We start from the raw sequence: 55156 nt of genomic DNA, 5'->3' as shown, positions 1-55156 counted from the left end.
CCCGCCACACCGATCTTGAGGTCAGGCTTTTCCGCTTTTAGGCCCTTGAACCTGCCAAGTTCGGAATAGACCTTTTCGGCGGCCTTTTCCCTGATATGGCAGGTGTTCAGCAAGATCATGTCGGCATCATCGGGGCTTTGCGTTTCCACATAGCCCTGCCCACCCAGCGTCTCGGACATGCGTTCGCTGTCGTAGACGTTCATCTGGCAACCGTAGGTTTTGATATACAGCTTTTTGGGTTCCGACATGGGTATGGCCTTTGCGCTGACGGGATCGGCGTCATCTATACCCTACGAACGCCGCTTGCAATGCCGGGGCGGATACCCGAATTTGACAGCAGATTCCAGCAAAGTGGAACCGGACAGGCAATGCAATACGACTCTCTCGACGATTTCCTCACCTCAGGCAAATCCGCCCTGGCCAAGGGCCCTGTCGCGCTGATCTTTGTTGAAGACAATGTCGAGGTCGACAGCACGCTCCGGCACCATCTGCATCTGGGCTTTAAGTCCGTGATTGCCTTCATGCCGCAGGATTTCGCACTGGGTTCTGAATTGTCTGACCGCATCCACAGGGTCACCCTGACCTGCGTACCCAGCACAGTTGCATTCGACACAATCAACAGGATCATTCAGGCCGCGCCGGGTATCTGGATGTATTATTGCTATAACGCCGAGTACCTGTTCTTTCCGTTTTGCGAGACCCGCACGGTGGGCGAATTGCTGGCCTTCCACGCCGAGGAACGCCGCGACGCGATGCTCAGCCATGTCGTCGACCTTTATGCAGATGACCTGAACACCTTTCCAAACGGCGTCGCCCCGGATCACGCCATGCTGGACAGCACAGGGTATTACGCCCACACCCGCCATGACGCCGAAGGCCACCCGGTCGAGAGGCAGCTCGACATGTCCGGCGGCCTGCGCTGGCGGTTCGAAGATCACATCCCCTATGAACGCCGCCGCATCGACCGGATTGCTCTGTTCAAATCGCGCAAGGGGCTGGAATTGCGGCCCGACCACACCTTTAACGAGCCGGAATACAACACCTATTCCTGCCCGTGGCATCACAATATGACGGCAGCCGTGTGTTCGTTCCGCGCCGCCAAAGCGTTGAAGACCAACGCCGGGTCCACTTTCGACATTCCAAGTTTCTGTTGGCACAACTCGGTGCCATTTCAGTGGAAATCCGGCCAATTGCTCGATCTCGGACTGATCGAATCGGGCCAGTGGTTTTGAGCTCGCTCTAGCGTCGTAGCAGCACCGGGAACCAGTCCTCGCGCAGGCGTTGACCGTGCGTCATGCCATGGCCAGGATACGGCGGTGAAGTCCGGCCTGGACGCTCCACATACCGTGCATCATCCCCGACCAAACGCAGCGAAAACGCCCGACGGCGGCTGTCTGATTGGTTGCCGCGCGCGCCGTGCAGCGTGCGATAGTTGAACGCCACTGCATCACCCGGCTCCATTTCGAATTCCACAACTTTCATGCCCTCGGCATCCGGGTCCGGAACGGGGATGTACTGGCCTTCGTCGGGGAAGAACCCTTCTTCCGATACCCAGCGGGTCGGCAACACCTCTTTCTGCCAACGGTGTGACCCCGCCACGCAGCGCAGCGTCGCTTTTTTAACCGGGTCGAGCGGCGACCAGAAGCTGATGGTCTGCTGCCCCTCGACAAAGTAATATGGACCATCCTGATGCCACGGTGTCGCCATTGAGGTGCCCGGCTCTTTGACCAGAACGTGATCGTGAAACATCTGCACGGTTTGGGACTGCATCAGATCCGCTGCAACCTCGGCCACCGGAGAGTTTTCGATCACATCCCGGAACTGATCAATCCGCGACCAGTTGCAGTAATCGTCAAAGAACAGACCGGTCTCGCCCTGTTTCTTGTTTTCTGACGCGTACGGGCCGGGTTCTGCCATATTCGCGGCAACGCCTTCGCGCAGCGCTTCGACGTGACCGGTATAAAGCCCCTTGATCAGGACCACGCCGTCCTGCTGGAAAGTGTTGATCATCTCTTGCGTGACCAGAGGGTGTGTCATGTCAGTCTCCGTGCCGTAGGGTTGTGTGATCTGCACATGACAAAGCCCTCTGTTCAAGTAATATCTTTCAAAGGTAGACTTAATTTCATGTTATATATTTCCTTGCGCCAATATGAATATGTCTGCGCCATCGGGCGGCATGGCAGCCTGTCCGCCGCCGCACTGCACCTGAATGTCTCGCAACCTGCGCTGTCCAACGCATTGACGCGGGTCGAGGAACAGCTGGGTTATCCCCTGTTCGCCCGCAGGCGCGGAGCAGCCATGGCGCTGACACCACAGGGCCGCAGTTTCATCGATGAGGCCGAGGCGCTGCTGGCCAGTGCCGCCCGGTTGGAAAATGCCACTGATAGAGACGTGGGTAAGACCCGGTTGCGGCTGGGGTGTTTTGTTGATCTGGCGCCCTTCCTGCTTTCACGCGCCTTGCGCCAGTTACGTGTGCAGATGCCGGACGTTGCAATCACCTACAGGGTAGACAGTTTCGAAGGGCTGATCTCGGGCCTGATTGACGGGCGGATTGACCTTGCCCTGACCTATGGGCTCAGCATGGATGCAGGTTTTACCCAGCAGACGCTGTTCACAAGCACGCCGCATGCTCTGCTGGCGCCGGATCATCCCTTGGCCGCACACAGCGACGTTTCCCTTCAGGACCTGGCGGCCTACCCGCTGATCCTGTCAGAGGAAGGGTTGTCGGCACAGCATGTATTGGGGCTGTTTCGCCAGATCGGGGAAAACCCAACGGTCGCACATCGCGCGGCCTCATTGGAAATTCAGCGCAGCCTTGCGGCACATGGCGAAGGGGTTGCAATCAGCTATGCCAATCCCCCCGCCCATACCAGTTATGATGGGATGCCCTTGCTAAGCCTGCCCGTTTCGGACCCATTTACGGCAGAACCCGTGGTGCTGGCACTACATGGCACTGGCCCCTCGGACACGCAGATTGCGACCGCCGAGCAGGCCCTATCTGATCTAAAACCGTAAGATTACTTTTTGCGCAGACGGATCACGACATCGACCGATGCGACTTCAACCCCTTCGGGTGCCTCGGGCAAGCGCTGAATCACCAATTGATCCGAGGGCGCATCACTTAGGCGGCTCTCATCCTCCCAGAAAAAGTGGGGGTGATCATGGGTGTTGGTATCGAAATAGCTTTTTGACCCGTCCACCGTGATTTCCTGCAGCACCCCGGCGTCGCAAAACGCGCGCAGGGTGTTGTACACGGTCGCAAGCGAAACAGCATCGCCGTTCTTCTTGGCCGCATCAAACAGGCTTTCGGCTGTGACATGACGATGTTTGCCGTCGCCCACCAGCAATTCGGCCAAGGCAACGCGCTGACGCGTCGGGCGTAATCCTGCGTCAACCAACCAGGAAGTCGCTATGTTTTGGCTCTGAGGTGTCATGAATCCGATACCTGTTCTTTTCTGAACTATATATAAGTGTTCCGGCCAGGCAATTTCAAATGAAATTCATTCGCAAAGAATGCCCTGAACACAACATGATGTGGGCGACCGCTCTTGCAGGACCTTGCATACGGGTGCTAGGTGAGGCCAGATTAGATAAACGGACCCCTGGCAGGAGAGGCGGCAGAATGGCCCAATTCCCGAGCAGCTTTGACAAAGACGATCTGCTGAAATGCGCCCGTGGCGAGTTATTCGGCCCCGGTAACGCGCAGCTACCTGCTCCGCCGATGCTGATGATGGACCGCATCACCGACATTTCGGAAGATGGCGGTGCGCACGGAAAAGGCCATGTGCTGGCCGAATTCGATATTACCCCGGACCTGTGGTTCTTTGACTGCCACTTCCCCGGCAACCCAATCATGCCTGGCTGTCTTGGGCTGGACGGTTTGTGGCAGCTTACCGGCTTCAACCTGGGCTGGCGTGGCTGGCAGGGGCGCGGCATGGCCGTGGGCGTGGGCGAGGTCAAACTGACCGGCATGGTGCGCCCGGACCGTAAAATGCTGACCTACAAGATTGATTTCAAGAAAGCGATCCAGACTCGCCGTCTGACGATGGGCGTGGCAGATGGTATCGTCGAAGCGGACGGCGAAATGATTTACGACGTCAAAGATATGAAAGTCGTTCTGTCCGAAGCCTAAGCCGGACTGGCTTGAAATAAGGAGCACGCACATGCGTCGAGTAGTTGTCACCGGTCTGGGGGTTGTCTCTTCCATCGGGAACAATGCCGAAGAGGTTCTGGCCTCACTCAAGGCCGGTAAATCCGGCATCGTGGCCAATGAGCAGATGGTCGAACATGGCTTTCGCAGCCAAATCGCCGGATCGCTGGATATTGATGTATCCGAGCATGTAGACAAGCGCACCCTGCGCTTCATGGGGCCCGGTGCGGCCTATGCCCATATTGCCATGACCCAGGCAATTGCAGATTCACGCCTGACCGAAGATCAGGTTCAAAACCCACGCACCGGGCTAGTCGCCGGATCGGGCGGCCCGTCGACCAGCGCCATGCTGACCGCGCATCAGACGGTGCTGAAAACCGGCGCAACCAAGCGCATCGGCCCCTTTGCGGTTCCAAAATGCATGTGCTCGACGATTTCCGCGAACTTGGCAACCGCGTTTAAGATCAAGGGCATCAACTATTCGATCACCTCGGCCTGTTCGACCTCGCTGCATTGCATCGGCAACGCGGCCGAACAGATCATGCTGGGCAAACAGGACGTTATGTTCGCCGGCGGCGGTGAAGAACTGGACTGGACCCTGTCTTGCCTGTTCGACGCGATGGGCGCGATGTCCTCGAAATACAACGACTCGCCCGACAAAGCCTCGCGCGCGTTCGACCAGAATCGCGACGGGTTCGTGATCTCGGGTGGCGGCGGCATCGTCGTGCTTGAGGATCTGGAGCACGCGCTGGCCCGCGGCGCCAAGATTTATGCCGAAGTGACCGGCTATGCCGCGACCTCGGACGGCCACGACATGGTAGCCCCGTCTGGTGAGGGTGGCGAGCGCGCGATGCGCTTGGCCCTGTCGACACTGCCCGAAGGCCGCAAGGTCGGCTACATCAACGCCCACGGTACCTCGACCCCGGTCGGCGACGTGGGTGAGGTTGAGGCCGTGCGCCGTATCTTTGGCGAAGGCAATGTGCCCCCGATTTCATCGACCAAGTCGATGACGGGCCACGCACAGGGTGCCGCAGGCGCGCTTGAGGCGGTGTTCTGCCTGCTGATGCTGCACCATGATTTCATTACTCCGTCGATCAATGTCGACACACTTGCCGAAGGCATCCTGCCCGGTGAAATTGCAACTCAAGTAGTTGAAAACGCAGGCTTGGACAGCGTGATGACCAACAGCTTCGGCTTTGGTGGCACCAACGGGTCCATGGTTCTGTCAAAGTATAACGGGTGAATACGATGTCGGATACTCTCAAGGGCAAACGCGGCCTGATCATGGGCGTGGCAAATGACCGCTCGATTGCATGGGGCATCGCCAAGGCCATGCACGAAGCCGGCGCAGAACTGGCGTTCACCTATCAGGGCGAAGCGTTCGGTAAGCGGCTGGAGCCATTGGCGCAAAGCCTGGGCAGCGATTTCATGGTGGATGCGGATGTCACCGACGACGAATCTTTGGACCGTGCTTTCGATGAGCTGGGCGCGCGCTGGCCTAGCATCGACTTCGTAGTTCACGCGATTGCCTACTCGGACAAATCCGAGCTGACGGGCCGGTTCCTCAACACCACGCGGGCGAATTTCAAACACTCCATGGATGTGTCTGCCTATTCGTTTATCGAGGTTGCGCGCCGCGCTTACCCGTTGATGAAGGACAATGGCGGTTCACTGCTGACGCTGACCTATCAGGGTTCGAACCGCGTTGTGCCGAACTACAACGTCATGGGCGTGGCCAAGGCGGCGCTGGAATCGGCGACCCGCTATCTGGCCAATGATCTGGGCCCCGAAGGCATCCGAGTGAACGCCATCTCGCCCGGCCCGATGAAAACGCTGGCAGGTGCGGCCATCGGCGGCGCACGCAAGACCTACAAGTTCTGCGATCAGAATGCACCGATGCGTGCAAACGCAACGCTCGAAGCCGTCGGTGGCACCGCAGTTTACCTGACTTCGGACGCTGGGGCCTGCACTTCGGGTGAGATCATTCGGGTAGACGGAGGGTTCCACGTTCTGGGAATGCCGCAACCCGATCACATGTGACCCGATCTTTCCCTGTCCGCGCCAAGATTTAACCATCTTTTTCGGGCAGTGATAGCGGCATGAGCAAAGCAGAACAAATCATCGCCACCACCACACGGGCATCCCGGCGCAAATCGGGTTTTCTGGGGCAACGCGGCCGGATCGCATTGCTGGCCCTGACCACGCTGCTGATGCTGTTTGTGTTCTTCACACAGGCAGAAGTCCGCACCACTCTCACATCCTGGACCAGCCTGATTTCAGGCTGATCCAACACGCTGGCCCACGGTTGTCAGTTGATTGAAACAACCTCGATATCAAAAATCAGATCCTGCCCGGCCAACGGGTGATTGGCGTCCAGCGTGACGGTTGCGTCATCCACCTCCACCACCGTCACAGGCAGCGCTTGCCCATCCGGTGTCTGCATCTGTAGCTGAGTGCCAGGCTCAAGCGGGATGTCATCCGGTATCCCTTCGCGCGGGATCTGCTGCCGCATCGCCGGATTGATCGGGCCATAGGCATCCACGCAGGCAATCTCGACCCGTTTTTTCTCACCCGTTGTCAGGCCGGGCATAGCCGTATCCAGACCGGGAATGATTTGACCGGACCCAACCACAAATTCCAGCGGGTCGCGCCCTTCGGAACTGTCGAACACGTTTCCGTCCAGCAAAGTACCCTTGTAATGGATGCGAACCGTGTCGCCTTGTTTGATCTCGGTCATAGGTGGCCTCCGGCCGTTAAGAAATTGAGCGGCCAACCCTAGGGGGTAACGCGCTATTGTAAACCCTCCCCCCTTTTGTGCCTGCACCACTTGTGCCAACCTGCGCGCGAATGAGGGAGGGGAATTGATGCCGATCACCACTTGCGTATTCGATGCCTATGGCACGCTGTTCGACGTTGCCGCCGCCGCGCGGCAAGCCGCATCCGAGCCCGGGTTCGAGAAGCTGCAACAGAAATGGCCCGAATTGGCAAATCATTGGCGGCTGAAACAGTTGCAATACACTTGGCTGCGCGCGATCACCGATGCCCATGCCGATTTCTGGGATGTCACGCAAGACGGGCTGGACTGGGCGTTGGACGCCACCGGGCTTGAGGGCGATCCCACCCTGCGCCAACGTCTGCTGGACCTGTATTGGGAATTGCAGGCCTATCCGGAAGTACCCCAGATGCTGACCGCCCTGAAAGAGGGCGGTCTGAACACCGCGATTCTGTCCAACGGGTCGCCGCCCATGCTGGATGGTGCGGTGCAATCGGCAGGAATCGGCGGCGTGCTGGACGACGTGCTGTCAGTCGAAAGTGTTGGCGTCTTCAAACCTCACTCCAGTGTCTACGATCTGGTGCAGCAGCGTTTCGACTGTGCCCGTGACGAGGTACTTTTTGTCAGCTCGAATGGGTGGGACGCCGCCGGGGCCAGCGGGTACGGGTTCGTAACCGCCTGGGTTAATCGTGCAGATGAGCCAATGGACCGCTTGCCATGGACGCCCGCACATGTTCTGTCCGACCTGACAACGATCCCTCAACTGGCCGGAGTTTAATGGCTTTTTTCACCACGTCTGATGACAGGCGCCTTTTCTTCGATGACATCGGTGCCGGTACTCCGGTGCTGTGCCTTGCTGGGCTGACCCGCAACAGTCAGGATTTCGCGTTCCTGGCGCCACATATCACCGATGTGCGGATGATCACGATGGATTACCGGGGGCGCGGGCAATCGGATCATGACCCGGACTACATGAACTATAACATCGTTCGCGAATCCCTTGATGTGATCGAATTGCTGGATCATCTCAGATTGGACCGTGTGGTTGTCTTAGGCACTTCGCGCGGTGGGTTGATTGCCATGGCGCTGGCCGTCAGTCATCCCGAACGGCTGTCCGGAGTGATTCTGAATGATGTCGGCCCTGTGATCGACCCTGTAGGTATTGCCAAGATCATGGATTATGTAGGCAAACAGCCGACTTCAAAAACCTATGACGAGGCCGCGAAAATCTTACAGCAGGTGATGGAACAGCAATTCCCCGGGGTTTCGCTGGACCGGTGGCGGCAGCAGGCGGAAATCCAATACGAACTGACCGACGATGGCCTGACTTTGCGCTATGATCCGGCCTTGCGCACTGCATTACTGGAACAAACCGCTGCGGGCAAATTTCCGGATTTGTGGATGTTCTTCGAAGCCTTGCGCGATATTCCGACAGGTGTCATTCGGGGCGCAAATTCGGATGTTCTCGGCAAGGATACGCTGGTCGAGATGCACAAGCGCCACCCCGATCTTATCTCAGCAGAAATACCGGATCGCGGCCATGTGCCGTTTCTGGACGAACCGCAGTCTTTGGCCCTTATCCGCAAAGTATTGGATACCGTATGAGCACTTTGGAGATGATCGAAGCCGCCGCCGATCGGCTGCGTGGTCACATTCGGGAAACACCGCTGCTCACCTCGCCGTTTCTGGATGACCTGGCCGGTCGTCGGGTGCTGGTAAAGCCCGAATGCCTGCAACATACGGGCAGCTTCAAGTTCCGTGGCGCGTGGTCGGCGATCTCGGCGCTGAACGCTCAGGACCGACAGCGCGGCGTGATCGCCTATTCCTCGGGCAATCACGCGCAAGGCGTGGCTTTGGCGGCAACACGGCACGGCATTTCGTCAGTGATCATCATGCCCTCGGACGCGCCCCAGTTGAAGATCGACAACACCCGCGCGCTGGGGGGTGAGGTCGTCCTGTATGATCGCGCAAACGAAAGCCGCGAGGAGATTGGCGAATCCCTGGCCACCGAACGCGGCCTGACCCTGATCCGCCCTTATGATGAACCGCAGGTAATCGCCGGTCAGGGCACTACCGGGCTGGAGCTTGTTCGGCAGGCCGCCGAAATGGGCGTTAAGCAAGGCGATGTTTTGGTCTGCTGCGGTGGCGGCGGGCTGACTTCGGGGATCGCGCTGGCGCTCGAAGGTCACGCACCCGGTCTGCGCGCCCGCCCCTGTGAGCCCGAAGGCTTCGACGACGTCAAACGCTCATTGGCCAGCGGTCAGATTCAGGCCAATGCTGAAACTGCGGGCAATATATGTGACGCGATCCTGACGCCGCAGCCCGGACAGATTACCTTTCCAATTCTCAGCCGCTTGTGTGGTCCGGGCCTGTCGGTCACCGAAGAGGAAGCCATGCGTGCGATGGCTCTGGCCTTTCTGCGTTTGAAAATCGTGCTAGAACCGGGCGGCGCGGTATCGTTGGCTTCTGCCCTTTTCCGCAAGGAAAAAATCGAAGGCGACGCGGTGATCGTCGTGGCCTCGGGGGGCAATGTGGACCCGGAAGTCTTTGGAAAAGCGCTGGAATTCCTGACCTGACATTGGACAATGTTTGGGTCAACCTGATTCCTTAAAGTATGACGACAGGGGATTGTGTCATGCAGATCGCAGATATTGGAGAAGTGCAGCTGCACTATCGCGTCGATGGTGATCCAAACGGCGCACCCATTGTTTTTGCCAACTCGCTAGGAACCGACCTGCGCCTTTGGGACGCGATGCTGCCGCATCTGCCTGCCGGTTTACGGATCATTCGCTATGACAAGCGCGGGCATGGCCTGTCGTCACAACCGCCTGCCCCGTATTCCATGGGCGCGCTGGTGCGCGATGCCGAGGCATTGCTGGATCTGTTGGACGTTCGCGATTGCGTCTTTGTCGGCCTGTCCATCGGCGGTTTGATCGCGCAGGGATTGGCGGTAAAGCGTATGGATCAAATCCGCGCGCTGGTCCTGTCGAACACCGCCGCCAAGATCGGCATCCCTTCAATCTGGCAGGACCGTATGGATGCGGTGCGCCAAGGCGGTATCGAAGCGCTGGCCGATGCGACGATGGAACGGTGGTTTTCCAAAAGTTTCCGCTCAGAGCCGGAACACTTGCTGTGGCGCAACATGATGGTGCGACAACCCGTTGACGGTTATCTGGGTTGCTGCGCGGCGATTTCGGGCACGGATTTCTACACCCCCACCAGCGGTTTGCGCCTGCCGACGCTGGGCATTGCCGGCAGCGAGGACGGCTCGACCCCTCCGGATCTGGTGCGCGAAACCGTTGAAACTATCCCTGGCTCGAAATTCGAATTGATGCGCCGGGCCGGTCACCTGCCCTGTGTTGAACAACCGGCGGAATACGCCGCCCTGCTGCGTAATTTTCTGACCGATATTGGACATATTTGAAGGAGCACTGTTTTGGCAGATTTTCTGTTGATCCATGGATCGTGTCATGGCGCATGGTGCTGGCGTGATGTCATTCCCGCCCTGACGGCACTGGGTCACACGGCGCGCGCAATTGACCTGCCCAGCCACGGCTCGGACCCGACACCGATTGTCGATGTCACGCTGGACAGTTGCCGCGATGCAGTTCTTTCGGCTTCGACTCCGAAAACGATCCTCGTTGGCCATTCCTGGGGCGGCTATCCCATCAGCGCCGCCGCCGAGGCAGCCCCGAACGCAATGCGGGCCCTGATCTATCTGTGCGCATATGTTCCGCAAGACGGTCTTTCGATGATTGAGATGCGCAAAAGGGCCCCGCGCCAACTGGTCGTTGATGCCGTCGAAAAATCCACCGATTGCCTGTCCTACACGTTCAGGCCAGACATGGTGCAAGATTTGTTTTATCACGATTGCGCACCTGAAACCGTACCCTATGCCCTTGCGCGCATGTGCCCTCAGCCCATCGCACCGCAGGAAACCCCGCTGTCCCTTGCAGATAATTTCGCGCGTGTCCCCAAAGCTTACATCACCGCGACGGACGACCATACGATCCCAAGGGAATACGAAGAACAGATGAGCCACGTCGCGCCCGAAGGTTTGCGGACATCGATCAACAGTTCGCATTCTCCGTTCTTTTCTCATCCCCGTCTTCTGTCCGAAATCCTGGACGATCTGGAACAAAAATTACCGGCGGCATGACCTGACGTTACAGGTGCTTCACAGGTGAACGAAGCGTGATAGGGTCCGGGCGAATCTCGCGAGCGGTTTCTATGCGTCTACCTTTTCTCTTCGTACTCGGCACGGTGATGATCGACGCCATGGGCATCGGTCTGGTGTTGCCCATCATGCCAGAGCTGATCATCGAGGTTCAGGGCGGCACTTTGGCCGACGCAGCGATCTGGGGCGGCGCGCTCAGCACCGCCTTTGCCGCGATGCAATTCGTATTTGGGCCAATTTTGGGCAACCTATCCGACGCCTATGGCCGGCGCACTGTGCTGTTGGTGTCCTTGTTCGTCATGTCGCTGGACTATGTGGTGATGGCGATTGCCGGCAGCATCTGGTTGCTGTTGGTCGGGCGCATCGTGGGTGGCATCACCGCGGCCACCCATGCCACGGCGGCGGCGTTCATGGCGGATGTCTCGAAACCGCACGAAAAGGCGGCGAATTTTGGCCTGCTGGGTGCCGCCTTCGGGGTGGGGTTTGTGCTGGGCCCAGTTATCGGTGGGTTGCTGAGCGAATACGGAACCCGCGCGCCTTTTTGGGCGGCAGCCGCCTTGTCCGCGCTGACTTTTCTGGCGGGCCTTTTGGTCATGCCGGAAACGGTGACCGACAAAACCCGCCGGGCCTTCAGCCTGCGCCGCGCCAATCCGGTGAACTCGCTACGCGCCATCGCATCGTTGCCGGGCATCCGCCCAATGCTGTGGGTCTATTTCCTCTATTCCGTGTCCATCTACGTCTACCCCGCGATCTGGGCCTATTTCACAACGGAACGGTTCGGCTGGTCGCCGCAAATGATCGGTCTGTCACTGGGCGTGTACGGGATCGGCATGGCCGCTGTACAAGGTGGCCTGATCCGCCCCGCGACCCGGTACCTGGGTGAGAGGGTAACGATCATCTACGGTATGGCTTTCGAAGTGGTCAGCTTTCTGCTGTTGGCTTTCCTGACCAATGGCTTCATCGCTCTGATGCTGATCCCGATTACCGCAGTCGGTGCGGTGGTGACCCCTGCCCTGCAGGCCCTGACATCCCGCGCAACCCCGGATTCGCAACAAGGTGAGTTGCAGGGTGTGCTGACCTCGCTGCACGCACTGTCGATGGTGATTTCGCCACTGGTGATGACCAGTGTGTTCGCTCATTTTGCCAAACCTGACGCGGCGATCTACCTGCCCGGCGCGCCATTCCTGCTGGCCCTGGTTCTGATGGTCGTCGGATTTGCCTTATTTTTGCGATCTCGCCCTGTCGTAGCGTAACAACGACGCCTGGATGACGGTTTCCGTCTTGCGACATGCAGTTTCCCGCGCCACCGTGATCGAAAAGGAGTGAGGGACCACATGCAAACCATCAAAGCCGCCGTCTGCCGGGCGTTTGACGAACCTCTGGTCATCGAAGACGTCTTGCTGGCACCGCCGGGCGCGGGCGAGGTCGAAGTGACACTCGAGGCCGTGGCAATCTGCCATTCCGATATCACCTTTGCTAGCGGGGCATGGGGTGGGCATTTGCCTGCCGTCTATGGCCACGAAGCCGCCGGAGTGATCACCGCGATTGGCGACGAGGCCGGGGGTTTCAAGGTTGGCGACCCAGTAGTTGTTACCCTAATCCGCGGCTGCGGGTCCTGCCCGTCTTGCGCAGGCGGCCAGCCAACCATCTGCGAAACGCCTTACGACACCGTCAAAGGACCGTTGCAGACAGTGGACGGTGGTCCCTTAGATCAGGCGATGGCTTGCGGTGCCTTTGCCGAAAAGGTTGTCGTCAGCCACCGGCAAATCGTGAAACTTCCTGCTGAGATGCCGAAAGACGTGGCCAGCCTCCTGTCCTGCGGCGTGATCACCGGGGTCGGTGCGGCGGTGAATGCCGCGAAGCTACGCCCAGGTCAGGACGTGGTGGTCATCGGCGCGGGTGGTGTCGGGTTAAACGCCATTCAGGGGGCCCGTATCGCCGGGGCACGTCGTATTGTGGCCGTCGACATGACCGAGGAAAAACTGGACATCGCCATGGAATTCGGCGCGACCCATGGGGTCTTGGCCAGTCAGGATCAACCATGGAAAGCCGCCTTCAAAGCTTTGGGTGGGCGCGGCGCGGATGCGGTTCTGATCACCGTCGGTGCAATTCCGGCCTATGATCAGGCCCCGCGTTATTTGGGTCGGGGCGGCCGTGCGATCATGATCGGCATGCCGCATTCGGGCGATATGTCCAGCTATGAACCAGTGGTTCTGGCCGCGCTGGGTCAGGGCATGGTGGGTTCGAAAATGGGCGATGTTGTCATTCAGCGCGATATCCCGTGGATGATCGACCTATACGAACAGGGACGGTTAAAACTGGACGAACTGATCTCGGGCCGGTGGTCCCTGGATCAGATCAACGAGGCAATCGAAGACACCAAAACCGGATCCGCCAAGCGCAACGTGATCCTGTTCGACAGGGGCTGACGCCATCCAAGGGGAGGACACCGGATGAAACTGCAGGACCTCGACATCATCGTTACCGCCCCACCTGCACCGGGCTGGGGTGGACGGTACTGGATTTTGGTCAAAGTGACGACAGATACCGGGATCACCGGCTGGGGGGAATGTTATGCCTCATCCGTCGGTCCCGACGCGATGCAGCTCGTGATCCGGGACGTGTTCGAACGGCATATGCTGGGCGAAAACCCGGAAAATATCGAGTTGATGTTCCGCCGTGCCTATTCCAGCGGCTTTACTCAGCGTCCCGATCTGACTGTTATGGGCGCGTTTTCGGGGCTTGAGATCGCCTGTTGGGATATACTGGGCAAGGATCGCGACCGCCCGGTCTATGCTCTGCTGGGTGGGGTGATGAACGAACGCATCCGGGCCTACACCTACCTTTACCCCCTGCCGCAACATGATCTGTCCGATTTCTGGACCTCACCCGATCAGGCCGGTGAATGCGCGGCCGAGATGGTGCGGCGTGGCTTTACCGCTGTGAAATTCGACCCGGCAGGCCCTTACACGATCCGCGGTGGGCATATGCCTGCGATATCCGATATCTCAATGTCGGTCGCGTTCTGCAAAGCGATCCGCGAGGCCGTGGGGGACAGGGCCGACCTGCTGTTCGGCACCCATGGTCAGTTCAACACCGCAGGCGCAATCCGGTTAGGTCAGGCGCTGGAGCCCTACTCTCCGCTGTGGTTTGAAGAACCCACCCCGCCCGACATGATCGAGGATATGGCCCGCGTCGCCCGCAACGTCCGCATCCCTGTCGCGACCGGAGAACGTATGACCACCAAGGCCGAATTCGGCGCGGTACTGCGTGCCGGGGCTGCCGAAATCCTGCAACCCGCCCTTGGTCGCGCTGGTGGCATATGGGAGATGAAGAAGGTCGCCGCCATGGCCGAGGTGTTCAATGCCCAAATGGCACCGCATCTATATGCCGGACCTATCGAGTGGGCCGCAAATATCCATCTGGCCGCGTCGATCCCAAATCTGCTGCTGCTGGAGACCATCGAAACGCCTTTCCACGATCAACTGATCAAAGGCACTTTGCGTGTCGATGATGGTTTCGTGACCGCCCCAACCACACCCGGCCTTGGGATCGAGGTGGACGAGGACCTGGCCCGTGCGCATCCCTACAGCGGCGACGGGCTGCATTTGCAAATGCAGGAAGAACCTTGCGACTATGTCAACGGCAACGCCTTTCAAGGGGGTGCGCCAGCGACCGAGGGGTGACAACCAAACCGGTTTCAGGGCATATTGGTCCAACCCCATTGCGAACAAACAGGCTGCGTGTGACCCCCAAAGCCCAAGACACCGAAGGCGAACATTCTGAAAACCCCGCGGACATGAAAGAAAGCGCCGCGCGGGCTGCGGCGTTTCTGAAAACACTGGCCCATGAAGGCAGGCTCATGATCCTGTGCCATCTGGGCGACGGCGAAAAATCAGTGGGTGAGTTAGAGGACCTGCTGCAAATCCGGCAGGCCGCCGTCAGCCAGATGCTGGCCCGATTGCGGCAGGAACAGCTGGTGTCCACGCGCAGAGACGGCAAGACTATCTATTACTCGCTGCATGACGGCAATACCGCGCAGGTCATCGGGTTGCTTTACGAATTGTTCTGTAAGCCCAAGATCTAGTTCGAAACGTATCCAGCGATCACCTGCATCAGCTTGAATGCGGTAGCGGCATCGTTTTCGACCACCGCCAGGAATTCCTCTTCCCCGATCCGCAAGCAGGACAGTTCCGTCTCGGCAATCATGCTCAGGGCGCGGGGCTCCTTGCGGATCAGCCCCAGTTCCCCCACCAGTGCCCCCGGCCCCACTTTTGTGATCAGTTGATCCGGGCCTTCCATCTGCGGCAGGTACAGCCCGGCCTCGCCTTCAAGCACCACATAGGCCCCATCAGTGGGTTGGTCATCTTTCAGAAACACAACCTCGCCCGGCTTGGCATCGAACCAGCGCGCACCAAAGGCCAGCAGGCGCAACTGCCTGCGGTCAAGACCGGAAAACAGCGGCGTCTGTTCCAATGCGCGCAGCTTGCGCGCCAGATCGGCTGAGGCGGCGCTATCCTCTTCCACGGCATCATACCCTCCGTCCGAGACCACACGACCTTGCCGGATTTCGACAAACATGTCGAATACATCCGGATTTTCGAACTGGTCGTTCAGATAGATGACTGTCGTGTCGGGCAGCAACTGACGCAGGTTTTTGTAAACAGCAACTTGTGTCGCCATGTCATAGCTGGCGAGCGCGTTTTCCAGGATCAGGATGTCCGGCTTTTTGATCGTCGCGCGGGTAAAGGCCAGTGGTTCGGCAAAAACGGCGGGCAAGTTCTGACCACCGATTGCGACCGGGACGTCATAAATCAGTTCGACCACCAGCGGGCGCGCGCCGTTTTCGTCCAGCACATCGACAATCAGCTTACGCGCCTCGTCCGAACGACCGCCCCCGATCTGACTGACTTTGCCGAACAGGGCGTTTTCCATAACGGTCAGACCCGGCGCAAATGCCGTTTTGTCCAGCGAGACGAAAACGTCATGCAACCGCCCCAGCAATTTCTCGGAATGGCTGTGACGTAGTTCGAGGATTCGGTTCTTTAACTCATCGGTAAAGGCAGGCCCAATCTGTTCCGCCGAAATCACGAATGGCACCGCCAGCAGATTGGCCAGTTGTTCGTCATCCAGACCGGATACGCCCTCATTCCTGGTCCGCTCGACCAGTTCCAGCGCGGCCTCATAGGTTTGCGCCTCAAGTCCCAGCTTGCGGAACAGCGGGTGGTCGGTGCCGTCCAGACCAAAGATCTGACGCAGCATCTCGATCACATCGCGGGTCAGACCAACCAGTGTTTCGTCCAACCCCAACTCGCGCAGTTGTCCCAAAAAGACGGTTTGACGCGCCAGCAATTCCTGCGTGACCGGCACACGCGGCGTGGCAAACAGCAGGTTTTCCACCACCGGCAAGGCCGGGTTGTAGGTGTCGCGATCAAACACCAAAGCTTGTTGTTCCAGCCCAGCCTTTTGCACCGCCTGCTGGACCAAGGGGCGCAGCTCGACCAATTTGCTGGCCAATTCCGGGTGTTCAACCGGATCAAACACTTGCTCTGATCCACGCTGGAACAAAGCCGCCCCCGACCCCATGCCGTCAATCAGGTGCAACCACCAATCGCGCAGCGCGTCGGGGCTGTCCAACCCAGCCTGAGACGGGTCAAGCCACTCGGCATCATACGGATCGGCGCTGTTGCCTGCGCGTTGGGTCTCAGCAAAATCAGGGTCGTCGGACTGCGTTGTCAGCGGCCTCTGACGCATCGGCATCATCACATTGTCGCCCAACGTCCCCTTAAACATAACTGGGCGTGACGAGGCGTAGCCGATGCGCGCGGCCACCACACTTTGATGCAGGTTCGACAGGTTTTCGCCACCAATCTCGACCCGACCCGCGCTGGGCAGAATTTCCCGCGTCAGCAACTCAGCAACGGCGCGCCGGTCCTCTTCGCTGGGGGCCGCAATCCCAACAGTTTGTCCGCCTTTAAAGGTAAGGTTCAGATCATCCAAAACCTGATTGCCATCCATATCCCGAACCGAGACCCGATCCAGCGCGATATCCCCATTCAGATGTGGTCGCGTTTCGGGCTCGCCTTCGAACAGCTTTTCATCGGGCATTCCCGGCGGGGCAAAACGTTCGATCACCACGTCCCAGCGCAGCGACATGTCCTGCGTCTGGTTGTAGTAGGTCAGCAACTCTTTCCAGGGCGAGCTCAGGTCCTTATACGCCGCCAACGCCGCCACCAGCGCCCCCAATGAGACCGAGCCCTGCAACACCAGAAGTCCGCCAATCAGATAGAACATGAACGGCGTCAGCTGCGAGATGAAGTTGTTGATAAACTTCATAAAAAATTTTTTCTGGTAGATCTCGAAGCGAATGCCATACAGCCGCCCCAATTGATCCGAGATCATCGCCCGGCGATAACGCCAGCCGCCATTGGCACGCAAGGTCGAGGCCCCGGCTGCATTCTCTCCAATCTGCGCGGCCAGCACGCGAACTTCCTGAATGCGTTTCTTGTTCAGTAAGTTGATCTGACGCTGCAGCTTGGGAATCAGCCACGCCTGCAGCGGTATCAGGGCCACAGCGGCCAGCCCGAACCAGACGCTTTGCAGGAACAGGAACGACAGGATCGTGATCATCTGTCCCGCTTGCAGGACCGGCTGGCTGATCGCATCGCCCATAAGCCCACCCATAGGCTCGCTTTCGGCGGTGATCATCGACACCATTTCACCCTGGCTGACCCGCTCGAAATACGGTTGGGGGAAACGCAGGGCGCGGTTGATCAGCTGATACCGGAAGCGGCGCAGCATCCGTTCGCTCAGCACACCCTTCATGGTGTTGATACGCATCTTCATCAGGCCATGCGCCAGCACCGCCAGTAAGAACGCGCCGCACAGAATAATCAGGAATGTGGTTTGCGGTACCTGATACCCCAGAACATCCACAATCGGGCTGGCTGCACCAATGGCATCGTTGATAATGCGCTTGGGCAATTCCAGTGTCAGATACAGCAGCGGGAACAGCGTAGACGTCACGGCCAGCAGAATTAGCTGATCGCGTTTTGAGTACTTCCAAATAAACCGGAAAATCGAACGTTCTATGGATCCTGCCCCTGTTTTGAATCACCGATCCGATCTGAAAGAAATTGCGGCGCATCCAACAGGCTGAATTTACAGCATTCGTGACCACTGACGCAAATAGTTTCCAGTTTGCACATAAATTCGCCATGTGTGATCTAGTTTATTTGCGCCGCACCAGTTTAGCCCCTAGAGTTCGCTTTAGGACGATATCGGGAGAAACAATTTGACCGCCAGCTTGGGCGCAGTGTTGTCGATGCTCTGCTTGTTGCAGATCAAACATATGTTCGCGGATTTCTACCTTCAGACACCCAAAATGCTATCGGGGCGTGGTGAGTATCTTCACTGGGGTCGCGCGCAACATGCCGGCGTACATGTTATCGGATCCGTTATTGTCTTTGTGCTGTTCGGCGCGCCTTGGGCTTTTATTCTTATAATTGCCGCCCTGGAATGGTTCGTACATTTCAACATCGATTTTGCCAAAGCCAGTTATTCTGACAAGAAAAAACTGATGCCAACACAGGCTGCTTTTTGGCGCGCTGCGGGTCTGGACCAGTTGATGCACAACCTGACCTATATCGCGATGGTCTGGGCCTGGGCCGAATTCGCCACCTGATCTATTGACCGTTTCAGGCGAAATCTCTCAGGGCTGACGCGCGATAGGCAGCCAGCCATTGCTGGTCCAACGCATCAAGCTTGCTAGTGTCGAACCTGTCCGCAACTTCCCAATACCGCCCCGAGGGCACGTGATACCCCAGCTCATTTTCCGACTGGACAATGGCCTGCATCGCATCGGTTTCGGGTAAGTCGTCTCTTACAAGATCACCGATCCCGACGGACGGAAACAGCAGGCGGCTCTCCCCTTTTGACAGCCTGACGACCTGGCATCCCTGATCTGCACCAAACAGCGCCAGGCGCGCCGATTTAGCCTCGAGCGACCGCAAAGTGATATCCGTACGCAAAGGATCAGCCTGACCGGTTCCGTAGAAATGCGTCTTCCCGGTATCCGGGTAGATCATGTCACAGCCGAAAAAGGCCAGCACCGCAGGCCTTAGCACCGCCAAGGCCCAATAGCCCGCGGTAAACGCCATCGTTCCGCCAGCGTAGACAAACCCACCAAACCCATTTTGCGCCGGTACATAGTCCTGCGCCGTGATGATCCGCTGATGCGGGGCAAGTCCAGTTGGATGGTTTGTTATCGGGAAATCTTCGGGGTGGATCAGCATGTCCCAATCTGGCCGGATGCGCCAGGCGTTATTGATCGCGACAATATGGGTAAAGGGATCGCGCGCCCAGCCTTGCGCGGCCAAGGCGCCGGGCGCGCTGCCCAGTATCAGAACTCGGTTCGATGGTTCAGTCATCCAGGACCCCACAAACGGTTCCTGGAAAGACTAGAGCAGTTTTGCAGGCAGGCTAGCCCAGAACCGAAAAACTGCTTTCTTCGTTGATCGGACGTTTACGCGAGTAGAACCCAACATCGATCATCCGCTTGATATAGGGCAGCTCGAACTGCAGTGGCTGCGCATCGTGATCCGCCCCACCCTCGCAATAGTCGATCAGGGCCGTCATCATCTTTCCTGCGATCGGCGCGTTCTTGTACTGGTTTCCACTGGTGCCGCAGGCCATGTAGAACCCCGGCAGGCTGGACTTGTCATAGATCGGAATCCAATCGGTCGACGCATCATACAGATCAACCACCCCACGGGTTTTGGACGGGATGCCAAGGCTGGGCACCCGCTGGGCATAGCGCATCGCCTGTGTGGTCCACTGGTCGGTGAAGTCGTGATTGTAGTGCACGTCATCCTCGCACCACTGATGCGGATCGCATTCGGGATCTTCTGAACCCACGAGGATATGATTGCCATGTTCAGGGCGGCAGTAACACGCGATATCGCTGTCCGACACAATAGTACCGTCATTTTCGAAATCGAATCCCTCAGGCGCGGGGACGTGAACCACTTCCTGTCGCAGAGGGCGGGTTTCGATGGTCATGTCGTCCAATACGCCAGCCATCTTGTTGATAATCGCTGATCCCGGTCCAGCGACATTTACCACGACCTTGGCGCGGATTTCCTCGCCCGAGGCCAGTTTGACCCCGGCCACGCGACCACCTTCCGTCAGAATTTCGACCACCTCGGCCCCGGTGCGCACTTCTGACCCATGCTGTTTGGCGGCATCCATCAGGTTCTGCGCCGACAAGGCCGGGTCGGTAACGTATCCGGCCTGCGGCCAGAACACGCCGCCCTGCATCTTGCGCCCGTTCGGCTGGCCAAATTCCGGGTCCTCCATGCGTTTGGGCGGGGTGAAGCTGTCCAATGAATAAACCGGCAGACGCTCCGTGATTTTTTCAGGCGACCAATCTTCGAACGGGCAATCCAGATCCGCACTGTTTTTCATGTGCTTTTCCAGCATCCCGTTGGCTTCGGTCTTCATCACCAGACATCCGGTTTCACGAAACTGCGCCAGATTGGCATCTGCTGGCAGGCCCAGATATTCGGCCCAATCGCGCCAATAGTGATAGCCTTCCCACGCAAAGGCCGTGCCATCGAAGGTCGAATAATGCATCCGAATGATCGCGCAGGACCCGGCGGTCGAGCCGTGACCGACCTGAGCATTGCGGTCCAACGACAGAGTTTTCCACCCGGCCTTGGCCATCTCGAACGCGATGGCCGCGCCGATGACACCCGTGCCAATGATAATTGCGTCTGGTTGACTCATTCTGTTGCTCCCTCCCAATAGCGCGTTGAATAGGCGCTGAATTCTTCGACTTCTTCGGGCCTGGGTTCGACTCCGGTGAAGACGTAAAGGTAATGCGACACCAGCGACAGCCGCGTTTCCATCGGCTCGTTCAACTGCGCCAGATCGTACCCGATTTGCATGTAGTACAACACGCGCGCGCGGGTTTCGGCCTCAATCTCGGGATACCCATATCGCGCAAACATGGCGTGCAACGCCTCAAGCCGCCGCCCGTCCGATTGATCCAGGGCTCGTCGCACCTTGCCCGACTTACGCGCCCAGTCACGTACGGCGAAATCCAACGCTGTGTCGAAAAGACCCGTGTTCACTACGCAGCGATGCACATTGCAGACGGCGGCGGTGATGGTTTCGGCGGGTGCTTCGGCCTGCGCAACCAGCGCCGCTGTATTGGTTGCCTGCCAGCGGGCCAGCAGTGCGTCCAGCAATTCCTGCCGGGACTTGAAATACCAATAGAAAGATGATCGCGACACGGCCATCCGCTCGGCCAGATTCAGAACCTTGATCTGGTCCACCCCGTCCGAGATCAGCACATCCATCGCCACGTTCAGCCAATCGTCGCGCGTGACCTTGATGTTGCCGACCAGCGGTTCGGCCTTGGGATCGTCCCTATGCAGGATCGGTTTTGTGTTCATTCAACTCTCCGGCGGTGCGCCGCCTTCAGCCGTACGGCGTGCGATGAAGTCCTGCAAGTCACCCAACCTGTCGCTGTCCCCGGCAGGGGCTTTGAAATCGTTCAGGATGGTCTTCCAAACGTCCGTTGCACGGTGATTGGCGTCGATTGATCCGCGCTCAGTCCAGGTGCCGAAATTGGCATAGTCATGCACATGGGGCTCGTAGAATTCGGTATTGTAGCGCTCCATCGTCTGGCTGGAGGCAAAGAAATGCCCGCTGGGTTCAACCTCACGCAGGGCGGTGTCATAACCGATCTCGGCCGTGCCCGCTTGTGCGCCAGCACACAGCTCGGCCACCATATTCAGCACTTCGGCGTCACAGATCATCTTTTCGAACGAGACCGTCAATCCACCCTCAAGCCACCCGGCCGAATGGATGATCACCGTGGCCCCGGCCATCAGACACCCCCAAAGGCCAAACTGATTTTCATTCGCGGCCTGAACGTCGTTTACATTCGACGCCGACCCGGCGGCGGACCGCCACGGAAGGCCCAGATGCCGCGCCAACTGCCCCGCCGCCAGAGACGCCTGGAAATGCGAAGGCGTCCCAAACGCTGGAGCCCCCGATTTCATGTCCACGTTGCTGGTGAAGGTCCCATAACACACCGACGCGCCGGGATTGGTTAGCTGGGTCAGGGTAACCGCTGCCAAAGCCTCGGCATGAGACAGCGTAATCGCCCCGGCCACAGTAATGGGTGCCATCGCCCCCATTAGCGTGAACGGCGTGACAATCGACATCTGACCGTGGCGGGCAAAGTCGATTAGACCTTGCGCCATGGGGATATCCAACGTCCGCGGACTGTTGGTATTGATGATCGTATAGCTGTGCGGGGTGGCGCGGAATTCATCGTCCGGCAGGCCACGCGCAGTGGTCAGCATCTCAAAACAATCCATCACCTGCGGCGTTCCGCGAGAGTAGAAGAACGGGAACTTGTCAGTCAGCTCCATCTGCGCCTGCGTGGTGAAATAGTGACGCAGGTGGGTCGGCACGTCCTGTGGTTCGACCTGCGGGGAGATCATCTGGAACACATCAAAGTGGTGCGTAAGTTTCAAAAAATCCAGATAGTCCTGCCCCGTCGCGGGGCGACGACCCTTTTCCAGATCGGTGGCATTCGGAGCCCCTGCCCCTGGTTGAAACACAAGACTGCCCAGTTCCAGCGTGAAATCACGACGGCGCGCGCCAGCACGGCAATTGATGGACTTGGGGGCTGACGCTATGGCGGCCTCAACGATCTCTCGACCGATGAAGACCATTTCACTGTCTTCCTCTACCCGTGCGCCTGCCTTGTCGAATATTCGGCGGGCTTCGGGCAGCAGAACCTTAATCCCCAGATCCTGAAGCGTCCGCAGGGCGGTTTCGTGCATATCGGCGATCTGATCCGCCGGGAATACTTCCATCAATGGAAACGGATTACGCAGCTGGCGGTAATTCACATCGCGACTTGGGGCAGGCGCGGCGTCTGCACCGCGTCCACGACGCCGCCTGCTGCGCTCGGATGTTTGCGAGATCACCATCAGCCCCTCATCGCCTTACCGTTCGGATCGTATGGGGACGTTGCGATCACACACGCGGGGCGTTCAACACCAACCACATGAACCGTCAACTCGGTACCCGGTTCGGCCTTGTCGCGGTTGACCAAAGCCATTGCCAGTGACTTGCCGGTATAGTGACCATAGCCGCCCGAAGTCACGAAACCCACACGCTCATCGTCGGCCCAGATCGGTTCATACCCGCTGGCGTCAGCGTCCAGCGCGTCTATTTCCAGCGTTACTTGCACTTGCGCCGGGCCGTTTCCGTCACGCTCGGCCAATGCAGCGTCTTTGCCGACGAAATCCTTATCCCAGTCGATCCAGCGATCCATTCCTGTCATCGCCGGCGTATAGGCCTGGGTGAACTCCGCCGACCAGATACCAAAGCTTTTTTCCAGCCGCGTCGACAGCATCGCGTTGAAGCCGCATTCGCGAATACCTTCATCCGCCCCGGCCTCAAGCAGCATCCGGCGCAGCGCAATATGATCGCCATAACGGCAGTTGATCTCATAGCCTTTTTCGCCTGTCACCGACATACGCGCGACGCGGGCGCGAACAAGGCCGATATCGAATTCATCGCAGCCCATGAACCCAAGACCCGAGATATCCTGTTCCGCCAGTTTCTCGACCACTGCCGGCGATTTCGGCCCTACCACAGCGAAACCACAATACTCTTCACCCAGATCACGGATATTGACGCCGTCGATCATGTGATCGTCGAACCAGCGCATGTGCCAGGCGCGCAGATAATAGCTGCCCATGATCCACCAGGTGTCGTCGCCCCAGTTAAGAACGGTCAGATCCCCTTTGAGCCGCCCGTCCTCGCCCAGCATCGGGGCCAATTTGGCACGGCCCGGCGCGGGGAGTTTCGATGCCATGACCTTATCGAGCCAAACCTCAGCATTGGGGCCGCTGACCTCGAACCGCGAAAAGCCCGAGATATCCAACAGGCCGACGCCTTCGCGGATCACCTTGCATTCCTCGGCCACGATGTCGTGAGCGTTTGATCGTTTGAGCGTCGGTGTTTCCTCAAACCCTTTCGGCGCGAAATACAGCGGCACTTCCAGATCCCAGCTAACACCCCATTTGCAGCCGGCCTCTGTCATTGCGTCATGGGCGGGCGCCATCTTCAGCGGACGGCCCGCGGGCAGTTGCTCATTCGGGTAGGTCATTACGAAACGGCGGGAATAGAACTGCCCGGTGGTTTCGCGGATATAGCGTTTGTTCTGCGCGAAATCACCATACCGCGCCACGTCCATCGGCCATGCATCCGCCTCAGGCTCGCCATGGATCATCCACTCGGCCAATGTTTTGCCAACGCCGCCGCCCTGCAAGAACCCGGCCATCACCGCGCAAGCCGACCAATAACCGCGCTTGCCCGGAACGGGTCCGACCAGCGGGTTACCATCTGGCGAGAAAGTAAACGCCCCGTTTACCCACGTCTTGATCCCCACGTTCTGAATCGACGGGTATCGCTCAAAGCCCAGCGTCAGTTCGTTTTCAATCCGATCCAGCTGTTCTTGGAACAGCTCTTCGCCGTAATTCCACGGTGCGCCGTCCATAGCCCAGTGTTCGTGATCAATCTCGTAGATACCAACAAGGACGCCCTTCTGGTCCTGCCGCATATAGGTGAACCCTTCGAGGTCGACGGTCATCGGCATCTCGAAATCCGCCTGCGCCACTTCGGGCACCGTGTCGGTAATCAGATAGTGGTGTTTCAGCGGCGAGACCGGCAGTTCGATGCCAGCCATGCGGCCCACCTGTTTGGCCCAAAGCCCAGCCGCATTGACCACATGTTCGCAAGTGATCGTGCCCTTGTCGGTCACCACCTGCCAACCATCCGCGGTTTGGATCAGCTCCTCAACCTTGGTTTCCTCGTAATACTCGGCACCACGTTTTCTGGCTGCCGTTGCATAAGCCTGCACCGTGCCGGTCGTGTCGATATAGCCCTCGCGGTCCGCCCACATAGCACCCAGCACGCCGTCGGTGGACATGATCGGGCAACGGCGCTGCGCCTCTTCCGGAGACAGCAACTCGCAATCCTCAATGCCGATAGACTGAAAAATACGGTAGTTCGCCTGTAGCCACTCCCACCGTTCGGGCGTTCCAGCCAACGTCAGGCCACCGGTCATGTGCATACCGATATTCTGACCCGATTCCTTTTCAATCTCACTAAGCAGATCGATGGTATACGCCTGCAGCGAGGCCATATTTGGGTCAGCGTTCAACGCATGAACCCCTCCGGCAGCGTGCCAGGAAGATCCCGATGCCAACCGCCGCCGTTCCAGCATCACCACATCCGACCAGCCGAACTTGGCCAGGTGATACAGAACCGAGGCGCCCACAACGCCGCCCCCGATAACCACAACACGGTACTGAGATTTCATCCTGCCCTCCCAACATGGCTTGGGCAGAACGCTAGACCCACTGTTCACTTCTGTCTAGACATTTCTGTACAGTCCTACCCGCACCAGAATGTTGGGCGAATTTCTCTGGTTTAAAGCTGCGCGCTGGGCCGTGTGCTGACCTTTTCGAACCAAGTCAGCGTTGCCGAATTTTCCTGCGGTATTCGCGTCTTGATCACTCGGGCAAAGTCAACAAAGACAAATGTTGAGATGTCAGCCAGCGTAAACTCAGACCCGGCGATATAGGGACTTTCCGCCAATCGCCATTCCAACAGATCGAAAAAATACCCAACCCGCGCGGCACCTCGTTGCGCCAGTTCAGGAATCTGAGCGTGATTCACCGGACCGGGAATCGCCCTGTCGGCAAAGGCGGGATGCGTGTTGCGTAAAGTTTCGCCAATGGGCGCCCCGCCTTGCTGTTCAACGATACTGTTCCACATCAAAACCAGCCCTTTTTCATCCGGGGTGCGCCCCATCAAAGGCGGCTCGGGAAATCGGGCCTCGAGATAGGCCGCGATGCCAAGGTTCTCAGTCAGTGCCGTGCCCTCATCCGTGATCAGCACAGGAAGGGTCGCGTTCGGATTGATCGCTTTGAACGCATCGCTCAGCTGTTCGCCTTTGCCGATCGAGACCTCGCGGGTTTCGACCTCCAGCCCTTTTTCCGCGATGAACATACGAGCCCGGCGTGGGTTCGGGGCGGTCTTGCAATCGTAGAACAGCATGGGATGCTCCTGTGTCTCAGCGGCGATAGACGAAGCACCGGCCCTGAACCGCACCGGGCGGCAAAGGCAATTCAGTCAGTTCGTCGAAATACATCCGATCACTGGAGACCATCAAACCACCTTCTGCCAGCAGAGGTTGGATCAACGGTGAAACAAATCTGGCAAAGGCGTCGTTCTTTTCTCGGTTATGCCCGCCAAGGTCCGCGTGGATCAGGCTTGCAGTGGCACCGAAACGCGTCAGCGCGGCGGGCAGCGTTTCGCGCACATCGCCCAGAATCACCCGATCCTCGGGGGGCGTTGAATCTGGGTGGGACGCCACCGCGCGTTCAAACACGTACACGGGGCGGTCCTTCACATATTGCGCCATGTGATGATAGGTCCGCCCATTGCCCAAACCCAATTCAAAGACCGGCCCCGCCATGCCTCGCGATTCGGCAATGGCAAAATCCAGACAGGCGCGTTGCGACACCATGCGGTCAATGAACAGATCGAGTCGGCTTTGATCGTCGGGCACGGGGAAATCTCTCCTTGATATCAGTCGATTTGCCAGATGGGGTCGACATGGCCCGTGATCGCAAATCCTCAAGACTTTGTGTAGACAAATTGGTGTCAGTTTCACGTTTCCGCGACATTTCACCCCAAGAACGGGTTTGACTACCCCGCCCCAACCGCGCGAGACTGCGTCAAAAAACACGGGGAGTTGATCAAGCCGATGCCGACCTACGGCCCAACGGGTGGAAAACCCGCATGACCGCTTTGTTGTCTGTGCGCGATTTGAGCATCGGTTTTGGTGCGGGCAACCCCGTTGTCAAAGGCGTCAATTTTGACGTCGAGGCGGGGCAGACACTTGCGCTGGTCGGCGAATCCGGTTCTGGCAAGACTATCTCGTGCAGGGCGGCGTTGCGGATTTTGCCACGCACCGCGCAAATTCGCAGCGGGACAATCATTCTGAATGATTCCAAAGGCACAGAGGATCTGACCAAGATTAGCGAAAAGCAGATGCGCGGTATTCGCGGCAACCGCGTTTCGATGATCTTTCAAGAACCGATGCGATCCCTGTCGCCGCTGCACAAGATCGGCAATCAGGTCAGCGAGGTTCTCTGGCTGCACCGTGGCGCGTCCGAGGCGCAGGCCCGCAAAGAAGTTTTGACTCAGTTCGAGCGCGTTGGCTTTCCCGATCCCCAACGTGCCTATGATTCTTACCCGTTTGAATTGTCCGGTGGCATGCGCCAACGCGCCATGATTGCGATGGCGATGGTGTCCAAGCCGGAATTGTTGATCGCGGACGAGCCGACAACCGCGCTTGACGTGACGACACAGGCGCAGGTTCTGGGCCTGATCAAGGAATTGCAGCGCGAAACCGGCATGGCACTGATCCTTGTCACCCATGATCTAGGCGTGGTCGCCAATATGGCAGAACAGGTCGTCGTCATGCACAAGGGCCGTGTGATGGAATCCGGGGCCGCCGCCCCGATCCTGACCTCACCCGCGCATCCTTACACGCAGCAATTGTTCAACGCCGCACCCGAGATTCCGGACGAAGACTCAGTTGGGATACCGATGCCCGACGAGGATCTGATCCTACAGATCAAGAACGTCTCAAAAACTTACACCTTGCGATCCAGCAAGGGTTGGAAGGGTGAACAACTGATCCATGCCTGCCGTGGCGTTGACATGAAGCTCGCACGCGGCAAGACGCTGGCCGTGGTCGGCGAAAGCGGCTCGGGCAAGACTACGGCCGCGCGCATTGCGTTGGGCGCCGAACTTCCCGATCCCGGCGGCGAGGTTCTGTTCCGCACCTCGCCAACCGAAGACCCGATTACCGTTCACCATATGACCCGTGCCCAGCGCACTGCGTTTCAGCGTAAGGCGCAGATGGTGTTTCAAGACCCCTACAGCTCGCTCAGCCCGCGCATGCGCATTCAGGATGCGATGACCGAGCCGTTGGAGATTCACAAGATCGGCACCGCATCTGAACAGCGTGACAAAGCCGCCGAGATGCTGCTGCGGGTTGGGCTGAACGCCGACATGCTGAAACGCTATCCTCATGCCTTTTCTGGTGGTCAGCGACAGCGCCTGTCCATTGCCCGCGCCATGATGCTGGACCCGCAGCTGATCGTGTGCGACGAGCCTACATCAGCTTTGGATGTCTCGGTTCAGGAACAAATCCTGACACTGCTGGAAGATTTGCAGGACAGTCTGAACCTGTCCTACTTCTTTATCTCTCACGACCTTGCCGTTGTGGCGCGCATTGCCGACGAGGTTGCTGTGATGCGCCGCGGGCTGGTCGTTGAACAGGCCCCGCCCGAGACCCTTTTCTACAATCCCCGCCACCCGTACACCAAGGCGCTGATTGCCGCCCAGCCAGAACCTGACATCAACCGCCCAATCGACCTGAAATTGGTTGCTTTGGGCGCAGGTTCGCCGGACAGTTGGGATGACGCCTTCCGATTTACTGACTCCGTGATACCTTCGCTGGTAGAGATGGAACCCGGCCATAAGGTACGATGCCATGTTTAAGACCACTCGCCCCCTGCTTCTGGCTGCCACGCTGACGGCTGCGTGGATGCTGCCCGCCTCGGCGGAAACACCCACCCCAAAGGAAAGCGGATTTTGGGAAAGTGAGGTGAGCGCGGGCAATCTGCCACCTGTTCAGGATCGCCTTCCCGATGAACCGCTGGTTGTCGATCTGGCGGCAAAGGGGCGTGAATTTGGAACACCAGGCGGCACTTTGCGCACCATGGTCACCCGGTCCAAGGACATCCGCCAGATGGTTGTCTATGGCTATGCCCGGCTGGTGGGATTCAACGAAAATTACGAACTTGTACCCGACCTGCTCGAGTCCTACGAAAGCGAAGACAACCGCAAGTTTACCCTGAACCTGCGCGAGGGGCATAAATGGTCAGACGGATCGCCGTTTACATCCGAGGATTTCCGGTACTGGTGGGAAGATGTCGCAAATAACGAGCTGCTCAGCCCGTCCGGCCCGCCCGATTTTCTGATCGTCGAAGGCAAAACGCCAACGGTGAGTTACCCCGACGAAACCACGATTGTTTTCGAATGGGAGGACCCGAACCCGGATTTCCTGCAATCACTGGCACAGGCGCGCCCGCCCTTCATTTACCGACCGGCCGCATTTCTGAAGCCGTATCACGAGAAATATGCAGATCCCGAAGAGATGGCCGCATTGGTCGAAGACAACCGCGTCAAAAGCTGGGCGGCACTGCACAACAAGCTGGATAACCTCTACAAGTTCGACAACCACGAACTACCCACGCTTCAGCCATGGCTGAATGCCAGCTCGGGCAAGAAAATCCGGCACAATTTCGTGCGCAACCCCTATTACCACCGCATCGACAGTCAGGGCGTGCAACTGCCCTATATCGACGTGGTCGAGATGGAGATTGTCGCCCCCGGTCTGGTCGCAGCAAAAACCAACGCCGGTGAAACTGACCTACAAGGGCGCGGGCTGGCGTTCCGCGATGCGTCGATCCTGAAAAAGGGTGAAGAGGTCGGGAACTACAAGACACGGCTGTGGAAAACCGGTGTCGCGTCGCAGATCGCAATCTATCCGAACCTGAACTTTGCTGATGACGGTTGGCGCGACGTTCTGCGCGATGTCCGCGTGCGCCGTGCCCTGTCACTTGCCATCGATCGCAAGACGATCAATCAGGCGCTGTATTTCAAACTGGCCCAGCCCGGCGCGATGTCGGTTCTGCCTGCGTCACCGTTCTATGATGAGGAAAACGCTCAGGCATGGGCGCAATATGACATCGAAATGGCCAATGCCCTACTGGATGAGGCCGGATTGACAGAGCGCGACAAGAACGGCATCCGCATGCTGCCCGATGGCCGCCCGATGGAACTGATCATCGAAACTGCCGGTGAACGGCAAGAAGTCGAGAACGCGCTGCAGATCGTCACCGACACCTGGCGCGAGATTGGCGTCGCTCTGGTCATGCGGCCGCTGGATCGGGACATACTGCGCAACCGCGTTTTTGCTGGAAACACAATGGCTTCGGTCTGGTTTGGCTGGGATGACGGTATTCCGCAGGCCCACACCTCGCCCGCTTATCTGGCTCCGACCGATCAGGTCTTTCTGGCCTGGCCCAAATGGGGTCAATTTTATCAAACCGGTGGCGACGCAGGCGAAGCCCCCGACATGCCCGAGGCAGAACGCCTGATGCAGCTGGCCCATGATTGGGAGGTCGCCACCAACGACGACGATCGCAAGGCAATCTGGACCGAGATGTTGAACATTCATGCCGAACAGCTATTTGCCATCGGCATTCTGAACGGCGCACCGCAGCCTGTGGTGGTGTCGAACCGCCTGCGCAACGTGCCCGAACAGGCCATGTGGGCATGGGAGCCCGGCGCCCATTTCGGCATTCACCGGCCGGACGAATTCTTCTTCGCCGACTGATCAGGAGCAGCTAAATGGTCATGCTGCGCTATGCGGTGTATCGCTTTTTCACGATGCTGCTGACTCTGTTGGTGGTGTCGGTACTGATCTTCGTGATCATCAACCTTCCGCCTGGAGATTACCTGAGCAATCAGATCGCCGAGTTGCAGGCTTCCGGCCAGTCTGCCGGCGTGGCCAAGGCAGAATTTCTGCGTGCGGAATATGCGCTGGACCGGCCCGTCTGGGAACAATATCTGATCTGGATGGGATTCTGGCCCGGCCCGCACGGGTTCGAGGGGCTTCTGCAGGGCAACTATGGTTGGTCCTTCGAATTCGACCGCCCCGTGGCCGAGATTGTAGGCGATACCCTGTGGTTGACCGTAGTGGTCAATCTGGCCGCCATCCTGTTCGTCTACGCCGTCGCGCTGCCGCTTGGTGTCCTTGCTGCTGCCAAGTCCCGGACGTGGATCGACTATACGTCGGCTTTTGTGGGGTATCTGGGTCTGGCCACGCCGAACTTTCTGCTTGCGCTGATCCTGTTCTACTACGGCCACCGTTACTTCAACCTACCCATCGGCGGCTTGATGGACCCATCCTTTGAAGGCCAGCCGATGAGCTGGGACAAGTTGAAATCCATTCTTGTCCACCTGATCGTCCCGACCTTTGTGATCGGCACCTCGGGGGCTTCGGCCATGATGCAACGCTTGCGGGCCAACATGCTGGACGAGTTGGGGAAACCCTATGTGGAAACCGCAATCGCCAAAGGGATGGCCCCGTCGCGGATGCTGGCGAAATACCCGCTGCGCGTGGCGTTCAACCCTTTCGTGGCGGATATCGGCAACCTGCTACCCTCGATGGTGTCCGGCTCGGTTTTGGTCTCGGTTGTTCTCGGCCTGCAAACCATCGGCCCGACCCTTCTGACGGCACTGAAAACGCAGGATCAGTTCCTGTCCGCCTTTATTCTGATGTTCGTGGCCCTGCTGACCCTCATCGGCACCATGATATCTGACATTCTGCTGGTCATGCTTGACCCGCGCATCCGGTACGAGGGGCGTGAAGCATGACCCAACATCCCGATGGTCGCTATGTCGACGACGCCCCCTATGACCCGGACGCCGCCCTGCAACAGCTTGAGCGTGCCGATCTGGACGCGCCAAACTGGGTGCTGGTTTGGCGCAAGTTCAAAACTCACAAGCTGGGCTTGATCTCGGGCATTTTCCTGCTGCTGTGTTATCTGATGCTGCCTTTCGCAGGGTTCATCGCGCCTTATGGTCCGAATGAACGCAACGGAGAGCATCTTTATGCGCCGCCGCAAAGCGTCAACTGGTTCTATGAGGGCAAATTCATCGGCCCCCATGTCTTTCCCATCGTTGCCGAGGCTGATCTGGAAACCTTCCAATGGAAATTCGTACCCGACCTCGAAGATCCGCGCCCGATCAAGTTTTTCTGTGAAGGGTCGGAATACAAACTGGCTGGCCTGATCAAATCCGACACTCACCTGTTCTGCGCGCCCGAAGGGGCGACGCTGTTCCTGTGGGGGTCGGACCGTCTGGGCCGGGATGTGTTCAGTCGCATTCTCTACGGCGCGCAGCTGTCGCTGACCGTAGGTTTAATCGGCATCTCGGTGTCTTTCACCCTTGGAATTATCTTCGGTTCGATGGCCGGCTATTTCGGCGGCAAGATCGACTGGGTGATCAACCGGGTCATTGAAATCCTGCGCTCTTTGCCTGAACTACCCCTGTGGTTGGCCCTGTCCGCCGCGGTGCCTTCGAATTGGAGCCCGGTGGCGGTGTTTTTCATCATCTCGATCATCCTCGGCATCCTCGATTGGCCCGGTCTGGCCCGATCCGTGCGCGCCAAATTCCTGTCGCTGCGCGAAGAGGAATACGTGCGCGCCGCCGAGATGATGGGCGCAAGCTCGGGCCGCGTGATCCGCAAACACCTGCTGCCCAACTTCATGTCCCACCTGATCGCATCGGCCACCTTGTCGATCCCGGCGATGATCCTTGGAGAAACGGCGCTCAGCTTCCTTGGCCTTGGGCTGCGCGCTCCTGCCGTCAGCTGGGGGGTGATGCTGAATGACGCGCAGAACCTGGCCTCGATCGAGATTTATCCGTGGACGGCAATTCCAATGCTGCCAATCATTGTCGTTGTACTGGCGTTCAACTTCCTGGGCGACGGATTGCGCGACAGTCTGGACCCGTACCAGCAATGAGCCTGATTTCCGCCCTCCCCGCCGCAGACAGCTACAAGTCGACCGGGAAGGGCGCATGGTCCAGCGCGTTTGCTGTATCCGAACTGGCAACCGCCAGTTTCGCTGCCGTTGGTCAAGAGTTGGCGCGCCTGATCACAGCAATGAACCTTGCCCCCACAACGCCTGAGATATCGGTCAATCATCGTTTGGCTTCGCTGTGGTATGGGTCTTCGTTTAAACCAGACGGGTGGGAGATGCCCAGCCTCTGGGACCCAATCGCCGGGGATTATCAGGCGTCGGATGGCTGGATCAGGCTGCACACCAATCTGCCCTCCCACCGGGCAGCGGCGCTGAAGGTGCTGGAGGCGCAAGCCAACCGGGACGCAGTTGCACAGGCTGTGAAAGACTGGTCCATCGCCGATTTGGAAACCTCGGTTGTGGCCGAGGGCGGCGCGGCCGCCGCGATGCGCGGTCGGACCGAATGGCTGGAACACCCGCAAGGGCGGGCGGTGTCGCGCGATCCGCTGATCGGATGGCACAGCCCGCGGCATATCACGCTGCGCGACCGTCCCGAAGCAACGGCCCGACGTCCACTGGCGGGCTTGCGCGTTCTGGACCTGACGCGTGTTCTGGCCGGACCGGTTTCAACCCGCACGCTGGCGGGGTTCGGCGCTGAAGTTCTGCGCATCGACCCGCCCGGATGGGATGAGCCAGGGGTCATCCCTGATATCTCACTGGGAAAGCACTGCGCCTATCTAGACCTGAAATCGCCAACCGGTCTGAAGAAGCTGGAAAACCTGCTGGCTCAAGCAGATGTCTTCATTCATGGCTACCGCCCGGGTGCGCTGGATGCGCTTGGACTGACCAAGATAAAACGTGATGAACTGGCTCCCAACCGAATTGAGGTCACTCTGAACGCTTATGGCTGGCAGGGGCCGTGGTCCAACAGACGTGGTTTTGACAGCCTCGTACAGATGAGCGCAGGCATCGCAGACGCGGGTCGCGCTTGGGCCAAGGCCGAAAAACCCACCCCTCTGCCGGTTCAGGCGCTGGATCACGCGACAGGCTATCTGATGGCTGCGACGGTCCTGTCAGCACTGACCGAGGCCGCGTCTGCAAACTCCATCATGCTGGCGCAGCTGTCACTGGCCCGCACAGCGGAACTACTGGCTGCGTTGGCGAAATCCGAGCAGGACGAAGAGATCACAACCCCCACAACATCCGATTACGCTCAAGAGATTGAAGCATCCGGCTGGGGTCCCGGGCGTCGCCTGAAACCGGCTTTGTCCGTTGGCCAGGCCCATATGTCATGGCCTCTGCCAGCCGCGAAGCTGGGCACATCCCAACCCATCTGGCCTTCGCGGACCACCTGAACCAACCGCCACGCGGTACACGCGGCCCGGCCCAACACTTTGGGGGGGTCTCGTCAGAGACGCATCCCAAAGGGGCGGGAGCCTTCCCTAGCGATCATCCCCGCCGGGGCCGATATCGTCCAGATAATCCTCATCAATCGCCGCCTGCACCGCGCCGGTCACGGCTTCACGCTGCTTCGGTGTCAGATCCTCGGGTTCTTTGCCTTCGGCCAGCCGCACGGTGACTTCGCGATGAGCAAACTTGATCCCTTCGCGTGCGAATAGCTCGCGGATATCTTGATAGACTCTCTTGCGCACCAGCCACTGGTCACCGGGCTTGGTCATGAACTTGACCCGGATGATCATCGCGGAATCCTGCATCTCAATCACGCCCTGCGATTTCAGCGGCTGGATAAAGTTGTCGCCGATCACGGGGTCGCTCAGCAATTGCTGCCCCAGCTTCTTGATCAGCTTGCGCACCTTTTCAACATCGGTGTCATAGGTCACACGCAACGGCAATTTCATGATTACCCAATCGCGGGAATAGTTGGTCAGCACCTTGATCTCACCAAAGGGAATCGTGTTCAGCGCGCCCAGATGGTGACGCAACTGGAATGAACGAACCGAGATTTTTTCGACCGTCCCCTTCACATCCCCGATGTCGATGTATTCTCCTTTACGAAAGGCATCATCCATCAGGAAGAACGCCCCCGAAAAGATATCGCGCACCAGCGTTTGCGAGCCGAACCCAACAGCCAGACCCACCACACCAGCACCGGCAAACAGCGGGCTGACATTAATCCCCAACTCCATCAACACAATCAAAACGATGGTGACGACAACAACGGCCAGGATCGCACCACGGAACAAGGGCAGCAACGTCGCTAGGCGGCTTTGCCCGCCTTCGCCGCCTTCATCGCCCAACTCGGCCTCTTCGCCGCCATCATCGGTTTCTTCAGCAATTTTCGAGTCGATCCAGATGCGGAAGAAGTGGAAGAGAATATAGCCGATGAACAGGATGACCATCACATCCAGCGCACGCTCGACCGGCAGGTCCTCGCTCCAGCTGGCTTCGGGGTTCCAGATCACCACCAACGCATAAAGCCCGACCACAAAGGCTAAAATCCCTGCCACGCGACGGGCCAAATCCTCATATGTCAGGATCGAATGTTGGCGCAGTTCCGCCTCGGGTGTCTCGACGGCTTCGTCATCCTCTTCCGTGGCCGCCGCATTCATGTCTTCCATTTGGCGGTTACGGTCAAAGTAACGCTCCAGCAGGTAATTCATTGCGCCGTAGGCCACGACCACAGACATGAAAATCAAATAGCTGCTGGCCACGATCGGCAGAGAATTCTCATTCTCAAGCACCAGATCCACCGCCAGCTTGAACCAGCTGAATACGATATAGACAACCAGCACAGGCGCCCACGCGAATGAGATGAACCGCAAAATCCACGACACTTGGTCCGGTGCGCGTCCGCCGCGAATGGCATTCGAAATGGCGCGCGCATTGAACATGATCATCAACAAATTGCCCAGCGCGCCCAACATGGTCAGGCCACCATAGACCAAGGCATAGACATTGTAGTTCAACCCAAAATCCGCCACCCAGGTGGCGAACAACACAACCGAGATGTCGTAGGTCGCCAGCGCCGACGCCCAGAAATACAGCCGCTTTGCGTCTCGATCCGAGAAGGGCGGCAAACGGTATTGGCTCAGATAAGGAGACAGAACCATCCGCCACAGGTCGGATATCGTGCGCGACAGGAAAAACGCCGTAAAGATCGCCGTGACCGTAAACTGAATCGAGATATCTTCGGCTTCACCAAAGAACAGGTACCCCACGATCAGCGCCATCAGCATCGCAAAGATCGTGCCCCCGATCCCCATGAAAAACCGGAACACCAAAAACGGCATTTTCTCCCGATAGCCTTGCGGGTTTTCCTTAGACCGTGCCACAACCAGCTTTTTGGCCATGCGCTTGCCGTAAATCTCGGTGGACAGCCAGCGCCCCAGCAGCAGAAACAGAATGTTCCACGCCAGAACCTCGACATAGGTCTGAATGCGGCCATCCGGGCTGGTCTGCCGCAGGACGTACTGAACTTCGAAAATTGAATAGGGCAAAGCCTCTAGGCGCGATTCCATGGACTCGCGAAACTTTGAGAACCTTTCCTGCGCTTTCATCAGTTGCGATCCGTCGCCCATCGGCCCATGCGCGTCCTCGGCCGAGGCATCAGCACCTGGCTGACCGCCCGAAGACACAACCTGCCCCGCGCTGTCGATGACAATTACGCTGGCGCCGGCCTCGGTTGCCGCCTTGATCGCGGCAGCCAGATCACCATCGGTCCCAGTTTCGGCCTCAGACTCTGAGGTATATCCGGGGATCAAAGGGACTTGCGCCGATGCCCCTGTGACGAAGGCCGCAGCAAACGCCCACAGGATCAGAGCCATTCCAGCAATTAGTCTGAGTTTCATCAATTTTTCTGTCCAAGTCGTATGTTGCATCGCAGGTTACAGAAGCGCCTGAGCGTATTCAAATATTCAGCGTTTCACGGCTCAAGTTCGTGTCATTTCGTGTTTCGGCTGCAATGCAGGCGACAAGAGTATTTGCAACCTTGGAAAAACTGAATATGACCGACCCTGTAGTATGAGTGGAATGGCAAGATCAACGCCGGGTGTAACGGGGAAAAGCGCTCCGAAACCACCTGTACTTTGGCTGTTGCCATTTCGCCATGTTTGACGAATTTGCACAATCTCGGCACCCCCTTTGGCAAGCGGCGTCAAAGAATATACGGTAACGGAGTTTAACGCGCGGATTTGCACCCAGGGACACGACAGGCGAAGGCATGAGCCTAGGAATACAAAACAACATCACCGGCCGTGCGCCGCGCATACTGTTCTACAGCCACGATACATTTGGATTGGGGCATCTGCGCCGGTCGCGCGCTCTTGCCGCAGCTATCACGCAAGCCAACCCGCAAGCGTCAGCCCTGATCCTGACAGGGTCACCCGTGGCAGGTCGGTTCACCTTTCCGCGCCGGGTCGACCACGTGCGCCTGCCAGGTGTAACCAAACGTGCCGATGGCTCTTATGCAGCGCGCACCATTGGCATGGGGATCGAAGAGGTGACCGAACTGCGCGCAGGTCTGATCCAGACTGCCGTCCAGCAGTTCGACCCCGATATGCTGATCGTCGACAAGGAACCCACCGGTTTTCGTGGGGAGTTGCTGCCGACACTGGAACATCTGTTGCATTCGCAACGCACCAAGCTGGTTCTTGGCCTGCGCGACGTGCTGGACGAACCCGAAGTTCTGGCCGCCGAGTGGGAGCGGAAAGAGGCCCTAGCCGCGACCGAACGCTTCTATCACGAAATCTGGGTTTACGGTCTGCGCTCGATCTATGATCCGACCAAAGGGCTGCCGCTTAGCCACGCAGCACAATCGCGCACGCATTGGACCGGTTACCTGCGGCGGGATCTTGGCCCTGTAGGCGAGCCACCTGAACAACCCTACATCCTAATCACGCCAGGTGGCGGTGGCGACGGTAAGGCGATGGTGAACCAGGTTCTCTCCGCTTACGAAAAAGACCCTACCCTGTCGCCGCGTGCAGTGCTGGTTTACGGCCCCTTTCTTTCCGGTGAGTTGCGTGAAGAATTCGAGACCCGCGTTGCCGCGTTGAATGGCCGGGTGACCGCTGTGGGGTTCGAATCCCAGATCGAAACGCTTTTTGCGGGGGCCGCCGGGGTGGTCTGTATGGGCGGTTACAATACTTTCTGCGAAGTTCTGTCCTTTGACAAACGTGCCGTCATCGTGCCTCGCACGACGCCACGACTAGAACAGTGGATTCGCGCCTCGCGCGCGGAAGGGCTGGGCCTTGTGCGGATGCTGGACGAAAACCGCGACGGGCTGACAGCGGATGCGATGATCGAGGCGATCCGCGACCTGCCGCACCAACCCCTGCCATCGCAGACCATTCAGGACGGGCTGCTGGACGGGTTGGATTATGTCATCGACCGCGTTGACGCGTTGCTAGGCCAGGAACAGGAACGGGCCATCGGATGACCACAGCCCAGCCGAAACTGGCGGTGCTGGTCAAAGGGTGGCCGCGCCTGTCCGAGACGTTCATTGCCCAGGAACTTGTCGCCCTGCAAGAGGCCGGGCACAGCTTTGACATCTGGTCTTTGCGCCATCCGACCGACGTAAAACGGCACCCGCTGCACGACCGTTTTCAGGGTCAGGTGCATTACCTCCCTGAATACCTATACGAAGAACCACAGCGTGTCTGGGCTGCGCGACAGACTGCGCAAACCCTGCCGGGCTATGCCGAGGCCTACCGGGTCTGGCGCGCCGATCTGCGCCGTGATCCGACCCACAACCGCATACGGCGCTTTGGTCAGGCCTGCGTTCTGGCCGCCGAATTACCCGACGTGACACAAGTGATGTATGCGCATTTCATGCACACCCCATCCTCGGTCGCGCGCTACGCCGCCATCATGCGTGGCCTGCCGTGGAGTTTTTCTGCCCACGCTAAGGACATCTGGACATCACCCGAGTGGGAAAAGATCGAAAAACTGCGCGCCGACACCCATGGAGCGGCTTTTGGTGCGACATGCACGGCCATCGGGGCCGACCACCTACGCTGTCTGGCCGATGACCCAGCGCGGGTTGACCTGATCTATCACGGGCTGGATCTGAACCGTTTTCCTTCTCCGCCAAACCGCACACCGCGCGCGCCGGACGGGCCATTTCACATGCTCTCGGTCGGTCGTCTGGTCGAGAAAAAGGGCTTTGACCGGTTGATCGACGCGTTTGCCATGCTGCCAGAAACGCTGGACTGGCACTGGACGCACATTGGCGGCGGAACACTTGGCAATGCCTTGCGTGATCGAGCCGACGCCGCTGGCCTGTCGCAACAGATCACGTGGCAAGGCGCTTGTGATCAACCCGAAGTGATCGAAGCAATGCGTACCGCGGACCTGTTTGTGCTGCCCAGCCGGATCGCCAGCGACGGGGACCGCGACGGGTTGCCCAATGTTTTGATGGAGGCCGCTTCCCAGCTGTTGCCGATCCTGTCGACGCCGGTATCGGCCATCCCCGAGTTTATTGAAACCGGCACCCACGGCGTCTTGTCCGACGATGATCCTGCCGCATTGGCCAGCGCCATCGTCCATCTGGCCGCCGATCCGCAGCAAACTGCTTTGATGGCAAGTGCCGCCTATGATCGTTTGATCGCCGATTTCCGCATGGGCCCCGGCATTGCCCGCCTGTCCAAACGACTGCGCGCATTGGGTTCGGACATAGGCTGATGGCACGAGTGGCCTTTTACTCTCCGATGAAAGCGCCGGACAGCCCGGTGCCGTCGGGGGATCGCGAAATGGCCCGTAACCTGATGCACGCGATCGCCGCGCAAGAGGATACGGTCGAACTGGCCTCGCGGCTGCGTACCTACGACAAAGCCGGGGACGCGCAGGTGCAGGCCGCATTGCGCGCCGAAGCTGACGCCGAGGTGCAACGTCTGATCGCCGATCTTCCCGCGGACACCGCGCTTTGGGTGACCTATCACAACTATTACAAGGCCCCCGATCTGCTGGGCCCGCGTGTCTGCAAGGCGCGCAACATTCCCTACGTTCAGTTGGAAAGCACCCGTGCAACCAGCCGCCTGACAGGTCCCTGGGCAGGGTTTGCAAAAGCTGCACATGACGCCTGTGATGCGGCGCAGGTGATTTTCTACCACACCTCCAATGACCTGATCACTCTGGAACGGGAACGGTACGGGGATCAAAGCCTTGTGGAACTGCCCCCTTTCCTGCCCCGGTCGGATTTGCCGCCCGCCTCGGGCTGTGAGGGGCCGATGCTGACCGTGGGCATGATGCGGCACGGTGACAAGCTGGCTTCTTACACTCTTCTAGCGCAGGCTCTGGCCTTACTGGACGGCGACTGGTCTTTGGATATTGCGGGTGATGGCCCAGCACGTCCCGAAGTCGAGGTGCTGATGGCGCCGTTCGGATCAAAGGTCCGGTTTCTGGGGCAATGTGACCGCGATGCTTTGCAGAAGCTGTACGGTGCGGCCTCGGTACTATTGTGGCCGGGAGTGAACGAGGCCTATGGCATGATCTATCTTGAGGCGCAGGCCAGCGGTGTGCCTGTTGTAGCGCAGGATCGGCCCGGCGTGCGGGATGTGCTGTCCCCGTCGGACTATCCTTCGGTCGACGCTGGCCCCGAAGGATTGGCTGCACGGCTGCGCACCTTGCTGGATGACCTTTCTTCCCGCCTGTCGCTGGGGGCCAACGCCCGCGCGCGCGTGGCCGAACGTCACCTGATGCCTGCAGCAACCGACCGGTTCTGGCAGGCAACGCGACCCTTGATGGAGGTTCGGTCATGACCCGGCTAGCACTGCTTCGACACGGTCACACCCATTGGAACCGCGCGGGCCGCATTCAGGGACGCAGTGATATACCGCTGGACGAAGATGCGCGGGCAGAGCTATCCGCTATGCAACTTCCCGCGCCATGGAAGGACGCGGACCTCTGGTCCAGCCCCCTGCTGCGGGCCAGCGAGACCGCCCGTCTGGTCGCGGGACGCGAACCGCAGACTTCGGACGCGCTGACCGAGATGAACTGGGGTGATTGGGAAGGGTTGCGCGGTGTCGACTTGATTGCGGAACCGGACAGCGGATACTGCCATATCGAAGACTGGAGCTGGGATTTTCGTCCGCCAAACGGTGAAAGCCCAGCTGAGGTCTGGGCCCGTCTACACCCCTGGCTGAACGCGTTGTCGGGCGATACGGTTGCCGTCTGCCACATCGGTATTATGCGGGTCATTCTGGCGCGGGCCTGGGGATGGGATTTCAATGGTCCCGCCCCCTTTAAAATCAAACGCAACCGCATGTATATCGTCGATATGTCGACACTACGTCCCCAGCCCGAACCCGTCCGCCTGATCAGACCAGAGGCATCACAATGAAGGTGATGATCGTTGTCACGCACTTGTTGGGCACTGGGCATCTGAGCCGGGCGCTGACTTTGGGCCGGGCTTTCGTACGGGCCGGGCACGAGACCTTTGTTGTCTCGGGTGGAATGCCGGCACCACAGCTAGACAGCGCGGGCATGACCCTGTTGGGGCTTCCACCGCTGCGTTCGGACGGCACGGATTTCACCCGGCTTTTGACCCAAAGCGATGAAGTGGCCGATGCCGCCTATCTGACATCTCGTGAAACCGCATTGGTCGCAGCCTTGCAGAGTTTCGCACCTGATGTGCTGATCACCGAGCTTTTTCCCTTTGGTCGCAGGTCACTTGCGGCCGAGTTCAATGCCGCCTTGGTAGCCGCCTGGAACTTACCGCGACGGCCGGTCGTTCTGGGCTCGATCCGCGATATTCTGGCCCCACCATCGAAGGCATCAAAGGCGGAACGCACGGAAGAGATCGTGTGCCAGTATTACGACGGTATCCTCGTCCATTCAGATCAAAGCGTTGTTCCGCTGGAGGTGAGCTGGCCGGTGACCGATCAATTGCGCTCGCGGTTGTTCTATACCGGTTTTGTTGCGCCCGAGGCGCCTGTGCCGCATCCTGACGCGGTGGGCGATGGCGAAATATTGGTCAGCGCCGGTGGCGGATCTGTGGGCCAGCCGATCTTTCGCGCGGCCATTGAGGCCGCCCAAAAGATGCCCAACAGGCGCTGGCGCCTGTTGGTGGGCGGGCAGGACGCAAGGGCACGTATTGATCAACTGTCACAACTCGTGGGCGATGCCCAAGTGACGCTGGAACCGGTGCGCCCGGACTTCCGGCAAATGCTGCCCCATGCGGCAGCCTCGGTCAGTATGTGCGGCTACAACACGGCGCTGGATATTTTGCAATCGGGAACGCCTGCGGTTTTTATCCCGTTCGACGACGGCAAAGAGGTTGAGCAGGGTTTGCGTGGTCAGAGCCTCTCGGACCTGTCGGCCATCGATGTGTTGCCTAGCAAATCCCTCAATGGGGATTCATTAGCGCGGGCCGTTGCGTCGGTCATGGCAGATGGCCCACGCCCGGTTTCAGCGCAGGGCTTTGACGGGGCCGCAAGATCGGTCGAGATTGCCGTGAACTTGCGGGAGCAAACAAGATGATGGACTGGCGCCCTTTGGAGGCGGAGTTGGACATCTGGCAGGCGCAGGGCTTGTCGCTGCCGCTGTGGTGGCGGGATGATGACGCCATATCAAGGACACCGCAGCTTGAAAGGCTGTCAAAGCTGTCGCGGTCGCTTGACCTGCCCGTTCATCTGGCGATCATTCCTCGAGATGCCGATGCCGGGCTGGGCGATTACGTCACGCAGCAGCCGTGGCTGATTCCTGTAGTTCATGGCTGGGCGCATCAAAACCACGCACCGCCTGACGAGAAGAAATCCGAATTCCGGTTGCACCGCCCGCTTGAGGCCATAATCGTCGACGCGCAATCCGGGCTGGAGCGCCTGCGTACTTTGTTCGGAGACAGGCTGTGTCCGATGTTTGTACCGCCCTGGAACCGCATCGCGCCCGAGGTGGTGCAGGAATTACCTGATCTTGGGTATCGCATCGTCTCGACAGCGACACCGCGCAAGACGCGGGAATCTGTCCCAAGGCTGGAGCAGATCAACACCCATCTGGACCCGATTGACTGGCGCGGAACGCGCGGGTTGGTGGCAGCGGACAAGTTGATCATTCAGACAACAGACCTTTTACGCGACCGGCGTGAAAGACGCGCCGACATTACCGAACCTTTTGGCGTCTTGACCCACCATCTGGTCCATGATCAGGAGATCTGGACCTTTACCCAAGAGCTGCTGAGCCGACTTCTAGACGGCCCCGGTTTTGCCTGGGCAGGCCCCACAATACCAACCGGAGAACCCGAATGAGCCGACTGGATTCCATGCTACGCCGCCTGACCGCGCAACGCGACGGGTTGAATTGGGCGGTCGCGCAGATCAGCGACATAGACGGCGACGTTCTGGACATGGGGCTGGGCAACGGTCGCACCTATGACCATTTGCGGGAAATTCTGCCGGACCGGCGGATATGGGTCATGGACCGGGTGCTGCAATGCCATCCGTCCAGCACCCCTCCGGCCGAGGACTTTCTGCAGGGCGAAGCGGAGCCCATGCTTGAAAAGCTTGGTATCGACGGGCCAAAGATCGCGCTGGCCCATTATGATTTTGGACGTGGCATCAAAGAAGACGATGTTGCCGAAGCAGCGCGTCTTAGCCCGCTAATTGCGCGGGTAATGCGGCCCGGCGGGTTGCTGATATCGGGGCAACCTCTAACCGGGTTCGAAGAGATCAAAGGTCCGGATACCATCGCGCCGGACCGGTATCTGTTCTACCGCGCCTGATCAAGCCACGCGCCGTCCACGAGACCACACCCCGTTCAGCGCCGGGGCGCCATGGTGAAGACAGAATCGGATGATATCTGCGCGCGCGCTGCTGCGCAGTTCTCCGCGGTCGTCCAAACCAACAACCTGTGCTGGCGTCCGCGTTACCGTTCGCAGGCCACGGGCCATATTGCCCCATATCTCCCCCAGACGTGTAGCCGACAACAGCAACGCGGCGGGAACATAATCTGAGGAGAGAATGTCGAGATGGCCCAGATCGGCGAGTTCCTGAGCGGCCACATTGCCGGAATGCGACCCGCCCCGGATCAGATTAGGCGCCCCCATCATCACCTTTATCCCGTGTTCGCTGCAGGCGCGTGCGGCCTCGACGGTGGTGGGAAATTCGGCCAGCCGGATGCCGTGTCCTGCCGAGACTCGCACCTGTTCCGGTGTGGTGTCATCATGGCTGGCCAGCATGGCCCCGAACCGCTTGGCGGCCTTGACGGTTTCGACCTCGTGCTTGTCCCCGTTGCGCTTTCGCATTGCCTTGAGGTCCGCGACATGGCGCTGAAACCCTTCGCCCTCCAACCCCAGCTTTCCTTTCAGGTAAATCTCAAGTTTCGACATATCTTGAAACTGACGTTGGCCGGGTGTGTGATCCATCAGCGAAACCAGCCCAACCCTATCTTCGGGGCCGAACTCGTTTAACTCTTCGACCAGGGTCTCTGAACACACCTCTGCCCGAAGATGCAGAAAATGGCTGATCTTCAATACGTCTTGTTCCCGTAGTTGCCACAGTTCACGAGACAGTTCGCGGGCGTACCGTCGGTAACGCTGGCCGCTGGGGATTGACCCGACGCGTATCGCATCGAAGACAGTGGTGATCCCGGTGCTGGCCAGCTCGGCATCATGGGCCAAGATGGCCGCCGCATGCGGCCAGTCGACCTTGGGGCGCGGTTGGATATGGCGTTCCAGATTGTCGGTGTGCAGCTCGACCAGACCGGGGCTGACATAGTCACCTTCGCAATCAATCGCGCCTGGGGGAACCGTGCGGCCGGTGACGATCTCGGCAATCGATTCACCTACGATACGGACGCTGCCGGTGATCGTCTCATCGGCAAGAACAAGCGTGGCATTGGCAAGGATCATTTCTTCTGTCATCTGAACTTCACACGGTCTGAACAAGTGGAAAGGCTGCGCACAGGAGGCCAACGTGACATTCACGCGATACGCGATCTATTTTATGCCCCCGGCGCGGGCGGAATGGACGAAATTCGCCACCAGCTGGCTGGGCTGGGATATGGAGGTCGGAACGCCCATTGCCCACCCGGTGATAAACGGTGTGGACGTTGCAGCCGTGACCGAGGTGCCGCGCAAATACGGGCTGCATGCGACGATGAAGCCCCCGTTTCGCCTGCGGGATGGGCAGTCGGTTGAAGCGTTGCACGACGCCTGCGCGCGGCTTGCGGCCACGCAGGCCCCGGTCGCCCTGGGCGGGCTGCAGATCGCCCGATTGGGTCGGTTTCTGGCTTTGCGTCCGATGGGGGATGAGGTCGCTCTGAACGCGCTGGCTGCCGCCTGTGTGCGTGATCTGGACAGCTTTCGTGCCCCGCCATCGGAGGCCGAACTGCACCGCCGCCGCGCCCATGGCCTGAACGCCCGGCAAGAGGCTAACCTGGTGCAATGGGGTTATCCGCATGTGATGGAGTCTTTCCGCTTTCACATCACCCTCAGCGGTAAATTGGACAAACCCACGTTGTCGACAGTTGAGCGCGCGCTGCAATCGCACCTTGTTCCCCTGCTGCCCGCGCCCTTTCAAATCAATGATCTGGCTTTGGTGGGCGAGGCAAGGGATGGGCGGTTTCACCTGATCCATCGCTACGTCCTTTCCGGCTGAAGCTGATCGAGAATGGATTCAACGGTAGCCTCCAGCGGCCCGGAGTTGTCAATCTCGATCACCCGTTTCAGCCCCTCGGGCAAAGGCACTTTGGCACACGCCAACCTTCGTGTCTGCTCAGGTGCGCTCTCACGTCCGCGCATCAACAGGCGTTGCGCCAATACTTCAGGGTCAGCGGTCAGAGAAATCACGATCAGATCGCCAAACACCTCTTGGGCCTGCAACAAGACGGATCGGGACAGGTTCACCAATACGGCATCTGCCCTTTGCCGCTGTTTTTCAATGGTGCGGGGCACGCCGTAGAACAGACCATGCGCGGACCAGTGTAGCGCAAAGGCATCCCGCGCAACCATTTGATGAAACTCAGTATCAGACACTCGGTCGAAATCCTCACCCTCTTCGCCCTCGGGTCGCGTGATTACGCGGCGTGCCAAACAAATGCCGATCGCACGGGCCACCAACGCCTGCATCACGCTGTCCTTGCCGACGCCTGACGGGCCCACGACCGCTATGACAGTGGCAAGGCTCATGCGGCCATTCCAGGTGCAAAGTCGGACAGGTCGACCTGGCGATCACAGACGCGCTTGCGTGCGTCGACATCGTGGAAGATGCCGACAATTGCGGCGCCGCGTGCCTTGGCCTGAGTGATCAGCGCCAGAACCGTCTCGCGGTTCTTTGCATCCAGTGAGGCCGTGGGCTCATCCAGCAACAACGCCGGATAGTCATGCACAAAGCCTCGCGCGATATTCACCCGCTGCTGTTCACCGCCGGAAAATATCGTAGGGCTTAGGGTCCACAAGCGTTCGGGAATGTTCAGCCGCACCAGCAGATTAGCCGCTTTGTCCAGAGCCACTTGCCGGTCAAATCCGATCGCCAACAGCGGTTCGGCCACAACCTCAAGCGTTGGCACTCGTGGGACGACACGCAGGAATTGGCTGACGTATCCCAGCGTTTCACGGCGCAGGTTCAAAATCTCACGCGGTTCAGCCTGAGCTACGTCGAGCCCACCAACCAGAACCTGACCGGATGCCGCCAGATAGTTGCCATAGATCACCCGCATCAAAGTCGACTTGCCCACCCCCGACGCCCCGGTCAAAGCAACACACTCGCCAGGCAAGACTTTCAGCGAAGCGCCTTCCATCACCGGGATCACGGCACCGTTCTGATTGTGCAGGGTAAAGCTTTTGCTGACAGCTTTAAGTTCGATCATCGCCTTCCCTTTCACACTTGCAGTACGCTTGAAACCAAGAGCTGCGAATAAGCGTGCTGCGGATCGTCCAATACCTGATCGGTCAACCCGGCCTCAACCACGTGGCCGTCCTTCATCACCATCAACCGATCCGCCAGCAGCCGCACCACGGCCAGATCATGTGTGACGATTATGGCGCTCAGCCCCATCTCGCGCACCAGCCCCCGCAGCAGGTCCAGCAAGCGCGCCTGAACCGAGACATCCAGCCCACCGGTCGGTTCATCCATGAACACCAGCCGAGGCCCCGTCACCAGGTTGCGCGCGATCTGCAAGCGCTGCTGCATCCCACCGGAAAACGCGGTGGGGCGGTCATCAATGCGGTCTGTGTCAATCTCGACTCGCCCCAACCAATCCATAGCATCGCCTCGGATCGACCCATAGTGGCGGTTACCCAAGGCCATCAGCCGTTCGCCTATGTTCCCCCCCGCGCTGACCGACATGCGCAAACCGTCGCTTGCATGCTGATGGACTAAGGCCCAATCCGTTCGCCCCAGCATCCGGCGTTCGGGTTCCGACATGGTCACTGTGTCCATCGGACCATCCGTGCGCGTGTCAAAGATCACCTGCCCCGTGTCCGGCTCCAGATAACCTGCCAGACAGTTCAGCAATGTTGTCTTGCCTGAGCCGCTTTCGCCAACAATGCCCATCACCTCGCTGGGATAGAGATCGAAACTGACTCCCGTACAGCCGATTCGTGCACCATATGTCTTGGTGATGTCCTGAACGCTTAGCAGGGGTGTCATAACCGTCACCTCGGATCGTAGGCAAACTCGATCCGGTTGCCGCCGGGTTCCCGGATCATGAAATGGATTTTCGGACCCGCGCCGGATGGCTCTGGCGCGAATTCGACCATAATCCCTGGCCAGTCCTTGATGGCATCGAATACGGTGTTCAGCGCGGCCTCGTCCGGCACTTTGAATGCCACGTGATGCAGACCCACATTTGCGTGCCGATCGAACCCGCGCCGGTTGTCACCCTTCTGCTGCCACAGTGTCAGCACGGCGGCACCGTTGCTGATAAAAGCCGAGGGGTATTCCGGCTTGCCGCCCACCACGTCCCAGCCTAACCCGTCGACAAAGAACCCTTTCGAGGCGTCCAGATCAGCGACCGTCAGGCCAAGGTGATCAATTCCCAATACATTCTGCCGCATCATATCTCGCCTTCCTTGCTTAATCGCCCTTGGTGCCCCCGCGCGCGTCGCGTGCGGCAGTAAGCCGTGTCGGAACAGACAAACATCCGGTTGCCTGCATCATCCATGATTACCTCGTCCAGATAACTGTCCTCTGCCCCGCACAGGTCGCAGGGATGATCGGCCTTGGTGGGTTCGAACGGGTAATCTTCGAAATCCAGGCTCACCACTTTGGTATGCGGCGGCAGCGCATAGATGCGTTGTTCCCGCCCAGCCCCGAACAGCTGGATCGCGTCCATTTCCAGCTTCGGGTTGTCGAATTTCGGGATCGGCGACGGATCCATCACATAACGCCCCGAGACCTTTACCGGATAGGCATATGCGGTCGAGATCGCCCCGTTTTGGCTGATATCCTCGTATAATTTCACATGCATCAGGCCATATTCCTCAAGACTGTGCATCTTGCGGGTCTCGGTCTCGCGCGGTTCGAGAAAACGCAGGGGTTCAGGGATCGGCACCTGATACACAAGGATCTGATCCTCGGTCAGTTTTGCTTCGGGGATGCGATGGCGTGTCTGGATAACAGTTGCCTTCGCGGTTTCCTCGGTTGTCGCCACCCCTGCGGTGTTTTCAAAGAACTTGCGGATCGAGACGGCGTTGGTGGTGTCATCGGCCCCCTGGTCAATCACTTTGAGCGTATCGTCCGGCGTCAATGTTGCAGCCGACACCTGCACGCCGCCCGTTCCCCAGCCATAGGGCATGGGCATCTCACGGCTGGCAAAAGGTACCTGATATCCCGGAACAGCCAGAGCCTTGAGGATAGCTCGGCGGATCATCCGCTTGGTCTGCTCGTCCAAATATGCAAAGTTGTACTCATTCATTTTGAAGTATCACTTTGTGTTTTGGTATTTTTATGGACGTTTTTGTATGTGGAGCGGTCTTTTTGGCCGTTATGTTTTATCTCATCCTGCATATCCGCCATTCCAGACGGCGACGAGAATCGATGCTGCGGGACAAGGCCGGTATATGGAAAGCGATCGGTACCCCTGATCTTGGCGATCACAGGGTGAAGGACACGGAGTAGGAGCAATAAACCGCTTATCCGCTGTGCGTTGGTTGGGCTCATTCGGCTGCCTCCTGCGGTGTAGTCCTCGCCTCGGCGTCGCGCCGCAGCTTGCGGACCAATTCCAGTTCGGACTGAAAATCCACGTAATGCGGCAGCTTGATATGTTCGAGGAACCCGGTCGCTTGAATGTTGTCCGCATGGCTCAGGACAAATTCCTCGTCCTGCGCAGGGGCACCCAGATTGTCTTCTCCCAATTCCTGCCAGCGCAACGCGCGGTCGACCAAAGCCATGGCGATTGATTTGCGTTCCGACTGGCCAAAGACCAGACCATAACCGCGTGTGAATTGGGGTGGTTCGGTCTTGGAGCCCTTGAACTGGTTCACCGTCTCGCATTCGGTCAATTCCACCTCGCCGATTTCGATGGCAAAGCCCAACTCGGGAATATCCATCTCGACCGCGACTTTGCCGATGCGCAATTCGCCGACAAAGGCGTGGTTTCGGGCGTAACCGCGCTGGGTTGAATAGGCCATGCCCAACACAAACCCCTCATCCCCGCGGGCCAGCGATTGCAAGCGCAGGGGGCGTCCGGCCGGAAACTCCATCGGTTGCCGAGTCAGATCAGCCGGAGCGTCGTCACTTGCGGGTTCATCTTGAATGATATCCTCATCCTTCAGAAAGTCGGCGATATGCGGAACCGGGTCTGTGCGTGGCTGACCTTTGGGTGAGGGCGGAACCTCGCCCTCGGCGGCCAGTTTGAAATCCAGCAAACGATGTGTGTAATCAAAGGTCGGACCCAGCACCTGTCCGCCCGGCGCATCCTTGAACGTGGCCGAGATTCGGCGGTCGCAGGCCATACGGTCTGTTTCAACCGGGTTGGTATACCCGAACCGGGGCAAGGTGGTGCGATAGGCACGGATCAGGAAAATCGCCTCGATCAAATCGCCGCGCGCTTGCTTGATGGCTAGAGCAGCCAGATCGGGGTCGAACAAAGACCCTTCGGCCATTACCCGGTTTACCGCAAGGCTCAGCTGTTCACGGATCTGCGCGATGCTGAGTTCAGCAACATCGGTCGCCCCGCGCCGTTCCTCGGCCAGCCAGGCATGGGCGTTTTCGATGGCCTTCTCACCGCCTTTTACAGCCACATACATCGACTAACCCTCTGCCTTGATCTGCGTGCTCCGCGGCAACGCTGCGACTTTGTCACCGCAGGAGAAGAAAAAATCGCATCCCAATGGATACAGCGCCGCATTGGCCCGAAGCGTCGGAATGTCCGGTAGTGACAGACGGGCGACGCCCTTGATCCCCGGCCCCGTCAGCATTGCCCCCGCTTGATTCAGGTCGTCACATTCCACGATCAGCGTCGCTGAACGGTCAGGATACTCAGGCGTTCCAATGCGGAACTGCCCCAAGGGCATCAGCGCTTGCCACGTTCCGATTGCGAAGTCAGCCTGGTCCGCTGTCACAAGCGGCGCGCCGGTGTGAAAGGTCAACCATTGCCGCACCACATCCGTATCAACCTCACCCGCCAAAAACACACTGGTGTCCGGGTCGCAAAGCGTCAGCAGCAACGTCCCCGCCACCACGGACAAGGGCGCGGGTGGGTGAGTGCCGATGATCCGGCGGATCTCACCCGGGCGCGCCATGACCGTCATCGCGGCACGAAAAGCATGGGCCGCTTCAATTGGTGCGTTCTGGAACCCGCCTGAAAATTGGTTTTGCACGATCATCAGTCTTCACCTCGCACCATCGTAAAAAACTCGACCTTGGTGGCCGCGGCCTTGGCGGCGCGGGTTGTTTTGGCTGTCTGCATCTGTTGACCAAGCGGAGCGATCACCCGCGCACGAACGTCTCCGGCGGCGTCGGTTTGCATCAACGCATCAACCAGCGCCGCTTTTTCCGCTTTTCGCTTGGAACGCCCCTGCACATAGCCATGGCCAACTGTTCCGTCCTGCAACGCGAGCGAACAGCGCGTGATCGTCATTTCACCCAGATTAAATGGCGCGCCTGTGCCGCCGATCCGTCCGCGCACCATCACACCACCTACTTCGGGGTGACGGATCCATTGAAAGCGCGGAAGCGCGCCAATTTCATCCAACAACGCAATCAGTTCTTCTTCTGGAGCGCAGGCCAGCAAACCCATCCATTCCTGACGCGCAGCATTCGCGGTTTTTGTTTTATCGGTCATCAAACCCCCTTGGCCAGGTTGTCTACATGAACTATACAACTAGACAAATATTACACCCCTCGCGGAGAACCCGCAATCCGCGCACCCGTGAAAGTTTGATGCCATGAGTAAAACGCCTGTCTGGAAAAGCATTGCGCTCAGCCTGACCTCGGACATAGCCGAGGGGCGATACAATACCGGTGACCGGTTGCCGACCGAGGCGCAATTGGCGGCGCAACATGGTGTCAATCGGCATACGGTACGGCGCGCGCTGTCGGACATGGCCGAACAAGGTCTGGTCCGCCCACGGCGCGGGTCAGGCGTTTTTGTGGCCGCGCGCCCGACCGATTATCCAATTGGCAAACGGGTGAGATACCACAAAAGCATATCGGCCAGCGGTAAGATGCCGGGCAAGACGATCCTGTCGTTGACCACCCGCGCGGCAGATGAAACCGAAGCCGAAGCTCTGCAGCTTACCCCCGGAGACACGGTTCACGTGTATGACGGCCTGTCTCTGGCCGATGGCCAGCCCATCGGCCTATTTCAGAGCGTCTTTCCGGCCGATCGTCTGCCCGACATCCTGACTGCACTGCAAGACACGCGATCCGTGACCAAGGCACTGCAACGCTGTGGCGTCGCAGACTACACCCGTGTGTCTACCCGCCTGACCGCGCGGGCTGCCACGGCGACACAGGGATTGCATCTGCAACTGCCGCAAGGCGCTCCGGTGCTGTTTTCGACGGGGATCAATGCCGATCTAAACGGCGTGCCGGTCGAATACGGGCGCACGGTTTTTGCAGGAGAGCGGGTTACCCTGACCCTGAATAATGATTGAGCACCGGAGGCTCTCGCCCGTCTTCGACCTCCTTGCGGAGGCCTAATCCCGTTGGGCGTAGCGCCGCGCTGCGCGTGGCGTCGGGCCCAAAGCCGCCAAGGGGTATCGGCACAGCCGATGCGCCTGCGGGTGCGGGAGTGGTTCCGCCCTTTGACATGACTGCTCCTATAATGCTCAAGCACTCCTGCAACGCGGTGAAAGTTTTGTAGCGTTGGGCAAACCGCGGGGGCTACCCTTTGCAATGCAGCGCAGGTATACGCGACCGCGACTCTTCAGCTGACACGAGGCCACCATGAGCTTTGACCGCACCATCAAGATCGCCCCGTCGATCCTATCCGCCGATTTCGCCAATTTCGGGCAAGAGATTCAGGCGATCGAGGCCCAGGGCGCGGATTGGGTCCATGTCGACGTTATGGACGGCCATTTCGTCCCGAACCTGACCTTTGGCCCACCCGCCGTCAAAGCCTTCCGCCCGCACGTTAAATCGGTGATGGATGTCCACCTGATGATCGCGCCGGTTGATCCTTATATTCAAGCTTATGCCGATGCAGGTGCCGATATCCTTACAGCGCATATCGAGGCCGGTCCGCACACCCACCGTACGATGCAAGCCATTCGTGCGGCCGGGATGAAGGCAGGGGTTGCGCTGAATCCCGGCACGCCGGCCGAAGCCGTCGAGCATCTTCTGGACCTGACCGATTTGGTCTGCGTCATGACCGTGAACCCCGGCTTCGGCGGTCAGAAATTCATCGACATGACCAGCAAGGTCCGCAAACTGCGTCAGATGATCGGTGACCGCCCCGTGCATATCGAGATCGACGGCGGTGTTGACCCGAAAACAGCCCCGTTGGTTGCAGCCGCAGGGGCTGACGTGCTGGTCGCAGGATCAGCCGTCTTCAAGGGTGGATCAGTTGAAAGCCCCGGTGTCTATGGCGACAATATTCGCGCCGTACGGGCTGCCGCAGAATCCGCGGTTTAGGCCATCTGTAATCTGGCGGTTTGCAGAAACCGCGAAATCTCGAGCCCAAGGCTGGCTTCGATTGAAATTGCCAGATCTGGCTGTTTTTGCAGTTCCGCGGTCAGATCGGACATGTTCCATTCGATCACCCGTGACGGTTTAAGGGCTGTCACGGTCACCGGCGCGGTAAAGCCCTGATCTTTGGCCAGAAAGGCCGTCCCGCCAAGGAACCGGCCTTCGCCCAGCGTGTCTACGCGGTCTCCGCTCATCTCAACACCGATTTCCCCATCCACGATAAGCGATAGGCTGTGTACCGGGTTACCTAGCGTTAACAGATTGGTTCCAACCGGAACTGTTTTTGCAACTCCCATGCTCAGCAGGTCATATGCGTCCCGCTCCGAGAAATTGCGCAAAGCGATTTCATAGAGGTGTCTTTGCATATCGGTAAATGGCACCGGGCGTCGTTCCAGCAACAAACGCACAATCCAAAAGATGTTGATACCGGTGAAAAACAGGTTCCACCCGATCGGGGCCCACAGCGGCGCGGGTTGCAGATAGTAATAGGGCAGCAGGATCATCGCGCCAATCACCGACAGAACACGCAGCCAGAAAATATCCCTGACCGAGTAAGAAATCAGGTAAAAGACATTCGCCGCATTTACCAAAAGGTCCAAACCCACCATGCCCTACCTCATCAGTTTTGCGCGCTGACCGGGGCCGGGCGCGCTTTACAGGTGCATGTTGAGTTTAGCAGTCGCTGTTAGGTGGGCTAGAGCGTTGGTTCCGACCTATTACTTTTCCACCCGGAATCTTTCAGGTTTCTCTGAAAGACAAGTTATGTGGCTTACTTTCTGCTGCGGACGTGGCAGGTGCGATCTGGTGCCCGTCTCAGGATCATCGGCGCTTAGGATTGCGGCTTGCATGTCGCCCAGATCGGTGCTGTGCAGGATACGCGTGCTGTAGTGTACGAACGGAAGTCCAAACATGATTTACCCCAAGCTCTGATTTTCTGACACCAACCCCTGCGAGTCTCGCGCCGTTTGCTTCGAGTGCAAACATGGGGTCACTTCTTTGCGTTGAGGTGGAGGTAAAATTAAACCGCCAAAACGACCGCAGATCTTGCCACGAAAATAGCAATTGCCAAGCAGGTCATCTTGTGACCATGAACAGCAGCATCAAACATCTAAATGAGAATGCCCCATGATTGAACGCATCGACACCGGCGAACGGTCCTCGAAAATCGTAAAGCACAACGGCGTGGCCTACCTGACCGGACAAGTCGCCGAGGGTGACACTATTCAGGAACAAGTCCAAATTTGCCTCGAAAAAATCGATGCCCTGCTCGTACAAGCCGGGTCATCACGTGAGAAAATGCTACGTGTAACGATCTGGCTGGCCGATATGAAAGATTTTGCCGGATTGAACGAAGTCTGGAATGCCTGGGTTCCCAAAGGTCACGCACCGGCCCGCGCCTGCGGGGAAGCCAAGCTGGCACGCCCCGAACTGAAAGTAGAATTTATCGTGGACGCTGCTTACGAATAATCGCTCGGCAAACGCCATTTGATAGTACGTACAAATTCCAAGCAAAAAGGGCGCCCCAAGGGACGCCCTTTCTTTGAGTACTGGCATAAGCGCCTTACTCGATGATTTTCGACACAACGCCGGCGCCGACGGTGCGGCCGCCTTCGCGGATGGCGAAACGCAGGCCGTTTTCCATCGCGATCGGGGCGATCAGCTCAACCTCGAACGACACGTTGTCGCCGGGCATGACCATCTCGGTGCCTTCGGCCAGGGTCACGGTGCCGGTCACGTCCGTTGTACGGAAGTAGAACTGCGGACGGTAGTTCGCGAAGAACGGAGTGTGACGACCGCCTTCTTCCTTGGTCAGAATATAGGCTTCGGCTTCGAACTTGGTGTGCGGTGTAACCGAACCCGGCTTACACAGAACCTGACCACGCTCAACGCCTTCACGGTCAACACCACGCAGCAGAGCGCCGATGTTGTCGCCCGCTTCACCGCGGTCCAGCAGCTTGCGGAACATTTCAACACCGGTGCAGGTGGTTTTGCTGGTGTCGCGGATGCCGACGATTTCAATCTCGTCGCCAACGTTGATCACGCCACGCTCAACACGACCCGTAACAACGGTACCACGGCCCGAGATCGAGAACACGTCTTCGATCGGCATCAGGAACGGCTGGTCAACAGCACGCTCAGGGGTGTCGATGTAGTCATCAACTGCCGCCATCAGTTCCTTGATTTTCTCTTCGCCGATTTCCGGGTTGTTGCCTTCCATCGCGGCCAGAGCCGAACCTGCGATGATCGGAATATCGTCGCCGGGGT

General features: G+C 58.7%; 58 protein-coding genes (1 of these 58 cut by a window edge). 32 read left to right on the top strand and 26 right to left on the bottom strand.

The features are described from left to right. Positions 1 to 248, bottom strand: partial view of a tRNA (N6-isopentenyl adenosine(37)-C2)-methylthiotransferase MiaB gene (gene miaB, locus ACR0JB_RS18305; RefSeq protein ID WP_170506569.1) — the start only. 1072 nt of this gene lie to the left of the window's left edge; only the first 248 of its 1320 coding nucleotides appear in the window; it begins with the start codon at positions 246 to 248; its stop codon lies beyond the left edge, outside the window. A gap of 120 nt (positions 249 to 368) precedes the next feature. On the opposite strand from miaB, the gene ACR0JB_RS18300 reads away from it, so the two are divergent. Further along, on the top strand, positions 369 to 1232 hold the full coding sequence (locus tag ACR0JB_RS18300) for a hypothetical protein (protein WP_170414126.1): 864 nt from the start codon (positions 369 to 371) through the stop codon (positions 1230 to 1232). Between the two features lie 7 nt (positions 1233 to 1239). On the opposite strand, the gene ACR0JB_RS18295 is transcribed toward ACR0JB_RS18300, so the two are convergent. After that, positions 1240 to 2037 carry a phytanoyl-CoA dioxygenase family protein gene (locus ACR0JB_RS18295; protein ID WP_170506572.1) on the bottom strand — a complete coding sequence of 266 codons (798 nt, stop codon included), beginning with the start codon at positions 2035 to 2037 and terminating at the stop codon, positions 1240 to 1242. An 87-nt stretch (positions 2038 to 2124) separates the two neighbouring features. On the opposite strand from ACR0JB_RS18295, the gene ACR0JB_RS18290 reads away from it, so the two are divergent. Beyond that, a complete protein-coding gene (locus tag ACR0JB_RS18290) occupies positions 2125 to 3015 on the top strand; it encodes a LysR family transcriptional regulator (protein WP_170506574.1) in 891 nt (296 codons plus the stop codon). A gap of 2 nt (positions 3016 to 3017) precedes the next feature. Here ACR0JB_RS18290 and irrA read toward each other — a convergent pair whose 3' ends face one another. Further along, positions 3018 to 3434, bottom strand: a complete 417-nt coding sequence (gene irrA / locus ACR0JB_RS18285) for an iron response transcriptional regulator IrrA (RefSeq protein WP_170506576.1) — start codon at positions 3432 to 3434, stop codon at positions 3018 to 3020. 188 nt (positions 3435 to 3622) lie between these two features. On the opposite strand from irrA, the gene fabA reads away from it, so the two are divergent. Genes fabA through ACR0JB_RS18265 form a run of 4 tightly spaced genes read left to right on the top strand, consistent with a single transcriptional unit; the run spans position 3623 to position 6435 of the window. Beyond that, positions 3623 to 4132, top strand: coding sequence for a bifunctional 3-hydroxydecanoyl-ACP dehydratase/trans-2-decenoyl-ACP isomerase (gene fabA / locus ACR0JB_RS18280; protein WP_058283235.1), 510 nt, complete (start codon positions 3623 to 3625; stop codon positions 4130 to 4132). 31 nt (positions 4133 to 4163) lie between these two features. Continuing rightward, entirely contained in the window at positions 4164 to 5393 is a 1230-nt protein-coding gene (fabB, locus tag ACR0JB_RS18275) for a beta-ketoacyl-ACP synthase I (protein WP_170399115.1), read from the top strand. Between the two features lie 5 nt (positions 5394 to 5398). Further along, positions 5399 to 6190 carry an enoyl-ACP reductase FabI gene (locus ACR0JB_RS18270; RefSeq protein WP_170351779.1) on the top strand — a complete coding sequence of 264 codons (792 nt, stop codon included), beginning with the start codon at positions 5399 to 5401 and terminating at the stop codon, positions 6188 to 6190. Between the two features lie 59 nt (positions 6191 to 6249). After that, positions 6250 to 6435, top strand: coding sequence for a hypothetical protein (locus tag ACR0JB_RS18265; protein WP_170351780.1), 186 nt, complete (start codon positions 6250 to 6252; stop codon positions 6433 to 6435). 23 nt (positions 6436 to 6458) lie between these two features. Here ACR0JB_RS18265 and ACR0JB_RS18260 read toward each other — a convergent pair whose 3' ends face one another. Beyond that, a complete protein-coding gene (locus tag ACR0JB_RS18260) occupies positions 6459 to 6887 on the bottom strand; it encodes an FKBP-type peptidyl-prolyl cis-trans isomerase (protein ID WP_170378947.1) in 429 nt (142 codons plus the stop codon). 127 nt (positions 6888 to 7014) lie between these two features. Here ACR0JB_RS18260 and ACR0JB_RS18255 point away from each other — a divergent pair, with 127 nt between their 5' ends. From ACR0JB_RS18255 to ACR0JB_RS18215, 9 genes are all read left to right on the top strand, one after another. Continuing rightward, the gene (locus ACR0JB_RS18255) at positions 7015 to 7701 is read left to right on the top strand and encodes a haloacid dehalogenase type II (protein ID WP_170399112.1); all 687 of its coding nucleotides are present in this window, start codon (positions 7015 to 7017) and stop codon (positions 7699 to 7701) included. Then, the gene (locus ACR0JB_RS18250) at positions 7701 to 8528 is read left to right on the top strand and encodes an alpha/beta fold hydrolase (protein ID WP_170399096.1); all 828 of its coding nucleotides are present in this window, start codon (positions 7701 to 7703) and stop codon (positions 8526 to 8528) included. The genes ACR0JB_RS18255 and ACR0JB_RS18250 overlap by 1 nt, the downstream gene beginning before the upstream one ends. Next, entirely contained in the window at positions 8525 to 9499 is a 975-nt protein-coding gene (locus ACR0JB_RS18245; protein WP_170399093.1) for a threonine ammonia-lyase, read from the top strand. The genes ACR0JB_RS18250 and ACR0JB_RS18245 overlap by 4 nt, the downstream gene beginning before the upstream one ends. Positions 9500 to 9558: 59 nt before the next feature. Then, the gene (pcaD, locus tag ACR0JB_RS18240; RefSeq protein WP_170399091.1) at positions 9559 to 10347 is read left to right on the top strand and encodes a 3-oxoadipate enol-lactonase; all 789 of its coding nucleotides are present in this window, start codon (positions 9559 to 9561) and stop codon (positions 10345 to 10347) included. Between the two features lie 12 nt (positions 10348 to 10359). After that, positions 10360 to 11082 (top strand): alpha/beta fold hydrolase, encoded by a 723-nt coding sequence (locus ACR0JB_RS18235; RefSeq protein ID WP_170399089.1) that lies wholly within the window; start codon positions 10360 to 10362, stop codon positions 11080 to 11082. 71 nt (positions 11083 to 11153) lie between these two features. Next, complete coding sequence (locus tag ACR0JB_RS18230) at positions 11154 to 12353, top strand: TCR/Tet family MFS transporter (protein WP_170362462.1); 1200 nt, start codon at positions 11154 to 11156, stop codon at positions 12351 to 12353. A gap of 81 nt (positions 12354 to 12434) precedes the next feature. Further along, the gene (locus tag ACR0JB_RS18225) at positions 12435 to 13529 is read left to right on the top strand and encodes a Zn-dependent alcohol dehydrogenase (protein ID WP_170399087.1); all 1095 of its coding nucleotides are present in this window, start codon (positions 12435 to 12437) and stop codon (positions 13527 to 13529) included. Positions 13530 to 13553: 24 nt separating this feature from the next. After that, entirely contained in the window at positions 13554 to 14786 is a 1233-nt protein-coding gene (locus tag ACR0JB_RS18220; RefSeq protein WP_170399085.1) for a mandelate racemase/muconate lactonizing enzyme family protein, read from the top strand. A gap of 113 nt (positions 14787 to 14899) precedes the next feature. Continuing rightward, positions 14900 to 15187, top strand: coding sequence for an ArsR/SmtB family transcription factor (locus ACR0JB_RS18215; RefSeq protein WP_170399286.1), 288 nt, complete (start codon positions 14900 to 14902; stop codon positions 15185 to 15187). Here ACR0JB_RS18215 and ACR0JB_RS18210 read toward each other — a convergent pair. After that, on the bottom strand, positions 15184 to 18180 hold the full coding sequence (locus ACR0JB_RS18210; RefSeq protein WP_480790179.1) for an ABC transporter transmembrane domain-containing protein: 2997 nt from the start codon (positions 18178 to 18180) through the stop codon (positions 15184 to 15186). The two genes, ACR0JB_RS18215 and ACR0JB_RS18210, sit on opposite strands and share 4 nt — an antisense overlap. Positions 18181 to 18424: 244 nt before the next feature. On the opposite strand from ACR0JB_RS18210, the gene ACR0JB_RS18205 reads away from it, so the two are divergent. Then, the gene (locus tag ACR0JB_RS18205; protein ID WP_437436841.1) at positions 18425 to 18784 is read left to right on the top strand and encodes a DUF3307 domain-containing protein; all 360 of its coding nucleotides are present in this window, start codon (positions 18425 to 18427) and stop codon (positions 18782 to 18784) included. A 13-nt stretch (positions 18785 to 18797) separates the two neighbouring features. Here ACR0JB_RS18205 and ACR0JB_RS18200 read toward each other — a convergent pair whose 3' ends face one another. The 7 genes from ACR0JB_RS18200 to ACR0JB_RS18170 form a co-directional block, all read right to left on the bottom strand. Then, positions 18798 to 19529: a hypothetical protein gene (locus ACR0JB_RS18200; RefSeq protein ID WP_170399077.1), complete on the bottom strand. Its 732-nt coding sequence runs from the start codon at positions 19527 to 19529 to the stop codon at positions 18798 to 18800. A 52-nt stretch (positions 19530 to 19581) separates the two neighbouring features. Then, on the bottom strand, positions 19582 to 20886 hold the full coding sequence (locus ACR0JB_RS18195; protein WP_170362467.1) for an NAD(P)/FAD-dependent oxidoreductase: 1305 nt from the start codon (positions 20884 to 20886) through the stop codon (positions 19582 to 19584). Further along, a complete protein-coding gene (locus ACR0JB_RS18190) occupies positions 20883 to 21557 on the bottom strand; it encodes a TetR/AcrR family transcriptional regulator (RefSeq protein ID WP_170553642.1) in 675 nt (224 codons plus the stop codon). The genes ACR0JB_RS18195 and ACR0JB_RS18190 overlap by 4 nt, the downstream gene beginning before the upstream one ends. Further along, positions 21558 to 23111: a trimethylamine methyltransferase family protein gene (locus ACR0JB_RS18185; protein ID WP_480790168.1), complete on the bottom strand. Its 1554-nt coding sequence runs from the start codon at positions 23109 to 23111 to the stop codon at positions 21558 to 21560. Beyond that, entirely contained in the window at positions 23111 to 25513 is a 2403-nt protein-coding gene (locus ACR0JB_RS18180; RefSeq protein WP_170506598.1) for a GcvT family protein, read from the bottom strand. The genes ACR0JB_RS18185 and ACR0JB_RS18180 overlap by 1 nt, the downstream gene beginning before the upstream one ends. Before the next feature lie 110 nt (positions 25514 to 25623). Beyond that, the gene (locus ACR0JB_RS18175) at positions 25624 to 26253 is read right to left on the bottom strand and encodes a glutathione S-transferase family protein (RefSeq protein WP_170506601.1); all 630 of its coding nucleotides are present in this window, start codon (positions 26251 to 26253) and stop codon (positions 25624 to 25626) included. A gap of 16 nt (positions 26254 to 26269) precedes the next feature. Beyond that, entirely contained in the window at positions 26270 to 26725 is a 456-nt protein-coding gene (locus tag ACR0JB_RS18170) for a class I SAM-dependent methyltransferase (RefSeq protein ID WP_254428615.1), read from the bottom strand. Between the two features lie 275 nt (positions 26726 to 27000). Here ACR0JB_RS18170 and ACR0JB_RS18165 point away from each other — a divergent pair, with 275 nt between their 5' ends. The 5 genes from ACR0JB_RS18165 to ACR0JB_RS18145 are packed head-to-tail and all read left to right on the top strand — an operon-like array spanning position 27001 to position 34222. Further along, positions 27001 to 28773, top strand: a complete 1773-nt coding sequence (locus ACR0JB_RS18165; protein ID WP_170351798.1) for an ABC transporter ATP-binding protein — start codon at positions 27001 to 27003, stop codon at positions 28771 to 28773. Then, positions 28766 to 30676 carry an ABC transporter substrate-binding protein gene (locus tag ACR0JB_RS18160; protein WP_170399060.1) on the top strand — a complete coding sequence of 637 codons (1911 nt, stop codon included), beginning with the start codon at positions 28766 to 28768 and terminating at the stop codon, positions 30674 to 30676. Before ACR0JB_RS18165 ends, ACR0JB_RS18160 begins: the two co-directional genes overlap by 8 nt. A gap of 14 nt (positions 30677 to 30690) precedes the next feature. Then, entirely contained in the window at positions 30691 to 31719 is a 1029-nt protein-coding gene (locus ACR0JB_RS18155; protein WP_170351800.1) for an ABC transporter permease, read from the top strand. After that, positions 31716 to 32870 carry an ABC transporter permease gene (locus ACR0JB_RS18150; protein WP_170362473.1) on the top strand — a complete coding sequence of 385 codons (1155 nt, stop codon included), beginning with the start codon at positions 31716 to 31718 and terminating at the stop codon, positions 32868 to 32870. Before ACR0JB_RS18155 ends, ACR0JB_RS18150 begins: the two co-directional genes overlap by 4 nt. After that, positions 32867 to 34222 (top strand): CoA transferase, encoded by a 1356-nt coding sequence (locus tag ACR0JB_RS18145; RefSeq protein ID WP_170399054.1) that lies wholly within the window; start codon positions 32867 to 32869, stop codon positions 34220 to 34222. Before ACR0JB_RS18150 ends, ACR0JB_RS18145 begins: the two co-directional genes overlap by 4 nt. 87 nt (positions 34223 to 34309) lie before the next feature. Here the strand turns inward: ACR0JB_RS18145 and ACR0JB_RS18140 are convergent, their stop codons facing one another. After that, positions 34310 to 36676 (bottom strand): mechanosensitive ion channel family protein, encoded by a 2367-nt coding sequence (locus ACR0JB_RS18140; protein ID WP_170399052.1) that lies wholly within the window; start codon positions 36674 to 36676, stop codon positions 34310 to 34312. A 371-nt stretch (positions 36677 to 37047) separates the two neighbouring features. On the opposite strand from ACR0JB_RS18140, the gene ACR0JB_RS18135 reads away from it, so the two are divergent. Genes ACR0JB_RS18135 through ACR0JB_RS18105 form a run of 7 tightly spaced genes read left to right on the top strand, consistent with a single transcriptional unit; the run spans position 37048 to position 43539 of the window. Further along, positions 37048 to 38262 (top strand): glycosyltransferase family protein, encoded by a 1215-nt coding sequence (locus ACR0JB_RS18135; RefSeq protein WP_170351804.1) that lies wholly within the window; start codon positions 37048 to 37050, stop codon positions 38260 to 38262. Further along, complete coding sequence (locus tag ACR0JB_RS18130; protein WP_170399047.1) at positions 38259 to 39506, top strand: glycosyltransferase family 4 protein; 1248 nt, start codon at positions 38259 to 38261, stop codon at positions 39504 to 39506. Before ACR0JB_RS18135 ends, ACR0JB_RS18130 begins: the two co-directional genes overlap by 4 nt. Continuing rightward, positions 39506 to 40582 (top strand): glycosyltransferase family 4 protein, encoded by a 1077-nt coding sequence (locus ACR0JB_RS18125; protein WP_170399044.1) that lies wholly within the window; start codon positions 39506 to 39508, stop codon positions 40580 to 40582. Before ACR0JB_RS18130 ends, ACR0JB_RS18125 begins: the two co-directional genes overlap by 1 nt. Continuing rightward, entirely contained in the window at positions 40579 to 41163 is a 585-nt protein-coding gene (locus ACR0JB_RS18120) for a histidine phosphatase family protein (RefSeq protein ID WP_170399041.1), read from the top strand. The genes ACR0JB_RS18125 and ACR0JB_RS18120 overlap by 4 nt, the downstream gene beginning before the upstream one ends. Next, positions 41160 to 42302, top strand: coding sequence for a glycosyltransferase family protein (locus ACR0JB_RS18115; protein ID WP_170399038.1), 1143 nt, complete (start codon positions 41160 to 41162; stop codon positions 42300 to 42302). Before ACR0JB_RS18120 ends, ACR0JB_RS18115 begins: the two co-directional genes overlap by 4 nt. Continuing rightward, a complete protein-coding gene (locus ACR0JB_RS18110) occupies positions 42299 to 43066 on the top strand; it encodes a polysaccharide deacetylase family protein (RefSeq protein WP_170399030.1) in 768 nt (255 codons plus the stop codon). The genes ACR0JB_RS18115 and ACR0JB_RS18110 overlap by 4 nt, the downstream gene beginning before the upstream one ends. After that, on the top strand, positions 43063 to 43539 hold the full coding sequence (locus ACR0JB_RS18105) for a class I SAM-dependent methyltransferase (protein ID WP_170506610.1): 477 nt from the start codon (positions 43063 to 43065) through the stop codon (positions 43537 to 43539). The genes ACR0JB_RS18110 and ACR0JB_RS18105 overlap by 4 nt, the downstream gene beginning before the upstream one ends. Here ACR0JB_RS18105 and ACR0JB_RS18100 read toward each other — a convergent pair whose 3' ends face one another. Then, positions 43540 to 44679: an alpha-D-ribose 1-methylphosphonate 5-triphosphate diphosphatase gene (locus tag ACR0JB_RS18100; protein WP_480790167.1), complete on the bottom strand. Its 1140-nt coding sequence runs from the start codon at positions 44677 to 44679 to the stop codon at positions 43540 to 43542. 52 nt (positions 44680 to 44731) lie between these two features. Between ACR0JB_RS18100 and ACR0JB_RS18095 the strand changes: the two genes are divergently transcribed. Next, on the top strand, positions 44732 to 45415 hold the full coding sequence (locus tag ACR0JB_RS18095) for a DUF1045 domain-containing protein (RefSeq protein WP_170399021.1): 684 nt from the start codon (positions 44732 to 44734) through the stop codon (positions 45413 to 45415). Here ACR0JB_RS18095 and phnN read toward each other — a convergent pair. Genes phnN through phnG form a run of 9 tightly spaced genes read right to left on the bottom strand, consistent with a single transcriptional unit; the run spans position 45397 to position 51044 of the window. Further along, entirely contained in the window at positions 45397 to 45945 is a 549-nt protein-coding gene (gene phnN / locus ACR0JB_RS18090) for a phosphonate metabolism protein/1,5-bisphosphokinase (PRPP-forming) PhnN (RefSeq protein ID WP_170399018.1), read from the bottom strand. The two genes, ACR0JB_RS18095 and phnN, sit on opposite strands and share 19 nt — an antisense overlap. Next, positions 45942 to 46625, bottom strand: coding sequence for a phosphonate C-P lyase system protein PhnL (phnL, locus tag ACR0JB_RS18085; protein ID WP_480790166.1), 684 nt, complete (start codon positions 46623 to 46625; stop codon positions 45942 to 45944). The genes phnN and phnL overlap by 4 nt, the downstream gene beginning before the upstream one ends. Before the next feature lie 11 nt (positions 46626 to 46636). After that, entirely contained in the window at positions 46637 to 47407 is a 771-nt protein-coding gene (gene phnK, locus ACR0JB_RS18080; protein ID WP_170399011.1) for a phosphonate C-P lyase system protein PhnK, read from the bottom strand. Between the two features lie 5 nt (positions 47408 to 47412). After that, the gene (locus ACR0JB_RS18075; protein ID WP_480790165.1) at positions 47413 to 47817 is read right to left on the bottom strand and encodes a VOC family protein; all 405 of its coding nucleotides are present in this window, start codon (positions 47815 to 47817) and stop codon (positions 47413 to 47415) included. Further along, entirely contained in the window at positions 47814 to 48674 is an 861-nt protein-coding gene (locus tag ACR0JB_RS18070) for an alpha-D-ribose 1-methylphosphonate 5-phosphate C-P-lyase PhnJ (RefSeq protein ID WP_170399009.1), read from the bottom strand. The genes ACR0JB_RS18075 and ACR0JB_RS18070 overlap by 4 nt, the downstream gene beginning before the upstream one ends. Next, positions 48671 to 48919, bottom strand: a complete 249-nt coding sequence (locus ACR0JB_RS18065; RefSeq protein WP_480790164.1) for a hypothetical protein — start codon at positions 48917 to 48919, stop codon at positions 48671 to 48673. The genes ACR0JB_RS18070 and ACR0JB_RS18065 overlap by 4 nt, the downstream gene beginning before the upstream one ends. After that, positions 48916 to 50007: a carbon-phosphorus lyase complex subunit gene (locus ACR0JB_RS18060; protein ID WP_170553592.1), complete on the bottom strand. Its 1092-nt coding sequence runs from the start codon at positions 50005 to 50007 to the stop codon at positions 48916 to 48918. Before ACR0JB_RS18060 ends, ACR0JB_RS18065 begins: the two co-directional genes overlap by 4 nt. A 3-nt stretch (positions 50008 to 50010) precedes the next feature. Beyond that, on the bottom strand, positions 50011 to 50586 hold the full coding sequence (phnH, locus tag ACR0JB_RS18055; protein ID WP_480790163.1) for a phosphonate C-P lyase system protein PhnH: 576 nt from the start codon (positions 50584 to 50586) through the stop codon (positions 50011 to 50013). Beyond that, entirely contained in the window at positions 50586 to 51044 is a 459-nt protein-coding gene (phnG, locus tag ACR0JB_RS18050) for a phosphonate C-P lyase system protein PhnG (RefSeq protein ID WP_480664309.1), read from the bottom strand. Before phnG ends, phnH begins: the two co-directional genes overlap by 1 nt. Before the next feature lie 103 nt (positions 51045 to 51147). On the opposite strand from phnG, the gene phnF reads away from it, so the two are divergent. Together phnF and rpe are read left to right on the top strand one after the other, a co-directional pair. After that, positions 51148 to 51858: a phosphonate metabolism transcriptional regulator PhnF gene (phnF, locus tag ACR0JB_RS18045; RefSeq protein WP_480790162.1), complete on the top strand. Its 711-nt coding sequence runs from the start codon at positions 51148 to 51150 to the stop codon at positions 51856 to 51858. 292 nt (positions 51859 to 52150) lie between these two features. After that, positions 52151 to 52837, top strand: a complete 687-nt coding sequence (gene rpe, locus ACR0JB_RS18040; RefSeq protein WP_170506625.1) for a ribulose-phosphate 3-epimerase — start codon at positions 52151 to 52153, stop codon at positions 52835 to 52837. On the opposite strand, the gene ACR0JB_RS18035 is transcribed toward rpe, so the two are convergent. Both ACR0JB_RS18035 and ACR0JB_RS18030 read right to left on the bottom strand, forming a co-directional pair. Next, positions 52834 to 53499: a cyclic nucleotide-binding domain-containing protein gene (locus ACR0JB_RS18035; RefSeq protein ID WP_170578379.1), complete on the bottom strand. Its 666-nt coding sequence runs from the start codon at positions 53497 to 53499 to the stop codon at positions 52834 to 52836. The genes rpe and ACR0JB_RS18035 overlap by 4 nt on opposite strands. Positions 53500 to 53607: 108 nt before the next feature. Beyond that, positions 53608 to 53802 carry a hypothetical protein gene (locus tag ACR0JB_RS18030; protein ID WP_170378877.1) on the bottom strand — a complete coding sequence of 65 codons (195 nt, stop codon included), beginning with the start codon at positions 53800 to 53802 and terminating at the stop codon, positions 53608 to 53610. Between the two features lie 214 nt (positions 53803 to 54016). Here ACR0JB_RS18030 and ACR0JB_RS18025 point away from each other — a divergent pair, with 214 nt between their 5' ends. Beyond that, on the top strand, positions 54017 to 54358 hold the full coding sequence (locus ACR0JB_RS18025) for a RidA family protein (protein ID WP_170398986.1): 342 nt from the start codon (positions 54017 to 54019) through the stop codon (positions 54356 to 54358). 94 nt (positions 54359 to 54452) lie between these two features. Here ACR0JB_RS18025 and ACR0JB_RS18020 read toward each other — a convergent pair. After that, the coding region (locus tag ACR0JB_RS18020) for an EF-Tu C-terminal domain-related protein (protein ID WP_480790161.1) at positions 54453 to 55156 on the bottom strand (704 nt) is incomplete at its 5' end.

This window comes from Ruegeria sp. BI7 (genome assembly GCF_056537925.1).
The sequence above is the reverse complement of the archived record's forward strand: the minus strand, read 5'-3'. Positions and strand labels throughout refer to the sequence as shown.

What these genes read in the sequence shown, in the direction of transcription:
- ACR0JB_RS18300 (WP_170414126.1), top strand. Translation starts at nt 369, where the DNA reads ATGCAATACGACTCTCTCGACGATTTCCTCACCTCAGGCAAATCCGCC.
- ACR0JB_RS18295 (WP_170506572.1), bottom strand. Translation starts at nt 2,037, where the DNA reads ATGACACACCCTCTGGTCACGCAAGAGATGATCAACACTTTCCAGCAG.
- ACR0JB_RS18290 (WP_170506574.1), top strand. Translation starts at nt 2,125, where the DNA reads ATGTTATATATTTCCTTGCGCCAATATGAATATGTCTGCGCCATCGGG.
- irrA (WP_170506576.1), bottom strand. Translation starts at nt 3,434, where the DNA reads ATGACACCTCAGAGCCAAAACATAGCGACTTCCTGGTTGGTTGACGCA.
- fabA (WP_058283235.1), top strand. Translation starts at nt 3,623, where the DNA reads ATGGCCCAATTCCCGAGCAGCTTTGACAAAGACGATCTGCTGAAATGC.
- fabB (WP_170399115.1), top strand. Translation starts at nt 4,164, where the DNA reads ATGCGTCGAGTAGTTGTCACCGGTCTGGGGGTTGTCTCTTCCATCGGG.
- ACR0JB_RS18270 (WP_170351779.1), top strand. Translation starts at nt 5,399, where the DNA reads ATGTCGGATACTCTCAAGGGCAAACGCGGCCTGATCATGGGCGTGGCA.
- ACR0JB_RS18265 (WP_170351780.1), top strand. Translation starts at nt 6,250, where the DNA reads ATGAGCAAAGCAGAACAAATCATCGCCACCACCACACGGGCATCCCGG.
- ACR0JB_RS18260 (WP_170378947.1), bottom strand. Translation starts at nt 6,887, where the DNA reads ATGACCGAGATCAAACAAGGCGACACGGTTCGCATCCATTACAAGGGT.
- ACR0JB_RS18255 (WP_170399112.1), top strand. Translation starts at nt 7,015, where the DNA reads ATGCCGATCACCACTTGCGTATTCGATGCCTATGGCACGCTGTTCGAC.
- ACR0JB_RS18250 (WP_170399096.1), top strand. Translation starts at nt 7,701, where the DNA reads ATGGCTTTTTTCACCACGTCTGATGACAGGCGCCTTTTCTTCGATGAC.
- ACR0JB_RS18245 (WP_170399093.1), top strand. Translation starts at nt 8,525, where the DNA reads ATGAGCACTTTGGAGATGATCGAAGCCGCCGCCGATCGGCTGCGTGGT.
- pcaD (WP_170399091.1), top strand. Translation starts at nt 9,559, where the DNA reads ATGCAGATCGCAGATATTGGAGAAGTGCAGCTGCACTATCGCGTCGAT.
- ACR0JB_RS18230 (WP_170362462.1), top strand. Translation starts at nt 11,154, where the DNA reads ATGCGTCTACCTTTTCTCTTCGTACTCGGCACGGTGATGATCGACGCC.
- ACR0JB_RS18225 (WP_170399087.1), top strand. Translation starts at nt 12,435, where the DNA reads ATGCAAACCATCAAAGCCGCCGTCTGCCGGGCGTTTGACGAACCTCTG.
- ACR0JB_RS18220 (WP_170399085.1), top strand. Translation starts at nt 13,554, where the DNA reads ATGAAACTGCAGGACCTCGACATCATCGTTACCGCCCCACCTGCACCG.
- ACR0JB_RS18215 (WP_170399286.1), top strand. Translation starts at nt 14,900, where the DNA reads ATGAAAGAAAGCGCCGCGCGGGCTGCGGCGTTTCTGAAAACACTGGCC.
- ACR0JB_RS18205 (WP_437436841.1), top strand. Translation starts at nt 18,425, where the DNA reads ATGCTCTGCTTGTTGCAGATCAAACATATGTTCGCGGATTTCTACCTT.
- ACR0JB_RS18200 (WP_170399077.1), bottom strand. Translation starts at nt 19,529, where the DNA reads ATGACTGAACCATCGAACCGAGTTCTGATACTGGGCAGCGCGCCCGGC.
- ACR0JB_RS18195 (WP_170362467.1), bottom strand. Translation starts at nt 20,886, where the DNA reads ATGAGTCAACCAGACGCAATTATCATTGGCACGGGTGTCATCGGCGCG.
- ACR0JB_RS18190 (WP_170553642.1), bottom strand. Translation starts at nt 21,557, where the DNA reads ATGAACACAAAACCGATCCTGCATAGGGACGATCCCAAGGCCGAACCG.
- ACR0JB_RS18185 (WP_480790168.1), bottom strand. Translation starts at nt 23,111, where the DNA reads ATGGTGATCTCGCAAACATCCGAGCGCAGCAGGCGGCGTCGTGGACGC.
- ACR0JB_RS18180 (WP_170506598.1), bottom strand. Translation starts at nt 25,513, where the DNA reads ATGAAATCTCAGTACCGTGTTGTGGTTATCGGGGGCGGCGTTGTGGGC.
- ACR0JB_RS18175 (WP_170506601.1), bottom strand. Translation starts at nt 26,253, where the DNA reads ATGCTGTTCTACGATTGCAAGACCGCCCCGAACCCACGCCGGGCTCGT.
- ACR0JB_RS18170 (WP_254428615.1), bottom strand. Translation starts at nt 26,725, where the DNA reads ATGGTGTCGCAACGCGCCTGTCTGGATTTTGCCATTGCCGAATCGCGA.
- ACR0JB_RS18165 (WP_170351798.1), top strand. Translation starts at nt 27,001, where the DNA reads ATGACCGCTTTGTTGTCTGTGCGCGATTTGAGCATCGGTTTTGGTGCG.
- ACR0JB_RS18160 (WP_170399060.1), top strand. Translation starts at nt 28,766, where the DNA reads ATGTTTAAGACCACTCGCCCCCTGCTTCTGGCTGCCACGCTGACGGCT.
- ACR0JB_RS18155 (WP_170351800.1), top strand. Translation starts at nt 30,691, where the DNA reads ATGGTCATGCTGCGCTATGCGGTGTATCGCTTTTTCACGATGCTGCTG.
- ACR0JB_RS18150 (WP_170362473.1), top strand. Translation starts at nt 31,716, where the DNA reads ATGACCCAACATCCCGATGGTCGCTATGTCGACGACGCCCCCTATGAC.
- ACR0JB_RS18145 (WP_170399054.1), top strand. Translation starts at nt 32,867, where the DNA reads ATGAGCCTGATTTCCGCCCTCCCCGCCGCAGACAGCTACAAGTCGACC.
- ACR0JB_RS18140 (WP_170399052.1), bottom strand. Translation starts at nt 36,676, where the DNA reads ATGAAACTCAGACTAATTGCTGGAATGGCTCTGATCCTGTGGGCGTTT.
- ACR0JB_RS18135 (WP_170351804.1), top strand. Translation starts at nt 37,048, where the DNA reads ATGAGCCTAGGAATACAAAACAACATCACCGGCCGTGCGCCGCGCATA.
- ACR0JB_RS18130 (WP_170399047.1), top strand. Translation starts at nt 38,259, where the DNA reads ATGACCACAGCCCAGCCGAAACTGGCGGTGCTGGTCAAAGGGTGGCCG.
- ACR0JB_RS18125 (WP_170399044.1), top strand. Translation starts at nt 39,506, where the DNA reads ATGGCACGAGTGGCCTTTTACTCTCCGATGAAAGCGCCGGACAGCCCG.
- ACR0JB_RS18120 (WP_170399041.1), top strand. Translation starts at nt 40,579, where the DNA reads ATGACCCGGCTAGCACTGCTTCGACACGGTCACACCCATTGGAACCGC.
- ACR0JB_RS18115 (WP_170399038.1), top strand. Translation starts at nt 41,160, where the DNA reads ATGAAGGTGATGATCGTTGTCACGCACTTGTTGGGCACTGGGCATCTG.
- ACR0JB_RS18110 (WP_170399030.1), top strand. Translation starts at nt 42,299, where the DNA reads ATGATGGACTGGCGCCCTTTGGAGGCGGAGTTGGACATCTGGCAGGCG.
- ACR0JB_RS18105 (WP_170506610.1), top strand. Translation starts at nt 43,063, where the DNA reads ATGAGCCGACTGGATTCCATGCTACGCCGCCTGACCGCGCAACGCGAC.
- ACR0JB_RS18100 (WP_480790167.1), bottom strand. Translation starts at nt 44,679, where the DNA reads ATGACAGAAGAAATGATCCTTGCCAATGCCACGCTTGTTCTTGCCGAT.
- phnN (WP_170399018.1), bottom strand. Translation starts at nt 45,945, where the DNA reads ATGAGCCTTGCCACTGTCATAGCGGTCGTGGGCCCGTCAGGCGTCGGC.
- phnL (WP_480790166.1), bottom strand. Translation starts at nt 46,625, where the DNA reads ATGATCGAACTTAAAGCTGTCAGCAAAAGCTTTACCCTGCACAATCAG.
- phnK (WP_170399011.1), bottom strand. Translation starts at nt 47,407, where the DNA reads ATGACACCCCTGCTAAGCGTTCAGGACATCACCAAGACATATGGTGCA.
- ACR0JB_RS18075 (WP_480790165.1), bottom strand. Translation starts at nt 47,817, where the DNA reads ATGATGCGGCAGAATGTATTGGGAATTGATCACCTTGGCCTGACGGTC.
- ACR0JB_RS18070 (WP_170399009.1), bottom strand. Translation starts at nt 48,674, where the DNA reads ATGAATGAGTACAACTTTGCATATTTGGACGAGCAGACCAAGCGGATG.
- ACR0JB_RS18065 (WP_480790164.1), bottom strand. Translation starts at nt 48,919, where the DNA reads ATGAGCCCAACCAACGCACAGCGGATAAGCGGTTTATTGCTCCTACTC.
- ACR0JB_RS18060 (WP_170553592.1), bottom strand. Translation starts at nt 50,007, where the DNA reads ATGTATGTGGCTGTAAAAGGCGGTGAGAAGGCCATCGAAAACGCCCAT.
- phnH (WP_480790163.1), bottom strand. Translation starts at nt 50,586, where the DNA reads ATGATCGTGCAAAACCAATTTTCAGGCGGGTTCCAGAACGCACCAATT.
- phnG (WP_480664309.1), bottom strand. Translation starts at nt 51,044, where the DNA reads ATGACCGATAAAACAAAAACCGCGAATGCTGCGCGTCAGGAATGGATG.
- phnF (WP_480790162.1), top strand. Translation starts at nt 51,148, where the DNA reads ATGAGTAAAACGCCTGTCTGGAAAAGCATTGCGCTCAGCCTGACCTCG.
- rpe (WP_170506625.1), top strand. Translation starts at nt 52,151, where the DNA reads ATGAGCTTTGACCGCACCATCAAGATCGCCCCGTCGATCCTATCCGCC.
- ACR0JB_RS18035 (WP_170578379.1), bottom strand. Translation starts at nt 53,499, where the DNA reads ATGGTGGGTTTGGACCTTTTGGTAAATGCGGCGAATGTCTTTTACCTG.
- ACR0JB_RS18030 (WP_170378877.1), bottom strand. Translation starts at nt 53,802, where the DNA reads ATGTTTGGACTTCCGTTCGTACACTACAGCACGCGTATCCTGCACAGC.
- ACR0JB_RS18025 (WP_170398986.1), top strand. Translation starts at nt 54,017, where the DNA reads ATGATTGAACGCATCGACACCGGCGAACGGTCCTCGAAAATCGTAAAG.